Origin of the sequence: Asticcacaulis currens (assembly GCF_028550395.1) — a bacterium.
GTDB lineage: Bacteria > Pseudomonadota > Alphaproteobacteria > Caulobacterales > Caulobacteraceae > Asticcacaulis > Asticcacaulis currens.
The window spans coordinates 345,196-402,866 of the sequence record NZ_JAQQKW010000004.1 but is presented as its reverse complement, the minus strand read 5'-3'; the positions used below and the strand labels follow the sequence as shown (position 1 = coordinate 402,866).

The following is a 57,671-nucleotide window of genomic DNA, read 5'->3' as shown; positions in this document are numbered from 1 at the left end:
TCCCTGTCTGGGGCTTAATGGCGGCGATGCCTTCCAGCAAACCGAGGCCTTTTCGTTCCAGATCGCCACCGAAGATCAGGCCGAAACCGACCGCTATTGGGATGCGATTGTCGGCAATGGTGGCAAGGAAAGCGCGTGCGGCTGGTGCAAGGACCGCTGGGGCCTGTCGTGGCAGATCACGCCACGCGCCTTAACTGAGGCTATGACGCAGGGCGGCGAGGTCGCGCAACGCGCCTTTCAGGCCATGATGACCATGGGCAAGATCGACGTGGCGAAGATCGAAGCGGCGGTGAAGGGATAGGTAGCCACTTATTGCCACGAATGGCTAACTGTGGCTACAGGTCCTTTATAAGGACGGCCGCAGACCCTCCGCCCGCACGCGCCAGCCGGTTTTGGGGAAACCGGGCGCCGCTTCGCCCTGCCCGTCCCAGCCGCCGGCCATCAGGGCGACGGCCATCAGAAGACTGCCGTTGGACGGGAAATAGGTTTCGGCGGCGCGTTGATAGCCCGGCCCGTCCGGCCCGGCATCGGCCTGCGCCCCGGCACCCGTTGTGGTCGGCACAAAGGCCGCGGCATGGGCATCGAGATGTACGCGCGGCGTCATGCCGCTTTGGCCATAGTGGTTGTTTTTGGCGTCGAAAAACAGCCAGTCGATGGCCTCTTGCGGCGCGTTCAGCCGCGCCGCCGTCATTGCGATCATGGCGTAATCCCAGCCCCAGGTCTGGCGCAAATCCCAGTCGCGTTTCAGACGGTCCAGCGTGCGGCGCATAGTGGGCTTATCGACATCCCGGCCCGGCAACCAGCCCAGCGGCATCAGGAAGGAGGGGTGGTCGCGGTTCTGGCATACCTCATCTAAGGCATTTGATCTGCACGCGCCCGCCGCCTTGTCCCAGAAACCGGGCTCAGAACGCACAGGCAGATAGAGGCCGTCCTTTTGCGGCAGGTCCGGCCATTTGGTGAGAACCGCGTCCCAGTCGGCACGGCGGCCCCTACCCGCCCGCTCGCGCCACGCCTGTGCCGTCTCGATCCCCCAACGATAATAGGCCACCTCAAAGGCCGGATCATAGGTGGTCAGGGGGTCGAAATTCTCCTGCACCGGAATGATCGGCGGCCCCAGCCGGTACTTGCCCGTCTGTTCGTCGAGATAGGGGAAGGACGCGAGCAATTCGGCGCTCTGTTCGACCAGTTCGCCATAGGTTTTGAGGATGCGCCCGCTATCGCCTGCCCGATACAGAAGTTCACACATATAAATGGGGTGCGGCTGCTGCCACATGATGAAGGGCGAGACCTTGGACGGACTATCGACGCCATCCTGCCCGATCATCTTGGGCCACCACGCGCCTTTCAATCCCTGCTCGGCGGCGCGCGCCTTCGCCTTGGGCAGGAAGGTCACATACCAGCCGAGGCTCTTTTCCAGAAGGTGCGGCCGGCCCCACAGGGCAAAGTGCGCCGAATGCCAGGGGTGCATCTCAAGGTGCGACTTGCCATTCCAGCTATTCGAGAACAGCCCCTCCTCCTGCGGCGGGAAGGCCCCGGCCGCATTCACCGCCATCAGATATTGCGACAGGATGACCCGGCGCTCCAGCTCCGGCGCACGCGGATCGGTCGAGCCGCTGAAATCAACCATCCCGCCCTTCGACCAATAGTCGATCCAGTGGGTTTCAGTGGCCGCCTTGGCCATGCCGGGCTGTGGCAGGGCCGCAATGGGATCAGGCGAAAAGGACGCCATGACCGTCAGGGTCGGCGTTTTGGCGCTGACCCGATAGCTGTGCGGCGCGATCGCTTCGATACCGGCCCCCGGGGCGGCGATGGCCGCGTGATAGGTGGTCGCGTCGATCTGACGCTTCAGGCGCACTTCACCGGCCTTGCGCGATATCTCGGTCGTGATGTGCGCGTCCGGGTTCGTCCAGTCCGACGGGTCGGGGTTCAGCGTCTTCGACACACCCGCAAAACGCACAAAAACGCCCAGCCGCCCCTGCGTCACCAGCGCCGAGGTGACCTCAGCCATGATCGTGTCGCTGTCGGGCAGGACGCGGGTCACGACTGTCACGGCCTCTGCGTCATAGACAAAGCGGCTGGTCAGCGTGCCAGTCCACAGGTCGAGCGTCTGCTGCGTCTCGTTAATATCCGCAAAGCGCGCAGGTGTCCCATCCTTTGCCCGCAGGTCGAGAGACAGCCGCCCCAGTGAGAAGCGGTGCGGGTTTTCGCGGATCCATGCGACCGCGGGGTTCTTCGCGGCCTCGGCCCAGTCTTTAAGATAGCCATAGCGGCGCTTTTGCCCGCGCACGTCGATCTCGATCTGCGTATCGCGGACCGTATAGCCCTGCGGATTGGGGAAGCTGTGCCACGCCCATTGCGCCTCAATCAGCAGCGGCGCGATTTTCGAATAGGGCTCGGTAAAGGTCTGAAGGCCGGTAATGTCCGCCGTCAAGCCGATATTCCCATTGCCCACCATCAAAGGCGCATGCGGATCAGGCGTGGTCAGGATCGGGTTGTGCCGCCGCACCAGCGCCTGACGGTCAATGCGGGAGCCCTGCGCCTGAGCGGGCAGGGCCAGAGACGCCCCGGTGGCTGCGACGGTGACCAGAAGGTGACGGCGGGAAAGCGAAATCGGCATGGGCGGTCTTCCTGTAGGGGGGTCAGCGGGTTCTTGCGGCCGCGTTAGGGCGGCCCGCCACAACCGGACGGCGGCCTGCGCAGTCTCTTTATTTGTAATCTTGTATCACCGGAGAGCGGTTTTACTCCCGCTCAGGCCCTTTCAATTTCGGCTCAGGGTCCGAATTTACCCTTTTCATAATACCGCCATCCCGCCATAGCAACCGTATTTGGCCGGGGGATTTCTTCACGAACGCGCAAGTTCAATCAAAAAATGGCCAAAAAGCCACAGTTTTTTTCATCCATTTACGCTGCAATGCCGCATTATTTCGCAAATGAAAAGAATTTCAAAAAATACGTCGAAAGTGAGCATTTTCGTTTACACCCCACCGGGCTTAGAGTATCTATTTTAAAAAATACATTCCGATAAAAGGGACGAAAATGCCATCAGCCAGATGGGTGGGCCTGATCTCCGCCGCGAGTCTTGCCCTGTCTTTTGCCGCCACGCCTCAATTTGCGGCCGCCGCCGTGATCGGCACCAATACACCGGCCCCGGAAGTGACGCCGAGCCGCCTCAGCGAGCTTCCGGCCAGTCAACGTGCGGCGTGGGCTGAGTATATTGCGCGCTCACAGAAGCAGATGGCCTTCGACAAGGCGACGCTGGCCGCCGAGCTTCAGCCTGGCGAAACCCCGCCCCCGCCGCCCGTCGCCGGCAGCGGCAAGATGGCGCTCAATAAGGACGCCGCCTGGTACGCCACACCCGAAGCGCGCGCCATGGCCGACACGATTGTAAGCTTCCAGACCCCGTCGGGCGGCTGGAGCAAGAATCAGGATCGCACCAAACCGCCACGCCTGCGGGGTCAGCGCTTTGGGAATAATGCGGAGACGATGGAGCTGAATACGGGCAGTTTCGATGCCCCGCACGACCGCTTCTGGACCTTTGTCGGCACGCTGGACAATGGCGCGACGTGGACGGAGATGCGCTTTTTGGGCCGCGTGCAGGCGCAAATACCCGGCAAGGATGGCGACGCCTACCGCGCCAGCATTCTCAAGGGCATCGCCTATCTGCTGATGGCGCAGTATCCCAATGGCGGCTGGCCGCAGAACTATCCGCTCGAAGGCGGTTTCCACGACGGGATTACCTTTAATGACGATGCGGTGGCGCAGGCCGCCCTGCTCCTGACCGATATCGCCGAAGGTAAGCCGGATTTTGCGTTCGTGCCCGCTGATCTGCGCCGCAAGGCCGGTGAGGCTGCCGCGCGCGCCTTGCGCCCCATTCTCGACGCTCAGATCATGGTGAACGGCCAAAAGACCGTCTGGCCGCAGCAGGTCGATGCTTTGACGCTCGCCCCCATTTCGGCGCGCAATTACGAGATGCGCTCTCTGGCCAGTTCTGAGAGCACGGATGTGCTGCTGTTTCTGATGCGTCAGCCGAAGCCCACGCCGGAGGTGCGCGCCGCCATCCATGCCGGCGTCAACTGGCTCAAAGCCCACGCCATTTACGACAAGGCCTTTACCGAGGTCAGCAAGGACGAGGGCCGCAAGCTGATCGACAAGCCGGGGGCGGGGCCGATCTGGTCGCGCAATTACGACATTCAGACGGGTAAGCCCATCTTCGGCGACTGGGACAAGTCGATACAGGACGATGTCAATAACATCTCCAAGGGCCGTCGCAATGGCTATTCCTGGTACGGCAACGGCCCCAAAAAGGCGCTCGATGCCTATGCCGACTGGGTAAAAACACACCCGAGATAAACGGTTTTCCGGCCGCAGCATGACACCGGTGGCCACGCCTCAACGCACCAATCACACCACCCGGAAACCAATCCGGGGACGCACAATGGGAAGGGATTAAACACCATGAAACTCAGAAGCACCGCCCTTATGTTCAGCGCCTCTCTTCTGGCGCTCAGTACCGCCAGTGCCGCGCTGGCCCAGAATACGCAAACCGCACAACCTGCCGCGTCGGCTGCCGATGGCGTTCAGGAAGTGATCGTCGTGGGTGCGCGCCGCGCCGAACAGTCGGCCATTAACCGCAAGAAGCGCGCGGCGACAGCTCAAGATTCCATCGTCGCCGACGACGTCGGCAACTTCCCGGACAAGAACGTCGGTGAGGCCATCGCGCGCATCGCCGGTGTGGCCCTCGACGTAACCGACTCCGGCGATCAGGGCGGCTTCACCATTCGCGGCCAGACCGCCGATCTGATCCGCATCGAAGTCGATGGCATGTCCATGCTGCCGACCGATTCGCAAAACGGACGTTCCGTAACGGCCCTCAACGACATGTCGTCGGATCTGATCAAGAGCGTGGACGTGATCAAGGGCCAGACCGCCGATATGCGCCCCGGCGGCGTCGGCGGCACGGTGAAGATCGAACAGCGCGGCGGTCTCGACTTCGCCAAGCCTTTGTACAAATTCAATCTGCAGTATCAGCGCAATACCCTGGACGGCAACTGGTCGCCGCGCGCCAACCTCATCCTGACGCGCAAATTCCTCGATAACCGTCTGGGGGTCCTGTTCAACTTCACCTATGACGACGGGCGCACTTCGACCGATTTCAACAGCGTGTCAGACAAGCAGATCGGCTATCAGCCATCCGGCGATCACGACAACTCGCCGGAAAAGACCTTCACCACGCCCTACGATAAGGTGGCCGCCGCCGTCACCACCAAGGCCGGCTGCGCGGCCCTGCCGACGACGGGTATCAACAGCCGTCTGAACTGCTATGCGCAGTGGGAAGACTATGCGCCGTCGTTGCCGCGTATGCGGCGTGAAAACCGCCGCGATACGCGCACCTCGTTCCAGTTGCGCGCCGACTATCGTTTCAGCGACAGCCTGACCGGCTTCATCTCCTACAACCCCAATATCCGCAAACAGGATTTTCAGGCCTATAACCTTCAGATCATCGCGCCTTCCGGCTCGACCTCGACGGCGGGTGTGCTGAGCACCAACATGCGCAATGTGGTGGTCAATGCCAACCATTACATTACCCAGTACGATCTGATCCGTGGCAATGGCGTCACCACGCTGAACTATGACAGCCAGGTGCGCGATATTCAGCGGACCAATGAACAGCACTACACCCAGATCGGCCTCGACTATAAAAAGGGTCAGTGGATCGCCAAGGGGCGCATCCAGTACGGCTTTGCCAAGGGCGAGCGCGAAGATGATGCCTTCAAGATCATCGCCTCCATCCCTTCGGCGCGTTTTTACATGATCCCGGAAAACGGCCTGTGGACGTTTGAGGTGCCGAATGTCGATCTGAGCAGTCCTTCGGCCTTCTACCCCACTGCGGCCGACAATGCCGGAGCGACGCCGCGTCCTGGTGTTTTCCAGAATCCGACGACCACGGCGCGTCTGGAATACACGCCGCAGGCCGACAAGAATAACGAGCTGAACCTTCAACTCGATGTGACGCGCTTCTTCGATAATTTTGGCCCGCTAAAGACGGTCAAGTTCGGCGTCTCTCATACGGCGCGCGAAAACAAGACGTGGCGCGAGGGCGGGTTTAACATCGCACCGGGCGTCACCCTGTCGCGGGCCCGCAGCCTCGACTATATCCGCCTGTGCGACCCCAGCGTCAGCGGCGCAAACTGTCAGTATGGCTCACGCACCCTTGTGACCAGCCCGACCAGTCAGGACCGTCTGGAAAAGGAGCATATGCTCACCCCGGCCCAGTATCGCGAACTGCTGCAGAACAGCATCATCAAGATGCCGGGCGCCAACTATTTCGAAGGCATGCCGGACCGCGGGGCCCTGATCAATTCGTGGACGGCGTTCGACTTCGACAGCTTCTTCGGCACGCTTGGCAAATATGCCGACCTCAGCCACCACAATCTGAACTGCCTGTACGAATGTATCGCGTCGGACGGCAAGACCTATACCCGCCCCAGCTACTCGACTGAAGAAGACACGACCTCGGCCTATCTGATGGGCGATTTCGAAACCCGTCTGTTCGGTATGCCGGTGATGGGCAATCTCGGCTTCCGCTATCAGCGCATCGAGGTGCATGCCGCACCTTCGATCAACTTCTATAACCGCACGCTCGATACGACCAAGGTTTCGGCCAACAATCCGGCCCCCTATACCGACGTTTTTGTGTCGCGCCGCATCAGTCAGATCGACCGCCAGTCGGAAGACTTCCTGCCGAGCTTCAACCTGGCCGTCTGGCCGATCGAGGATCAGGTGGTCGTGCGCTATTCGATTGCCAAGCAGCGCGCGCGCCCCAGCATGACCAACCTGACCGGGACGAGTGCGGCCAACTGCTATAAGCTCGATCAGGCCCTGCTCAACTTCTATGCCAATAATCCCGGCTATTTCGACGACGGTGACCCGGACACCGAAGACCCTACCGCTTCGAGCGCTACCCGCTGCTCGGGTCGTATCGGCAATCCGGAGCTGAAGGGTTATGAGGCCACCACCTCCAACCTGTCGCTGGAATGGTATCCCAACAAGGACACGCAGGTGTCTGTGGCCTCCTACAGCATCGACGTAAAGACGCAGCGTCCCGAAAACGTCACCCTGCCGGAGTACGAGCTTGAGGGCACCAAGTACATCGCCGATACTTTTGAAGATGGTCCCGGCGGGCTCAAGCAAACCGGTTTCGAAGTGTCTGCGAAGACCGCCTTCACCTACCTGCCGTGGTATCTGCGATATACAGGCGCGGGCTTCAACTATTCCAAGACCGAGTCGAACGCCGCCAATACGGCGATTGACCCGATCACCGGCAAGGCCCTGCCGCCGCGCGGCCAGTCCGACTACTACTACAACGTCAATCTCTGGTACGATGACGGCCGTCTCAACGCCCGCGTCGCCTATCAAAAGCGCGACTTCTATTATGATCGCATGGACGCCAGCGAAAGCGCCAACCGCGTGCCGAACGAAGCGACCCAACAGGCGCTCGGCATCAACCTTGAGCCCTATGGCGGCGCGACCAGCTACTTCAAGACCGTGACCCCCATCTACAAGAACGGCTCGAAGTCTCTGGATGCGCGCATGTCCTATAAGGTCAACAAGAAGCTCGAACTGTTTGCCGAAGGCAAGAACCTGCTCGATGATACGGTGACGCGTTATTCGCCGGAGGAATACCGCAATGTCGGCAATGGTACGCCCTATGTGTTCGATACCCTCTACTATGGTCGCCGTTATTACTTCGGTATCATCACGACCTTCTAAACCCTTTTAAGTACGCGTAACTTTGCCCGTAACTGAGTCCGGCCCCCTTCATCCGGGGCCGGACCCTTTTTAAGGACGTTTCCCATGACCTTGCACCCGCGCCTGAAACACGCCACCCTGTCGCTGGTCATGAGCGCCCTTCTGGCCTCATCGGTTGTGGCCGCCGATGCGCCGCAGACAACCCCCGTGGCCGGGATCGAAGCGCGCTGGCTGACCCTGCCGAAGCGTCCTGATACCGCTTTTGCCCCGGACCGGGTACCGAGCCGTCAGGCGGTCCTGCCCGTGCTCGAATACGTCGCCACCGCTCAGATCGCCGATATGAGCCGCCGCCCGATCCAGCTTTCGACGGGCTCCAACCTCTCTGAAATTTCCTCCAACTGGGTGGCCGCCACCTTCTATGTCGGCGCGGGCCGACTGGCGCGGATCAGCGATAATCCCGACACGCTGCGCTTTCTGACCGCCACAGCGGAGCATTATAACTACGCCTTTCGCGGCGCGCGGGCCGAGCGTCTGATGCTCAATGCCGACGAGCTGGCCATTGGCGACCTCTATCAGGAACTCTATGCGCGCCGGGGGCAGCCGGGCGTCATTATGCCCCTGCAACAGCGCCTCGATTACATGGTGCCGCACCTCAACCGCCCGCAGGAGACCGAGGCCCTGATCTGGTGGTGGAGCGACGCCCTGTTCATGGCCCCGCCGGTGCTGGCGCGACAATCGGCCCTGACCGGCGACCCCAAATACCTCAAGGCCATGGACAGGGAATGGCGACGCACGGCGGCGCGTTTGTGGGTCGAACAGGACCGCCTCTTCCTGCGCGATGAGCGTTTCAAGGACGAAAGCCATCTCGGCACCAGCGGCAAACCCATCTACTGGGCGCGCGGCAATGGCTGGGTGATGGGGGGGCTGGTGCGTGTGCTGGAGGCCATGCCCGCCGAGTTTGAAGGCCGCGCCTTCTATGTCGATATTTTCAAGAAGATGGCCAGCCGGCTGATCGAATTGCAGCAGGCCGACGGCCTGTGGCGCAGCGACCTCAATGACCCGAAAGGTTATCCCGAAGCCGAAACCTCCGGCTCGGCCTTCTTCGTCTATGCGCTGGCCTGGGGCATTAATCACGGACTGCTCGATCGTGCTACCTATCAGCCGGCAGTGACGAAGGGCTGGGCGGCGCTCAATCGCCACGTCCTGCCCAATGGCCTGATCGGCGCGGCGCAAAAGACCGGCGACCGCCCGGTGCCAACCAAAGACACCGATGTCGGCCCCTATGCCACCGGGGCCTATCTGCTGGCCGGGATCGAGGTGATGGACCTCAATGAGCCGCCACAGGCCCTGCCCGAAGCGCCCCTGCCGCGCGACGGCGAGGACGCCATCTTCGCCACCACGCCGCAACCCATTGCGCCGGTGACCGTCGTCGGGGACGCCGAAAAAGCGCGCCGCGATGCCGAGATGAAGGCGACCCGCGCCCTCGCCTACGATCCGGCGACGCTGAAACGCCCGGCCCCGGTTGAAAAGCTGACACCACCCGCTGATCAGACGCCGCGCGCCGTCGCCCGCTTTGCGCCGGATCGCCTCGATGACCTCCTGTGGGAAAATGACCGCGTGGCGCACCGCATCTACGGCCCGGCGCTGGAAGCGCGCGAAGCGCCGTCGGGTTCCGGCATCGACGTGTGGGCCAAGCGCGTGCGCTATCCCTTCATGGACCGGCAACTGAAATTCCCCAACTACCACACCGACCGCGGTGAAGGGCTCGATTATTACGATGTCGGGCGCGGACGCGGCGCGGGCGGGCTTGGCATCTGGTACGACAACAAGCTGTGGACCTCGCGCAACTTCTCGACCTACCGCATCGACAAGACCGGCGGCGATGAGGCGAAGTTCAGCGTCGATTACCGTCCCTGGCCTGTCGATGTGGTGCGAAAGGTGTGGGAGACGCGCACCTTCTCCCTACCGCTGGGGTCGAACTTCACGCGCATGACCTCAACGCTGCGCTCGGACACCCAAGACCCGCTGATCGTCGGCATCGGCATCAACAAGCGTAAGAGCGACGCCGGGTCGGGCGTGGTGACGAAGGACGCCAAAAACGGTCTGCTGAGCTTCTGGGAGCCGGACGTCGGCGATCACGGCCATATCGGCATCACCATCGCCGTCGATCCGGCCATGGTCGAAGGCTTTACCGAAGACGCTGAAAACTATCTGATTCTGGTGCGCGTCACGCCGGGTACGCCCTTCGTTTATTACATGGGATCGGCCTGGGACGGCGGGCTTGATTTCAAATCGCGCGAGGCGTGGGACGCCTTCGTCAGGACGCAGACCTTCAGCTTTAAACCTGTACCGTAAGGAGTACCCCATGTCGGATTCGACCCGCCGCGCCGCGTTGAAGGGCCTGTGGGGGGCCTCGGCCCTGCTGCCTCTGGTCGTGGGACAGGCCACGCAGGCGCAAACCCCGGCGACACCTGCCCCCGCCCCGCAAGGGCCGATCCCGCGCCAATTCACCGACCCGAAGACGGGTCGCCGCGTGATCCGAATCTCCGACGAAGACGGCTCTGGCGTGCTTTACTTCTATCGCCCGGTCTATACGCCCCAGGGCGATCTTATGGTGATCAAGTCGCCGTCGGGCATTGTGGCCGTGCGCCTGAGCGACTGGAAGACCAGCCTGCTCGTCAAGGGCAATGATAACGAGCTCCTGTTCATGATGCGCACCACGCGCGAAGCGGTCTATGCCGTCACCGACCCCGGTGAGGGCGAGGCCGAGGACCGCCCCAAGACGCTCTACGCCATCCATGTGGACACCAAAACGGTGCGCAAGCTGACGCGCATCCCGGCCGGGCGCATCACCGGTTCCAATGCCGATGACACCCTTCTTCTGGGTCAGGTCGCCTATGGCGCCAAGCCCTTACAGCCCAAGGACAAGGGCTCGCTGGAAAAGTTCGGTCAGGCCGAATATGCGGCGCTGGGGCCGGACGGCAAACCGCTCAACTTCGCCAAGGCCAAGGGCGTGCGGATGCTGGAACGCTGGGCGGCGCGCGTGCCGGCGGAGCTGTTCACTATCGACCTCAAAACACAGGCGCGACGCGTCCTGTTTAAAACCGAGGAGTGGATCGGTCACGCCCAGTTTTCACCAACCGACCCGACCCTGATCCGCTTCTGCATGGAAGGGCCGTGGCACCGCGTGGATCGCATCAAGCTCATCCGATCCGACGGCACAGGGCTGAAAAGTGCGCACACCCGCAGCATGAATATGGAGATCTGGGGCCACGAATTCTTCAGCCACGACGGCAAATGGTTGTGGTACGACCTGCAAACGCCGCGCGGTCAGGTCTTCTGGGTGGCGGGCCTTGAACTCGCCACCGGCAAGCGCGTCTGGAAGCGGCTGGAGGCCAACGACTGGGGCGTGCACTTCAACATTGCGCCCGATAATAAAACCTTTGCCTCGGACGGCGGCGATGCCGACATGGTGGCCCACGCACCGGACGGCAAATGGATTTCGCTGCTGGAGGCCGAAACCATCGTCGATGCCGACCTGCCCTCCTATGATGCGGACCTGATCACCATTGAAAAGTTCAGGGCGACGCGGCTGGTCGATATGGCGGCGCACGACTACCGCCTTGAGCCCAATCTGCGCTTTACACCCGATGGCCAATGGCTGGTCTTCGTCTCCAACATGCACGGCGCCAATCACGTCTATGCGGTCGATGCCCGGCCGGGGGCGACCGGCTGATCATGTTTGAAAAAACCTATTACGCCACCCACCCTGATCAGCTGGCGCTTGCCGATACGCAGACCCTGCGCGACCGCTACCTGATCAGCGGCCTGTTCGCGCCCGAAGCGGTCAGGCTGAACTACTTGCATCAGGAACGCCTCGTGATCGGCGGGGCCGCCCCGGTGCAGCAGCGCGTCGCCCTGCCCGTGGTGAACGAGCCTGCCTCGGCCGCCGGCTCGTCCTTTCTGGCGCGCCGCGAAATGGGTGTGGTCAATGTCGGCAGCGGTGCGGGTACGGTGCGCGTTGAGGGGGTCGCCTATGCGCTGAGCCCGCTCGATGCCCTCTATATCGGCGCGGATACGGGCGAGGTGACGTTTGAAAGCGTGGACGCCGCGACCCCGGCGCGCTTCTACCTCGCCTCGACCCCGTCGCATGTCAGCTATCCCACCCGGCACATACCGCTGTCGGGGAGTCACCCGCTGGAACGCGGCAGCCTTCAGACCTCGAACGACCGCATCATCCATCAACTGATCGTGCCGCGCGTCTGCCGTTCGGCGCAGTTGCTGATGGGCCTGACCCTGCTCAAGCCCGGCAATGTGTGGAACACCATGCCGCCGCACCTGCACGACCGCCGCTCGGAGGCCTATTTCTATTTTCAGATGGGTGAAAGCGACCGCGTGTTTCACTTCATGGGTCAGCCGGGCCACACGCGCCACCTCGTCGCCGCCAATGAAGACGCCATTATCTGCCCGCCGTGGTCGATCCATTGCGGGGCGGGAACTTCCAACTATGCGTTCATCTGGGCCATGGGCGGCGAAAACCTCGACTATGGCGATTTCAGCGAACTGGACCTGTGCCAACTGGCCTGAGGCGACTTGTCGTCTGTCCGGATTAGGGGTTACAGTCCGTTTCGTTTGAACGCGTACTGACCTTTGTCCGGACGGCTGGGGAGCCCCTTATGACGACATCGCCTGTTCATGCCACGCTGATCGCGGCGGCCCTCACCCTTTCGGCCTTGCCCGCCGCAGGTCAGAGCGTTCCGCCGGCTTCGGCCACCCGGGCGGCGGCCCCCGCCTCGCTCATTCCCGCCGAGGCCTATACCCTGCCCAACGGGATGCGGGTGGTGCTCAATGTGGACCGTTCGGACCCGGTCGTGGCGGTGGCGCTGGTCGCGCATGTGGGCTCCGCACGCGAAGTGCCCGGACGCACCGGCTTTGCCCACCTGTTCGAGCACCTGTTTTTCCTGAATTCGGAAAACCTCGGCCCCGGCGGGCTCGACAAGCTGTCGGCGCGCGTGGGCGGTGAAGGGGCCAATGGCTACACCAATATGGACCACACGGTCTATTTGCAGACCGTTCCCAATGATGCGCTGGAAAAGATGCTGTGGGCCGAAGCCGACAAACTCGGCTTCTTCATCAATACGGTCACGCCGGCCGTCGTCGCCAAAGAGATCGAGGTCGTCAAGAACGAGAAGCGCCAGCGCGTGGACAATGTCCCCTATGGTCAGGTCCTGCCCATCGTTCAGTCAGCCCTGTTTGCCCCCGACCACCCCTATAGCTGGACGACGATCGGCTCCTTGGCGGACCTGTCGGCGGCCTCGCTTGAGGATGTCCGCAGCTTCTACCGCCGCTGGTACGTCCCCAACAACGTCACTCTGGTGATTTCCGGCGACTTCGATCCGGCCCAGACCCGCCAGTGGGTCGAACGCTATTTCGGCGAGTTCAAGGCGGGTCAGCCCGCCCCCATCCCCACCCCGCGTCCGGCCAGCCTGAGCGAAACGCGCCGGCTGAGCTATGTCGATAAGTTCGCCCCCCTGCCGCAACTCACCCTGGTGTGGCCCGCCACACAAAAGGGGGCGCCGGAGACGGTGGCGGATGAGCTTTTGTTCGCTGCCCTGACCGAAGGGCCGGATGGTCCGGTCTATCAGGCCGTGGTCGAAGACGCCAAGGTCAGCGACGGCGTGGACGGCTTCGTCTGGGACAATCAAATCACCGGCCTCGGCCTGATGCAGATCCGGGCCTTTGAAAATGTGCCGCTGGACACGGTGCGGGCGGCCGTCAGTGCCGGCATGGCCCGCTTCCGGCGCGAGGGCATCAGCGCGGAAAAGCTGGAACGCCTGAAGGCGTCACGCGAGGCTGCCCTCTATCAGCAGGTGGGCAGCGTCATCGGCAAGGTGCAGATGATCGCCGACTCTGAGACCCAGTCCCGCCGTCCTGATCTGGTCGATACCTATCTGAAGCAACTGAAGGCCCTGACCCCGGCGGATGTGATGGCGGCGCTCGACCGCTTCGATCTGGCGCGGCCGCACCTTGAGCTGAGCGTCTTGCCGAAGGGTCAGGACGCACTGGCCCTTAGCGGATCACAACCGGCGAAGGTCGAGGCCGAAGAGGCGATTGTGCAGGGGGCCGAAGCGGCGGTCGATCAGACGGCCGGGCGCACGCAGGTGCCGCGCACGCCGTCGCGCATCGACCGCACGGTTGAACCGCCCGCAGGCCCGACTCCGCAGGTGAAAACGCCCGCCATCTGGAAAGGGGCCCTGCCCAACGGGACGGGCCTGACGGGCATAGAAGATCACGAGCTGCCGGTTGTGGCCTTCCAGATCGCGATTGACGGCGGTCAGTTGCGCGACGACCCCGCGCGCCCGGGGGCGGCCAGTCTGGTCGCCGACATGCTGGTGCGTGGTACCAAAACCCGCACGCGCGAGCAGTTCCAGAACGCCCTGAAAGGCCTGGGGGCCAGCCTGTCGGTCGATGTGGGTCAAGAACGCACCCTGATCAGCGGCACGACCCTGGCCCGCAATTTCAGGGCAACGGCGGCGCTGATCACCGAAATGCTCACCGAACCGCGCTGGGACCCGGAAGAACTGGCGCTGGCCAAGTCCGCGGCGATTGCCGGGATTCAGGCCTCTCGCGCCGAGCCGGAGGAGGTGGCGGAACTGGTCATGCGTCGCGCCCTCTATAAAGGCAGCGCACTGGCCAACGATGTGCGCGGCACGCCGGAATCGGTCACCGCCCTCAGTCTGGATGACGTGAAGCGCTTTATGGCCAGCACCTATGCGCCGCAGGCCGCCCGTATCCGCGTGGCCGGAGCGATCAGCGAAGCGGAGGTCGCCAAGGCTTTTGCACCGCTGGCGGCGCGCTGGACCGGACCGGCACCGACCCCGATGGGCAGCATTGCCTTTAGCGAACCGTCGCGCACGCAGATCCTGTTCTACGACGTACCGGGCGCCAAGCAGTCGGCTCTGCTCTTTGTGCGGCCGGGCCCGGCGCGCGGTTCGGGCGACTGGTTCAAGGGCTATGCGGCCAACTTCATTCTGGGCGGGGGCGGCTTCGCGTCGCGCCTGACGCAGGAACTGCGCGAAGGCAAGGGCTATACCTACGCGGCCGACTCGCGCTTTGCAGGCGGCACGACCGGCGGGCGCTTTGAAATGACGGCGCCTGTGCGCGCCAATGTCACGTTGGAATCCGCGACCCTGATGCGGGACATCATGCGCGACTTTGGCACCACCTACAGCCAGGCCGATCTCGACCTGACCAAGGGATCGCTGATCAAGGCGCGCGCCCGCGCCTTCGAGACGCTACGCGCCAAGCTGGGGCTTCTCGCCCGTATCGGAGATGACGGTCTGCCCGCGGACTATATTGCCCGCGAAAACGCCACCCTGTCCACGCTCGACAGAGCCACGGTGCAGCAGGTGGCGCGCACCTATCTGAACACGGATCGCATGATACTGGTGGTGGTCGGGGATGCAGCGACGCAGGCCAAACGTCTGGAAGCACTAGGCTATGGCCCGGTCCAGATGGTCGAGCCCTTCCGGTAAGCCACAAGCGGCGCAGCCAATACCGTAGCACCCGTTTCGGAAGGCGCTCTCAATACCTTACCAGCTCTGGGCGGTGCTCTCATCTTCAAGATAGAGCGCCGACAGGCTGTCGGAATAGTCCATCAGAAGTTCGGAATATTCTTCCGCCGACATGCGCTGCATCCGGTTGACCCGCGACATGCGGTAATTCCAGAAGGAGCTGATGTGGCTAAGGATGCCGATATGTTCGCCCAGTTCGAAGAACAACGACGGGCCTTCGAGCAGGAAGCGACGGAAGGGGCCGGGATCATGCCCCTTGGTCAGGGCCAGATAGGCCTGATCATAGACGGCCAGCGTGCGACCCACCGAGACGATGGCCAGTGAAATCCGCTTGGCCAGACGCGGACGGATATCGGCCAGAAACTCCAGCACCGCCTTGTCGCGCGTCAGCATGGGCTGGTAGGTGGCGAGGCCGTTGAGCACCTTGTTCAGTTCGCCCTGAAGCTCGGTATAGCGCCATTTGAAATAGAGAAAGCCACGCCATGAGAAGATGCCGTCGGAAAATTCGGCGCTGGACAGGCGCAGCGTCATGCGCAGCGGGTCGAGTTCATTATCGAGTTCATTCGCCAGAATTTTGCCCGCCAGTTTAAGCGTCGCCTGCTGCATGGCCGAGCCGAAAGCCTCGCGCACCAGACTCTCGATTTCGCCATTGGCAAAGCCGATCATGCGCGCAATGTCGGCCTGGGTGATATGCAGATAACAGCTTGCGGGGCGATAGCCGCGCCGCCCCAGATGCTCGCGCACCAAAAACGGATCGAGCGACGGCAGTTCATCCAGCGCGCGCAACACCTCTACATCCGGCAGGGCCGCGATGGTTTTGGTGTTATAGATGTTGCGTAAGAAGTTGTCGTAACCGACCTGCCCCACCAGCACCGACTGCCCGCCCAGTTTCAGATCGTCCGGATCGAACGGCAGGATGATCTTGGTCGTGGTGCGGCGCGGCTTAGTGAACAGGTCCTGCTCATTGGCGCGCAGCGTATGTTTGAGGATCAGGGCCCGGTTCATCTGCCGGTTGGCAAAGAACGGCTTGGCCGTATATTCCGGCAATTCGCCGTGCGCACGATAGACGTAGCCGAGGTTCAGCACGCGCGACGTCGAGGCCGTCTCGCCGAGATTTGCGAGGCTGCGCACATCCTTCTGCGTGCCGGACATTTCAAAAACCATAAGAGGACCCCCGCCCTGCTTATCTGCGTCAGCCGCCCGCTGCGACCGCCGTCTGCCAATAGGGTTACGCCACTCTATAATCGCGAGTTATGGGATCACAGGATTAACCAGTGGTAAATAAACACCCGTCCGTAGCGAATGGGAACCCACTGGCATTACACATTTTCGTGCATATTGTGCGCCAATGCCCTATAGGCCACCCTGCGGGGGTGTGATCGCCTTGTGAAAGGGAATGCCATGCGTCGTTTTCTGGCCCTGATCTGCGTCTGTGTCGCCGTCGTGACCCTGAGCGGATTGGGGATCTGGCAGGTGCAGCGCCTGATGTGGAAAACAGCGCTAATCGAAACCGTCACGGCGCGCGTCCATGCCGCTCCTCAGCCCCTGGTGCGCGGACCGGCTGGCTGGCCCGCCTTCACCGCTGAGCGCGATGAATACCGGCGCGTGAGGCTGCGTGGTCATTTCCGACATGACAAGGAAACGCAGGTCTATGCTCTGACCGATTTAGGTGCGGGCTACTGGGTGATGACGCCGCTGGAGACACCAGACGGCACGGTCATGGTCAATCGCGGCTATGTGCCGACGGATAAGCGTGATCCGGCCACGCGCACCGCCGGGCAGATAGGCGGCGAGGTCGAGGTCACTGGCCTTGTTCGCCTGAGCCAAGACAGGGGCTGGCTGTTCTCGCAGCCCAACGACCCGGCCAAGGACCAATGGTTCCTGCGCGACGTGGCGCAGATCGCGAGGGCGCGTCAGCTCAAGGTGCCCAACTGGTTCGTCGACGCCGAGGCCACGCCCTTGCCCGGCGGCCTACCGCAGGGCGGACTGACCGTCGTACGCTTCACCAACAACCATCTGGTCTATGCCATTACGTGGTTCAGTCTGGCGGGCGGTCTGGCCGGCATCAGTCTGTGGCTAAGCCGTCGCGGCCGGCGGGGAGAGATGTCCGGGGATGAGCCACAGGCAAAGTAAAAGCGCCCGTCCGATGGACGAGCGCTTCGTTTATTATTCTCGTTTCAACCCCGTTTAAACCTCTCACGCCGTCTGGGTGAGCCAGCGCGCCAGACGCTCCTCATTGCGGTCCATAATGGCCAGATGCAGGCGACGGAACGGCGCATTGACCAGCTCCAGAGACACATCAAACATGCCCAGACCGCGACGCGGGGCTACGGCGGCGACGATGTGATCGCGCGGAATGGCGATGTCGAGCAGGACGCCCTGATATTCCAGACGGTCTTCAAAGACGCGCAGTTCGCAGCGCCAGAGAACCGGGGTGAGGAAGAGCGCAATCGACACCGGGATCATACCCAGCACCACGCCCGAAAACTGTTGCAGAACCGTGCCGCCCGCCAGATAGGCCTGCGCCATAAGCAGAACGCCTGCGACAATTTGTAGCAGGGCCGCCGACAGCAGGGCGATTTTGACGACCGGTCCGAAACGATAGGTGTGCAGAGCATCCGTCATGTCAGTTCCTCCATAGCTGACGCCAAAACTCACAACAGCGTCAATTTGTCCCATCCTTACGCGCCGCAACGGTTTGCGCAAGAGGAATCTGCGGCAATCTGACACATATGTCATTTATTTATCCCCAGGCCCGCGCCTCCTCACGCATTTTTTACATAAGTGCCGAATTTCAAATAACAAAAATACCGGCATGGTTAACAGGATGCGACCGATCCGCCTGAGACAATTTGTCCCTTGCGCTTCTTCCCAATTTCATTAGGACGCGAACGCTTTGACATTTGAAAACCTCCCGCATGCGGGACTTACTTCGGTGAACGCGTCGTGCATCTGAATTTTTTTGAAGGCAGGAACCTGATCCGCAAGGGCCTCATCGCGGGCCTGATGGTGACCGCCGCCGTGTCCTTAAGCGGCTGTGACTGGGCACTGATGGACCCCAAGGGTCCGGTCGGTCTGGCGCAAAAGGACCTGATCATCCTCGCCACCCTTCTCATGCTGATCCCGGTCGTGCCGGTGATCGTCATGACCCTGTGGTTTGCGTGGCGTTACCGCGCCTCGAACACCAAGGCGACCTATGATCCGAACTTCGAGCACTCCAACCGCATCGAAGCCGTGGTGTGGGCCATCCCGACGCTGATCATCATCGCGCTCGGTACGGTGACGTGGATTTCGACGCACCAGCTTGACCCGCACAAGAAGGTCGAAGCCGCTGCCGACAAGGCGGGCGTGACCCCGATCGAGGTTCAGGTCGTGGCGCTCGACTGGAAATGGCTGTTCATCTATCCGCAGTACGGCATCGCCACGGTCAACGAGATGGCCATGCCGGTCGGTGTCCCCGTCCATTTCGAGATCACCTCGGCCAGCGTGATGAACTCCTTCTTCATCCCGCAGCTCGGCACGCAGATCTACGCCATGAACGGCATGCAAACGCACCTGTCGCTGCGCGCCGACCACGCCGGTGTCTATGACGGCATTTCCGCCAACTATTCGGGCTTCGGCTTCGCCGACATGAAGTTCAAGGCCAAGGCCGTGGACCAGACCGGCTTCGACGCCTGGGTGGCCAGCGCCAAGGCCTCCGGTCAGACGCTCGATGCCGGCGCCTACAAGAGCCTGCACCAGAAAAGCACGCTGAAGGCCCCGGCCTATTATGCAGCGGTTCAGCCCGCCCTCTTCACCAAGGTCCTCAATGGCTGCGCCGATGGGGGTCTTTGTAAGGAAGACGCCTTCAACATGGCGATGATGAAGAATCTGGTGCCCGGCGCGGTCGATTGCGTCGCCCCTGAGATCCTGACGTCCAAAAACAAGACGGCCGACAAGGTGGCGCTGAACCGCGCCACTCCGGAAAGCTGAGTTCCGCGCCGCCCCCAAACCTGACCCGTAAAAAGATTATAACCCATGTCCAGCCCTGTCGCCGAACTCCACGAAGACCCCGTTCTTCGCTTCCTCTTCGGTAAACTCGATATCAGCTCCGTGCCATGGCACGACCCCATCATCATGGGGGCCGGTGCCGGTATGGTCGGTGCCGCCGTGCTCGTGCTCGGCCTGACCACCTATTTCAAGCTCTGGCCCTATGTGTGGAAAGAGTGGCTGACCAGCGTCGATCACAAGAAGATCGGTGTGATGTATATCATCCTCGCCCTCATCATGCTGCTGCGCGGCTTTGCCGACGCCCTGATGATGCGCGCGCAGCAGGCTTTGGCCTCGGCCGGCGGTCACGGCTTCCTGCCGCCGGACCACTTCGACCAGATCTTCACCGCCCACGGCGTGATCATGATCTTCTTTGTCGCCATGCCCTTTGTGATCGGCCTGATGAACGTCATCATGCCGCTTCAGATCGGGGCGCGCGACGTGGCCTTCCCGTATCTGAACAGCCTGAGCTTCTGGTTCACGGCGGCAGGTGCGGTGCTGATCAACGTCTCGCTGGTCGTTGGTGAGTTTGCCCACACGGGCTGGCTCGCCTATGCGCCCCTGTCAGGCTTGCAATTCTCGCCCGGTGTGGGGGTCGACTATTATCTCTGGGCCATCCAGATTTCGGGGATAGGTACGACACTGTCCGGGGTGAACCTGATTGCGACAATCTTCAAGATGCGCGCGCCGGGCATGACCCTGATGCGCATGCCGGTCTTCACCTGGACGACTCTGGCCGCCAACATCCTGATCGTCGCCGCCTTCCCCATCCTGACCGTCACTCTGGCGCTGCTGGGTCTCGACCGTTACCTCGGGATGCACTTCTTCACCAATGACGGCGGCGGCAACGCCATGATGTACGTCAACCTGATCTGGGCCTGGGGTCACCCGGAAGTGTACATCCTCGTCCTGCCCGCCTTCGGCATCTTCTCGGAGATCGTGGCCACCTTCTGCCGCAAGCGTCTGTTTGGCTATGACGCCATGGTCTATGCGACCATGTGTATCGCCATCCTGTCCTTCATCGTGTGGCTGCACCACTTCTTCACCATGGGCGCGGGTGCCAATGTCAATGCCTTCTTCGGCATCTCGACCATGATCATCTCGATCCCCACCGGGGTTAAGGTGTTCAACTGGCTGTTCACCATGTACCGCGGCCGCGTGCGCCTCGAAGTGCCGATGCTGTGGACCATGGGCTTCATCATCACCTTCGTCATCGGCGGGGCGACCGGCGTCATGCTGGCCATTCCGGGGGCAGACTTCGTGCTGCACAACTCGGTCTTCCTGATCGCCCACTTCCACAATGTGATCATCGGCGGCGTTTTGTTCGGCTGTATTGCGGGCCTCAACTACTGGTTCCCCAAGGCCTTCGGCTTCCGCCTGCATTCGGGCATCGGCAAGGTCAGCTTCTGGTGCTGGCTGATCGGCTTCTACGTCGCCTTCATGCCACTCTATGCGTTGGGCCTGATGGGCATGACGCGCCGCTTAAGCCACATGGATAACCCCGTCTGGCACGTCTATCTGATCGTCGCCGCCTGTGGGGCCCTGATCATCTTTGCCGGTATCATCGCTCAGATCGTCCAGATCGGCTATTCCATCTGGAAGCGCGATGAGCTGCGCGACGACAGCGGCGACCCGTGGGATGGCCGCACGCTGGAGTGGGCGACCTCTTCGCCGCCGCCCTTCTATAACTTTGCCGTCACCCCGGCCATCGGCAACCACGATGCCTTCTGGGACGCCAAGCAGACGGGTCAAGCCTATATCCAGCCCAAGTCCTATGAGCCGATCCACATGCCGCGCAACACGGCAACGGGCCTGCTGATCGGTCTGGCCAGCATTCCGTTCGGCTTTGCGCTGGTCTGGCACATCTGGTGGCTGGCCGTCGTGACCCTGATCGGCATGATCGGGCTCGCCATCCTGCACACCTTCAATGAAGACCGCGACTATTACGTTCAGCCTGATGAGATCAAGGCTATCGAAGACGCGCGCTTCGCCAAGCTCAACACAACGACGGAGGCGTAACCATGAGCAGCACCCCCGTTAATCCGGCGGAAAACCCCGTCGGCGCCTTCAAGGATCAGTTGAAGTCCGCCTACGACCACAATCCGAACGAAGCCCACGACACGCACGACCACCACCATCAGGACGAAGAAGCCAAGGTTACGCTCGGCTTCTGGATCTACCTGATGAGCGACTGCCTGATCTTTGCGACCCTGTTTGCCACCTTCGCGGTGCTGAAGGATGCAACCGCAGGCGGCCCCAATGGCCGTGAGCTGTTCGATCTCGGCTTTGTCGCCATCGAAACCTCGCTGCTTCTGCTGTCGTCGCTGACCTTTGGTCTGTCGATGATCTCAATGCAGAACAACAAGCTGAACGGCGTTCTGGGCTGGCTGGCCGTGACCGGGCTTCTGGGCCTCGGCTTCATGGGCATGGAAATTTATGAGTTCAACCACCTGATCCACGAAGGGGCCGGTCCCGACCGTTCGGCCTTCCTGTCGGCCTTCTTCACTCTGGTCGGCACGCACGGCCTGCACGTCACGTCGGGTCTGATCTGGATGGGCGTCATGTTCGTCCACCTTTTCCGCCGCGGCATCACCCCCGCCAACCGCATCCGCATGATGGAGCTGAGCCTGTTCTGGCACTTCCTCGACATCATCTGGATCGGCGTTTTCAGCATCGTCTATCTGATGGGAGCCGCCTGATGCACATCCCTGACAAGCCCACCCTGCACCCTGCCAAGGACCCGCATACCGAGCTGGCCGACCACCACGCGGTGGACAAGCTGAACCACGGCGACGCCCATGGTCACGATCACGGGGCTGGCCACGCCTCGGTGAAGGACTATCTGATCGGCTTTAGCCTGTCGGTCATCCTGACGGCCATTCCGTTTGTCCTGACCATGCTGAAGCTGATGCCGACAGCGACACTGGTGCCGGTCATCCTGATCCTCGGCGTGATCCAGATTGTGGTGCACCTGCGCTACTTCCTGCACATGAACAGCTCCTCGAGCCAGGTATGGAACAATCTCGCCTTTATCTTTACGGCGATCATTGTCGGCATCCTGATCATCGGCTCCTTGTGGGTGATGACGCACCTCAACCACAACATGGCCCCCGGCATGATGAGTGGCGGCGGTCTGGGCTAACGCCCCCACCTCACAGACGACCCACGCACCGCCCGGACCCGTCCGGGCGGTTTTTTTTCTGCTGCAAACCAAAAATAAAATGATCATTGCAAATTCAAAATATATGAAATATTTTTTCCAAAATACCAGAACCCCTTAACGGACAGGTGGAAACCCATGCGGCACATCTCACACTTTATCGGCGGTCAGACGGTAGCGGGGGTGTCGGGCCGGGTGGGTGAGGTCTTCGATCCCAATACTGGCCGGGTGCAGGCGCAGGTCGATCTGGGGACGCCCGATGAACTGGCGCGCGCCGTAGCGGTGGCCAAGGCCGCGCAGCCGGGCTGGGCCGCGCTCAACCCTCAGCGCCGCGCCCGGGTGATGTTCGAGTTCAAGCGCCTGCTGGAGCGCGATATGGACGCCCTGGCGCATCTTCTGGCCTCTGAACACGGCAAGGTCATTTCCGATGCCAGAGGCGACATTCAGCGCGGGCTGGAGGTGGTGGAGTTCGTCTGCGGCATCCCGCATCTGCTGAAAGGCGAATATACCGAAGGGGCGGGGCCCGGCATCGACGTCTTTTCGCTGCGGCAGCCGCTGGGGGTGGTGGCCGGCATCACGCCGTTCAACTTCCCGGCCATGATCCCCATGTGGATGTTCGCCCCGGCGCTGGCCACCGGCAATGCCTTTATCCTCAAGCCGTCCGAGCGTGACCCTTCCGTGCCCGTGCGGCTGGCGGCGCTTTTGCTGGAGGCCGGGCTGCCCGAAGGCGTGCTCAATGTCGTGCACGGCGACAAGGTGGTGGTCGATGCCATACTCGATCACCCCGACATCCGCGCCGTGAGCTTCGTCGGCTCGTCTGACATCGCGCAATACGTCTATGGCCGCGGGTCGCAAAACGGCAAGCGGATGCAGTGCATGGGTGGGGCCAAGAACCACGGCATCGTCCTGCCTGATGCCGATCTCGATCAGGCCGTGGCCGATATTATGGGCGCCGCCTATGGCTCTGCCGGCGAACGCTGCATGGCCCTGCCTGTGGTGGTGCCGGTGGGCGAAGAGACGGCCGGGCGTCTTAGGCCCAAGCTGCTGGCGGCCGCCGAAGCCTTGCGCGTCGGTGTCTCGACCGACGCCGAGGCCCACTATGGCCCGGTCGTATCGGCGGCGCACAAGGCGCGCATCGAACACTATATCCAGATGGGTGTCGATGAGGGGGCTGAACTGGTGCTCGACGGGCGCGGCTTCAAACTTCAGGGGCATGAGGACGGCTTCTTCCTGGCCCCCAGCCTGTTCGACCACGTGACGCCCGCCATGCAGACCTATCAGGACGAAATCTTCGGCCCGGTGTTGCAGATCGTGCGGGCCAAAACGCTGGAAGAGGCCATCCGCCTGCCGTCGCAACACCCCTATGGCAATGGCGTAGCCATCTTCACGCGCAATGGCGACGCGGCGCGCGAGTTCGCCTCTCAGGTCGAGGTCGGCATGGTCGGCATCAATGTCCCCATCCCGGTGCCCGTGGCCTATCACTCCTTCGGCGGCTGGAAGCGCTCCGGCTTCGGCGACCTCAATCAGTACGGCATGGACGGCGTGCGCTTCTACACCCGCACCAAGACCGTCACCCAACGATGGCCGCGCGCAGGCCAGAGTCACGATTCCAGCTTCATTATTCCGACTATGCGTTGACGTTGGAATAAAAATTCCATTTACTACACAAACAAAAAAAGCCGACCAATCGGCACGTCCATCCGGGGCCCTCTGCCACACGCCTTCGTCCCGGAAATAGAACAGATGACGCAGCCGCAAGGCGCACGGTTCCACGGGAGGAACTCTTATGTCGATTCACCGCCGCCACCTGCTGGCCGCCAGTCTGGGTATGGGCCTTGGTCTGGGCCTGACCGCCTGTCAGAAATCCGGTTCTGCCGCCGCCACCGACGGCATTGTCGTCAGTTTCAGCGACCTGTCGCAGCCCTTCTTCGTCGCCATGCGCCGCGATCTGGAGGACGAAGCTCAGAAGCTCGGCGTCAAGGTTCAGGTGCTGGACGGTCAGAACAACTCCTCAAAGCAGGTCTCCGATCTGGAGGCCGCGCGCGTTCAGGGCATTTCGGCGGTGATTATCGCGCCGACCGACTCCAAGGCGCTGGCGTCGGCCACCGACGCCCTGATCGACGAAAAGACCGTCGTTGTCTCCGTCGATCGTCAGATCGGTGGCGGCAAGCACCCGGTGCCGCATTTTGGGGCCAATAATGTCGAAGGCGGGCGCGCCATGGCCGACTGGGTGGTCAAGACCTACCCCAAGGGGGCCAAGGTCGTGGTCATCACCAATGATCCGGGCAGCACCTCTTCGATTGAGCGCGTCAAGGGCGTGCATGAGGGGCTGGCGGCCGGCGGTGCCGCCTATCAGATCGTCGCCGAACAGACCGGCAATTCCAAGCGTGATCAGGCGCTGAGCGTCACCCAGAACGTTCTCACCTCGATGGGCGGCGCGCACCCGGACGTCATTCTGTGCCTCAATGACGACATGGCCATGGGGGCGCTTGAGGCCATTCGCGGCGCGGGCTTTACGACGCAGCAGATCGCCGTCCTGGGCTTCGATGCCATCCCCGAAGCGCTGAAACGTATCCGCGACGGCGAAATGGCCGCCAGCGTGGAACAGAATCCGGGCGAACAGATCCGCTCGGCCCTGCGCGCCGTCGTGGCCAATCTGAAAGACAAGACCCCCATCGTCTCCAAAAGCCTGACGCCGGTGCTGATCACCCGCGACACGCTCGCTCAGGCGTCACGCATCGGCGAAGTGAAATAGGCCGGTCATGGCCCTGCTTGAGGCTCAAGACATCACCAAGCGTTTCCCCGGTGTCGTGGCGCTGGGCGGGGCGAGCCTGCGCGTCGAACCGGGCGAGGTTCACGCCCTGCTGGGCGAAAACGGCGCGGGCAAATCGACCCTGCTCAAAATCCTGTCCGGGGCTCAAGGTAGCGACGGCGGGCACCTCACCTTTGACGCAAAGCCCCTGCGTCCCGACGATACGCCCAGCCAGAGGCAGAAGGCGGGCATTGTCACCATCTATCAGGAGTTCAACCTTCAGCCCTTCCTGAGCGTCGCCGAAAACCTCTATCTGGGGCGTGAGCCCCTTCGGTTCGGCCTGATTGATCACCGGCAGATGCGCGCGGATGCCCGGCGCATACTGGACGATCTGGGCCTCAGCCTCGATCCCGATCTGGAGGTCAGCCGCCTCAATGTCGCCGATCAGCAGATGGTCGAAATCGCCAGAGCCATGACGCTTCAGGCAAAGCTGATCATCATGGACGAACCCACGGCGGCGCTCAGCCCGCGCGAGGTGGACATACTTCACCGCATTGTCGGCACGCTGAAGGCGCGCGGCATCGCGGTCATCTATGTCACCCACCGCCTGAAGGAGGTGAAGGCCATCTGCGACGCCTATACAGTGTTGCGCGATGGGCGCTTTGTGGCCAGCGGACAGGTTTCAGACGTCAGTATCGACGACATGGTGCGCCTGATGATCGGGCGCGATGTCGCCTTCCTCAAGCGCCCGCCGCGTCAGGTGGCGCCGACGCCGGTGCTGCGCATCGACGGGGTCAGCCGCCGCCGCGGCGCGCATGAGGCGCGCGGCACCTCGCTCGACAACATCTCTTTTGAAGTGCACGCGGGGGAAATCGTCGGTCTGGCCGGACTGGTGGGCGCTGGCCGCACCGATCTGGCGCGCGTACTTTACGGAGCCGACCGCAAGGATAGCGGTCGCATCCATCTGTGTGGCCGCGCTCTCGACATTCAGTCACCGGCGCAGGCGCTGAGCGCCGGGATCGCGCTGGTCCCAGAAGACCGCAAGCAGCAGGGCTGTTTCCTAGATCACTCCATTCGCCACAACCTTTCTCTGTCGGGGCTTAAGTCCCTGTCACGCCCCGGTGGCTTCGTCGATGAAGGGGCCGAGCGACGCCTTGTTGAAACCTTCCGGCAGAAGCTGCGCATCCGTATGAGCAGCTCAGAAGCCGCCATCGGCACCCTGTCGGGCGGTAATCAGCAAAAGGTGCTTCTGGCGCGCTGCATGGCCCTGTCGCCCAAGGTGCTGATCGTCGATGAACCGACGCGCGGCATTGATGTGGGTGCCAAGGCCGACGTGCATCAGGTCCTGTTCGACATGGCGTCAGAGGGCATGGCGGTCATCGTCATCTCCTCCGAACTGCCCGAAGTGATGGCCGTCAGCGACCGCATCATCGTCTTCCGCGAAGGCCGCATCACCGGCACGCTGGAAGCCGCCGACGCCGACGAAGAAACCCTGATGGCGCTGATGGCCACCGGCAGCGCCCCGCAAGCCCCCAACCCTTGAGTCCCCTTGATGACCGCCACCCCTGCCCCCGCCCCTGACCTGTCTGCGCCCCCGGCCAAAGCCCCCTTTGACACGGTGGCCTTTTTGCGGACCTGGGGGACGACCCTGTTCCTGCTTTTGCTGATTATCGGATTCGCGGCGTGGAACCCGCGCTTTCTGTCGTTGCGCAATGCGCTCAACATCTTAACCGAGGTGTCGATCTATGGCGTCATTGCCGTCGGCATGACCTTCGTCATTCTCACCGCCGGGGTCGATCTGGCGGTAGGCTCGCTTCTGGCCTTTGCCGCGATTGCCGCCGCCTGGGTGGTGCAGCATATGGGCGGCGACCTGCCGCAATGGCTGGTGGCGCTCGGCGTTGCCTCCGCCATCGGTCTGGCGGCAGGCTATGCGCACGGCAAGACGATTACCTGGCTAAAGGTGCCGGCCTTTATCGTGACGCTGGGCGGCATGACCATCTGGCGCGGCGCGACCCTGATTCTCAATGACGGCGGGCCGATTTCCGGCTTCGATGCCGGCTATCGCTGGTGGGGCACGGGGGCGGTGCTGGGTGTGCCCGTGCCCGTCATCCTGTTTGCGCTGGTGGCGCTAGCCGGACATGTGACGCTGCGCTACACGCGCTTCGGGCGGCAGGTCTATGCGGTGGGGGGCAATGCCGAGGCCGCGCGGCTGGCCGGGATCAACGTCAAGGCCATACTGATCAGCGTCTATGTCATCGTCGGCTTTCTGGCCGGGCTGTCGGGCTTTTTGCTGTCGGCGCGTCTGGGCTCTGCGGAGGCCGTGGCGGGCATTAATTACGAGCTGCGCGTCATCGCCTCGGTCGTCATCGGCGGGGCCAGCCTGTCGGGCGGGGCGGGCAATATTCGCGGTACGCTGATCGGGGCGCTGCTGATAGGCGTGCTGTCGAACGGACTCGTCATCATGCACGTTTCATCCTATTTCCAGCAGGTGGTGATCGGCCTGATCATCGTGGCGGCCGTGGCCTTCGACGCCTACGCCAAATCGCATCGCGGAAAGGTCTGATCGCATGTCCTCTGGTTTGAAACGCCGCGGTTCGGTTCGCGCCCTGATGATGGCGGTGGCCCTTTGCGCGCTCTGTGCCCCGGCACTCGCACAGCCCACGGCGACCCCGGACTATACCGTGCTGGCCAATCCCTTTGTCGGCGTCGATGACGGCGGCAATACGGTCCCCGGCGCAGGCATTCCCTTCGGCTTCGTCTCCTTAAGCCCGGACACGGCCAATGGCGACACCAATGGCTACGACTCCAAAAGCGCCATTCTGGGTTTCAGCTTCACCCACGTCACCGGCACCGGCGGCACCAGCAAGTACGGCAATTTCCGCGTCACCCCGACCTCAGGGGAACTGGGCGTCAACCATCTGGTCTTCGCCAAGCACAATGAGACGGCCTCGCCCGGCTATTACGCCGTGACTCTGGCCAACGAACCGGCCAAGGCGGTGCGCGTCGAGCTGACCGCCTCGCGGCTTGTGGGCTTTCAGCGCGTGACCTTCCCCAAGGGCGCACCGGGTCAGTTCGTGCTCGACGCCACCTCGGTCATCGGCCTGCGCGGCAGCGGTCAGCGCACCACAGCGGCCCAGGTTGAGGTGGTGGACGACCACACCCTCTCCGGCTGGGCCAGCTTTGAAGGTGGCTGGAACCCCGCCCCCTATAAGCTCTACTTCTACGCTGTGTTCGACCGCCCGGCGGTCAAGTACGGGGCGTGGAAGGCCCGGCAGGGCGAGGTGCAGATTCAGGCCGGCATCGGGCGTCTTAACGGCGGCAATCAGACCAAGAGCGCGGCCAATCGTCAGGGGCTGATGATCGAATACGACACCGAGCAGGAGTTTTCCAACCGGCTGGGCGGCTTCATGACGTTCGATACGGCAACCGATTCTGTCGTGCAGATGAAGCTGGCCGTTTCGTTCATCAGCGTCGAAAAGGCCAGAGCCAATCTGGCCGCCGAACTGCCCGGCTGGGACTTCGATGCGCAGCACGCCAAGGCGCGCGACCTGTGGAACGGCGCGCTTGCCAAGATCGAGGTCGAAGGCGGCGACGACACCCAAAGGCGCAACTTCTATTCAGGGCTTTACCGCAGCCACACCATGCCGCACGACCTGAGCGGCGAAAACGTGTGGTGGAACTCAACCGAGCCGCATTACGAGGATTTCTATACCCTTTGGGATACGTTCCGCACCCTGCATCCGCTATTGACCATCATCCAGCCGCAGCGTCAGCGCGACATGATCCGTTCGCTGATCGACACCTATGCCCATACGGGCTGGCTGCCGGATTCGCGCATCGCCGGGGCCAATGGCATGACGCAGGGCGGTTCAAACGGCGACGTTCTGATCGCCGATGCCGTGGTCAAAAACCTCGGTGGCTTTGATGTCAAACAGGCCTATGCCGCCTTGCGCAAGGACGGCGAGGTCGAAAGCGACAAGCCCTTCCTTCAGGGGCGCGTGCTAAAGGACTATCTGTCTCTGGGCTATGTGTCGCTGAGCCAGACGCGCTCGGCCTCGCGCACGCTGGAATACGCCTATAACGACTTCGCCATCGCCTCGGTGGCGGCGCATCTCGGTGAAAAAGCCGATCAGGCCCGCTATCTCAAGCGCGCCGAGGCGTGGAAAAAGCTGTGGGACGACGATCTGGGCTGCATCCGTCCGCGCTATGCCGACGGGCGGTGGCTGGAAAACTTCACCTGCACCTATGACTATCCGGACAAGTCCGGCCCGTGGTGGGAGGCCCCCTTCTATGAGGGCAATTCGCTGCAATATTCGACCTATGTGCCGCACGATGTCGAAGGCCTGATGGCCAAAACCGGCGGGCGCGAAGGCTTTGTGCGCTGGCTCGACCGCCTGTTTGACGAAGGCTATTACCTTCAGGGCAATGAGCCCGATATTCTGGCCCCGTGGCTCTATATCCACGCCGGGCGTCCGGATCGCACGGCCGAGCGCGTGCGCCACATCCTGTCGGTGCACTATAAGCCGACGCGCAACGGCCTGCCCGGCAATGACGATGCCGGCACCATGTCGTCATGGTACGTGTGGGCCAGTCTGGGGCTCTACCCCAATGCGGGGCAGCCCTTCTACTACATCGGCTCGCCCCTGTTCCGGAAAACGACCATACATCTGGAAGGCGGCAAGACGTTTCAGATCATCGCGCCCAAGACCTCAGAGGCCAATCTCTATGTTGTGGGTGCGCGTCTGAACGGCAAGGCGATCGACCGCGCCTGGCTCACCCATGCCGAGCTGAGCAAGGGCGGTACGCTGGAGCTCGATATGGCGGCCCAGCCCAACGGCTGGGCCACCAAATTTATCAAACCCTGACGACCTGACCGGTGGCCACCGAATAGGCCGCCGCTTCGGCCAGTTCCAGCGCGCGCACGGCGTCGTCATAGCCGACCATCGGCTTGGCCTTGCCCGCCACGATGTCGGCGAAGTGCGCGATCTCACTGCGATAGGCCTCGGCATAGCGGTCAAGGAAGAAGTTCTGGAAGGCATCGAGCACCGGGCCCTCCTTGCCCCAGTGCGCCACCGTGCTTTCCAGCACATTGTCAGCCTTCAGAAGCCCCTTTTGCCCATAGGCTTCGAGGCGCTGATCGTAGCCATAGCCGGAACGGCGCGAATTGCTGATCACACACAGACGGCCCGAGGCGGTTTTCAGCGTCGTTTTGGCGGTGTCCACATCCCCCGCCTCCCCGATGGCCGGATCGACCAGACAGGCCGCCGCCGCATAGACCTCAACAATCTCTTCGCCCAGAATGAAGCGCGCCATGTCGAAATCGTGGATGGCCATGTCCTTGAACAGGCCGCCTGAGACCTTGACGTAGGACACCGGCGGCGGTGCGGGATCGTGGCTGACGATCAAAAGGCTTTCCAGCGCGCCGATGCGTCCGGCCTCAAGCTGTTGTTTCAGCGCCCCGAAATGGCGGTCGAAACGGCGATTGAAGCCCAGCAGAAGCGGCTTATCCCCACCCAGTTGCGCTGCGGCCCCGCGCGCGGTTTCCAGATCCTGATCCAGCGGCTTTTCGCACAGGACCGCCTTGCCCGCTGCGATGCATTGAAGGGTCTGCGTCAGGTGCTGATCCGTCGGTGAGGCAATGACCACGCCCCTGACGTTCGGATCGGCCAGCACCGCCTCAAAGGTCGAAACCTCCGACCCCAGCGCCTTTGCCAGTTCCGCCGCGCTGTCGCCCACCGGATCAACAATGGCCTTAAGGTGCAAGGCCGGATGGGCGGCGACGTTTCTGGCGTGGATACGACCGATACGCCCGGCCCCGATGACAGCCACTTCAAACATTGCGTTTCCTTTGGTTTGGGTACGGCGCAAGCCTGATCCCGCTTTGAAATATTTATTCCATTTTTGAAACCCAAGCCTTACAAAAGGGTTCCACGTCTGGCTTTGCATTTTGGAACAAATATTCCATATTGTGTCAACTTGGAAAATGCTTGATTCTCTTCTCAGCGGCGGAGTGCCCCGATGAGCCCACACCCGGCGGAAACCCCTGAAGACGCCACCCCCGGCGGTGACGCCCCGCAAACGCTGGAGGCTTTGCGCGCGGCCATCATGCGCCAGTATGACGACGCCTCACGGCGCATGAAACAGGTGGCCAGTTTCGTGCTGGACAAGCCCGAAGACGTGGCGTTCGAGACGCTGGCCGTGGTCGCCGAACGCGCCGATGTACAGCCTTCGGCACTGGTGCGCTTTGCCAAGACGCTGGGCTATGCCGGGGCGTCTCAGATGCAGAAGGTCATCCGCGATGAGCTGCTCTCCAGCCATATCAGTCTGGCCTATGGCGAGCGGGCCCGCGCCTTCGGGGCCTCTGAGGGTATAGGGGCCGAGGGACTCAGTTCCATTCTGGATGAGTTTGCCGAAGCCGATATTCTGGCCCTCACCCATTTGCGGCAAAGCGTCTCGGCCGAGCAGATTCGCACCAGCGTCGAGGCCATTATCGCCGCCGACAACGTCTATATTGCCGGGTTTCGCCGCGCCTTTCCGGTCGCCTCCTACCTCGCCTACGCGCTTCAGCGCGCGGGCAAGCGCGTGGTGTTTTTGGATGGTGCGGGCGGGCTTTGGGAGCAGCAGGCGCGCGGCATCCGCGCCGACGACCTTTTGATTGCCATCAGTTTCCGGCCCTATGCCGAAGAAACCGTGCGTTGCCATGCGCTGGCGCTGGAACGCTGCGCGCAGGTGCTGTCGATCACCGATTCCAATGTCTCGCCTCTCGTCAAGCCGGGGCATCAGAGCCTGCTGCTGCGCGAATCGGAAGTGCGCGCCTTTCGTTCGCTGACCGCGCCCCTGTGTCTGGCGCAGTCCCTCGTCGTGGCCTACGCCTTTGCCACCTAAAGCCCCTCGCCGGGCGGCGGCTTCGCCACCTTGGCCGCCGCCTCAATGGCGGCTTGAGCGGAATGATTCTGAAAAGATCATTCCTCTCTCATCGCAAGGGTGAAATCATTTTTGAAATGATAATTGCAAAATTCCAAATAAAGAAATAAACATTCCAAAAGAGGCCGGTTCAAGCGCCTCGTGGGAGGTTTTATGGGCGCTCGCACCCTTGGCGGACTGGATGTCATCACGCTGGGCCGGTCCAGTGTGGACCTGTACGGGCAGCAGATCGGTGGCCGTCTCGAAGACATGGCCTCGTTTGCCAAATATGTCGGCGGCAGCCCGACCAACACCGCCATCGGGGCGGCGCGGCTGGGGCTGAAGGCCGGGCTGATCACGCGTGTCGGGGCTGACCATATGGGCCGCTTCATCCTTGAGGCCCTGCGCCGCGAAGGCGTCGATACGGCCGGCGTGGTGACCGATCCGGCAAGGCTGACGGCGCTGGTGCTTCTGGGGATCGTCGATAAGGACACCTTCCCGCTTATCTTTTACCGCGAAAATTGCGCCGATATGGCCATTGATATGGCCGATATCGACCCGGCCTGGCTCATCTCGGCGCGCGCGCTGGTTATTGATGGCACCCACTTGTCGCAGCCGGGCGTCTTTGCCGCCAGTCTGGAGGCCGTGCGGCAGGTAAAGGCCGCCGGCGGTCAGATCGCCTTTGACATCGACTACCGCCCCGTCCTGTGGGGCCTGACCACCCGCGATATGGGTGAGCAGCGCTACGTCGCCGATCCGGAAGTGACGCGGCGTCTGGCCACCGTCACGCCCCTGTGTGACCTGATTATCGGCACCGAGGAAGAAGTGCGGATTCTGGGTGGGCATGAGGATGTGATTACCGCGCTGAAGGCCATCCGCGCCCAGACAAACGCCATACTGGTGTGCAAGCTGGGGCCGGATGGCTGCGCCATCTTCCCCGGCGAGGTGCCCGACCGCATCGCTGACGGGCTGGTCGTGCCGGGCTTTGCCATTGAGGTGATGAATGTGCTGGGGGCCGGCGATGCCTTCAGCGCCGGTTTTCTGCGCGGCTGGCTGGGTGGCGAAGACCTCGCCACCTGCGGGCGCTGGGCCAATGCCTGCGGCGCGCTGGTGGTGACGCGCCATTCCTGCGCCCCGGCAATGCCGACCTTTGATGAATTGCAGGCCTTCATGGCCGCGCAGCACCCGATGACGGGGGAGGCCCAAAACGCGCTCGATCACCTGCACTGGGCGCGCACGCGCCACCGCGACTACGACGCCCTGATGATCCTCGCCATGGATCACCGTTTCCAGTTCGAGGAGATGGCCAGCGATTTCGGGGCCGACCTGTCGCGCGTTTCGGCCTTCAAGCGGCTGGCGCTCCGGGCCGTGGACCATCTGGCGCAGGGTCATGCCGATTTCGGCGTGCTGCTCGATGGCCGCTACGGCGCCGAGGCGCTCAGCGAGGCAGGACACACGACCTACTGGATCGGCCGCCCGGTCGAGGTGCCGAAATCACGACCGCTGCAATTTGAAACCGGGGCCGATGTGGGGCTCGACCTGCACACCTGGCCCGTCAATCAGGTGGTTAAGTGCCTGGTCCTCTATCATCCTGACGACGAGAAGGCCCTGCGCGACGAACAGGAGCGTCAGTTGATCACCCTGTTCGATGCCTGCCGTCGCTCAGGCCATGAACTGCTGCTTGAACTGATCCTGCCCGCCGGTATGGCGTCGGACGCCACGACCCGCGCGCGCGGGATGCAGCGCCTGTACGACCTTGGCATCAAGCCCGACTGGTGGAAGCTGGAACCCGTCGCCGACGCCGACAACTGGCGACACATCGAAGCCGTCATCGCTGATAATGACCCCTTTTGTCGCGGCGTGGTGGTTCTGGGGCTCTCGGCACCCGAAAGTGAGCTTCTGGAAGCCTTTGCGGTCGCCGCCCGCTTTGAGTGCGTGAAAGGTTTTGCCATCGGGCGGACTATCTTCCACGACGTCGCAGCCCAGTGGCTGCGGGGCGAAATGGATGATGACGCCGCCACCGCCGTCATGGCAGACAAGCTGTCGCGGCTGGTGGACGGGTGGCGGGCCATTCGTCAGCCCCGCCAATAACCGGGAGAGACGCCATGACCCTTATCCGACTGACCATGGCTCAGGCCCTGACGCGCTGGATGGCCGTGCAAATGGTCGACTCAGAGGACGGCCCTGTGCCCTTTTTTGCCGGCGTCTGGGCCATTTTCGGGCACGGCAATGTGGCGGGGCTGGGCGAAGCCCTCTATGCGGTGCGTGACCGCCTGCCCACTTACCGCGCCCATAACGAACAGGGCATGGCGCACGCCGCCATCGCCTATGCCAAGCAGATGGCGCGCCGGCGCGCCTTTGCCTGCACCACCTCCATCGGGCCGGGGGCGACCAATATGGTCACCGCCGCCGCCGTCGCCCATGTCAACCGTCTGCCGGTCCTCTTCCTGCCCGGCGACGTCTATGCCAGCCGCCGCCCCGACCCGGTCTTGCAGCAGATCGAGGCGTTCGGCGACGCCACCGTCTCGGCCAATGACTGTTTTAGGCCCGTCTCGCGCTATTTCGACCGCATCACCCGCCCGGAACAGATACTGAAGGCCCTGCCCGCCGCCATGGCCGTGCTGACCGATTCGGCCAACTGCGGCCCGGTGACTTTGGCCCTGTGTCAGGATGTGCAGGCTGAAGCCTTTGACTATCCAGCCAAATTCTTTGAGCCGCGTCTATGGCCCCTCCGGCGCGCCCCGGCCGATGCCCATGATCTGGTCACCCTGCAACAGGCGCTGACTGAGGCCAAACGCCCGCTAGTTATCACCGGGGGTGGCGTACGCTACAGTCAGGCCGAAAGCGCCCTGTCGGCCTTCTGCCTGAGTCACGGGATTCCCTTTTGTGAGACGCAAGCCGGCAAGGGCGCCCTGCCCCATGACCACCCGCTCAATCTGGGGGCCATCGGCGTCACCGGCACGGACGCCGCCAATCAGGCCGCGCGTGAGGCCGACCTGATCATCGCCGTCGGCACACGGCTACAGGATTTCACGACCGGTTCGGCCGCCCTCTTCCCGCAGGCGCGCATCGCCTCGATCAATACGGCGGCGTTTGATGCGCACAAGTTCGACGCCCTGCCGGTCATTGGTGACGCGAAAACCGTCCTGTCGCAGATCACGAGTGACTATCACGCCCCGCCGGACTGGGCCGAGCGTCTGAGTGCCGCCCGCACGGTCTGGGAGGCCCGCGCCGACGCAGTTATGGCCGCACAAGGCACGCCCACCGAGGCGCAGGTGCTGGGCGCGCTGATGCGCTGTGCCCCGGAAAACGCCGTGGTCGTGGCCGCCGCCGGGGGCCTGCCCGGCGATATGCACAAGCTGTGGCGCACGCGCCAGAGCGGCGGCTATCATATGGAATACGGCTATTCCTGCATGGGTTATGAGGTCGCCGGCGGGTTGGGCGTCGCCATGGCCGCGCCTGAGCGCGAGGTCTATGTGCTGGTCGGCGACGGCAGCTATATGATGATGAACTCAGAGCTGGCCACCGCCGTGATGATGGGCGTGCGCCTGACCGTCATCCTGATCGACAATCGCGGCTTTGGCTGCATCCATCGCCTGCAAAAGGCGACGGGTGGAGCGCCCTTCAACAACCGCCTCGAAGACAGTCACCACGAAACCCTGCCGGATATCGACTTCGTGGCCCACGCCCGCGCCATGGGGGCCCATGCGGTGCACGCGGCCACAATCGACGCTCTCGAAACCGCTATCGATGCCGCCAGAACGCGCGGCGGTGTCAATCTGATCCTCATCGAAACCGAGGCCACGCAAGGGCTTGGCGAAGGCGGGGCCTGGTGGGACGTGGCCGTCCCCGAAGTCTCGGATTCCGCCGCCGTGCGGGCTGCGCGCAGCGTCTATGACCAAAAACTCAAAACACTCAGGGACCCCTCATGACCATTACCTTCGGCGTCAGCCCCATTGCCTGGATCAATGACGACATGCCTGAACTGGGCGGCGATACCCCGCTCGACAGCGTCCTGAAGGACATTGCCGAGGTCGGTTTCGCCGGATCGGAGCTGGGTGGCAAATTCCCCAAGGACGCCCCGGTGCTGAAGGCCCTGCTGGGCGGCTATGGGCTCGAGCTGGTCGGCGGCTGGTATAGCTGCGAGCTTCTGACACGCGACGCCGAGGCCGAAATCGACGCCCTGCAAGGGCATCTGGCGCTTCTGAAAGCGATGGGCAGCCGCGTTTTCGTCATCGCCGAAACGAGCAATGCCATCCACGGGCAGAAACACATCCCGCTAAAGGACCGCCCGCATCTCGATGCCGAGGGCTGGGCACGTTTTGGGGCGCGTCTCAGCGCGGTGGCCGACTATGTCAACGCTCAGGGCCTCAAACTCGCCTACCACTACCATCTGGGGACGGTCGTACAGGACGAAGCGGACCTCAAGGCGTTTCTGGCCCACACCACGCCCAATGTCGGGGTGACGCTCGATACGGGCCACGCGGTTCTGGGCGGTATCGACCCCTATGGCCTGATCGACAGCCATCCGGAACGCATCGTCCACGTCCATTGCAAGGATGTGCGTCAGGCCGTGTTTGACCAGACCGCCGGGGCTGATGACAGCTTCCTCAACGGCGTGCTGGCCGGCATGTTCACCGTGCCGGGCGACGGCTCGATTGACTTTGACCGCGTCATGCAGGGCCTGAAACGCATTGGCTATGCTGGCTGGATCATTATCGAGGCTGAGCAGGACCCGGCAAAGGCCGATCCGCGCGCCTATGCCGAGCTGGGGCTGAAAACCCTGCGTACCGCCGCTCAGGCCGCCGGTCTGTCAGAGGCCGCCCGATGAGCCGCCTGCGCGTTCGCCCGACCCCGCCCGATGCCGAAGGCCGCGTCACCGTCATCACGCCGCAGTCGGCGGGCTGGACCTATGTCGGTTTCACGCTGGTGCGGCTGGTGGCCGGTCAGACCTATCGTGGGCAGGACGAGACGCGCGAAACCTGCCTCGTCATCGTGAGTGGCACGGCCGATATAGAGGCCGGGACAGAACACTTCGCCGCTGTGGGTGGTCGTCGCTCGCCGTTCGAGGACGCGCCGCCAGGCGCCGTCTTCGTACCGCCCGCTACCGCTTTTGGCGTCACGGCTCAGGACGCCGTTGAGCTGGCCGTGTGCACCGCACCGGGTCAGGCCGGTGATGCGGTGCGTCAGATCACGGCCTCCGAAATGTCGCGCGAAGTGCGCGGTCAGGGCACCAATACCCGCTACGTCCGCAACATCCTGCCGCAGGACCGCCCGGCCCACAGCCTGCTGGTGGTCGAAGTGGTCACCCCCGCCGGTCACTGGTCGAGCTATCCGCCACACAAGCACGACAGCGCTGAGCCTGAGTTGGAGACGCAGCTCGAAGAAACCTATTATCACCGTATCGACCCACCGCAGGGTTTCGGCTTTCAACGCGTCTATACCGACGACCGCAGCCTCGATGAAGCCGTGCTGGTCGAAGACGGCGACGTGGTGCTGGTCCCGCGCGGCTATCACCCGGTCGGCGCGCCGCATGGCTACAGCCTCTACTACCTCAACGTTATGGCCGGGCCGGAACGCCGCTGGATCTTCCGCAATGACCCGCAGCACGAGTGGATGCTGAAGGGCTGAGGGGTGTCGCGAGAGTGAGTACGGGGTCCCCAAAACTTCACCCCTCACATGTTATGAAAATCGGATTTTTCTAACCTGATAAATTCTACAGGTTCGGAAATTCACTTTGCTCGAACATGAACAAGAATGCAGGGGTCACGACCCCTGCCCCCCGAAACGCGGTGCGAGCCGGTCTTCGGGTGAAGCCCCTCCCCTATCCCCCTTTGCACTCGGCCAGCCGATTGCGCTATTGTTTAGGGGGTGAAGGGGCCCGCGGCCCTTCATTTGACTTCTAAAAAAAGCGCCAAAATCACAAATCCACGTAAAGGGCCCTCAGAAGCCCGTACAGCGGATTTGTTGGCTTTGGCCATAGGACATCAAAATGGCGTCCGAAGGCCCCTCACGGGCCGCCTGAGCGCCTCGGCGATATCCGCAGAAGATTTCAGCCTCGTTTCGCCGTTAAGACTCTGATTTTGAATCAGAAATTCAGCGTTTCAGTGGCCCCACGGGCACGGGTTCACCGAAATCGGGCGTCCCATCCTTACGCCACTTCACGTATTGCAATCTGGAGTGGCGGTTAGGGTCAAAAAGCGAGTTGCCCTTGATCTCCTTGTAGTCGCGGGCGTGATAGACGATGACATCGCGGCCGCGCTCATCGACGGTGAAGCCATTGTGCCCCGGCCCCCAGATAGTGTTCTTTTCCGAGCTGACGAAGACGGGTACGGGCGACTTGCTCCATGAGGCGGGGTCCATCAGGTCGGCATCGGCCCTGGCCGTCAGAAGCCCCAGACAGTAGTTATGATCGGTCGCGGAGGCCGAATAGGTCACGAAGATGCGGCCATTGCGGATCAGCACCGCCGGCCCTTCGGCGACCTTATACTTCACGGTCTCCCAGTCATAGGTCGGGATGGTCAGGCGCACCGGCGTCGCGGCAAAGGTCGTGGCCGTGGCCATGGGCGCGAGGTAGAGGTTGGAATTGGTGTCGATGCCGGGCTCCTTCTGGGCCCACAGCATGTAACGCACCCCGCGATGCTCAAATACGGTGGCATCGAGATTGAAGGTGTCCCAGGGCATCTGCACCTGAACCGGGGCATTCCACTTGGCCGTCAACGGATTGGCCTCGGCGGTAGAGATGACATAGGTGCGCACACGGAAGGGCTCGCCCTTATCCCCGGCCCCGAAATAGAGCCGCCACTGGCCATCGAAATGATGCAACTCCGGCGCCCATATATAGCCGCCCATCCGGCCCTCGGTCGGACGCCGCCACACGACCACCTCGTCTGCCGCCGATAGCCCCCCCAGCGTCTTCGCACGCCGAATGACCAGACGATCATATTCCGGCACCGTGGCCATGAAATAGTAATAGCCGTCGCTGTGTTTGAGGATCTGCGGATCGGCACGCTGCGCAATGATCGGGTTGACGATGGGTGGGTCTTTGGCCTGCGCGATGACGGGTGCACTCAGGCCCGCAGCGGCCGCAGACCCGATAAACAGACGGCGCGATAAAGAGGTCGGTTTTGGCATTTCGGTTTCCCGTTTGATTATGTCTTACAATTACCCTATCGCCCTCCCCGGCCCTTGTCAAAACGCCCTTTCAAACCTTTTCCCTATCTAAACCTCTGAAGGCGTTAGAGACGTTCAAGAGTCTTAAGTTACAGAGTTAAACGCCTCCAGAGGCCTGAAATTCGCAATGGAGTCATCGGACTAGGCCTCCACAGCGTTCCCGTTGTGTCGCGTCTGCGTTCCCGAAGTGTCAAATGCCGCGTTCCCGAAGTATCAGGGGATTGTTCCCGATGTGCCGAAGGCCGTTCCCGATGTGTCGAAACTCCGGTGCGGGGCCGTGGTTTTTGAATCAATTTGGCCAAGCCTCGCTCAAAACTCGTTCAAACCGATTCCCTTCCTGTCAACAGATTCGGTTTTTGTGATGGTTTGTTGTCAAACACCGGAGTGTGATTCGTCACTTCGGGAACGCTTTGGTGGGGGAACGAAAAGACAGAAGATGAAAGACGCAGGGGCCACAGGCCCCTGCACCCCTATACGCTCAGGCCTCTATGATCTTCGGGCGAAGCCCCTTCCCCACCAAGCCACACAATAATCGCTAGTCGTTTGTGCCCCGTTGTGGGTTGCAGGGGCCTGAGGCCCCTGCGTTCTTTACCCTTACCTTCTCAAAACCTAAGCCCGCAACTGATGGCGGTTCTTTTCGTGATAGCGTTTCACGAAGCCGATAAAGGCGCTCTGATAGCGGTCGGGCGCGCGTTCAGAGCTTTCGGCCAGCCAGGCGCGGAAATCGGCGTGCAGGGCGTGGAAGTCCCAGCCGCGATAATGTTTGCGCAGATGCTCCAGCGTGTCCTCGGTGATATAGCCGCGCGGTTCGTCACTGGCGCTGACGGGTTTAAGCTTAGCCGCCGGTTTGACCACTTCGACGGGCGCGGGGCTGAGGTCGCGGCGCACCATGTGCAGCAGCGGTTCGCGCGAGGTGGCGGCTTCGGTCAGGCTGAGGTCGTAGCCCGGCAGGTCGTTGCGGCGCACGATGGCGGCGATTTCGAACTTGAAGCGGCGGTACTGACCTTCGGCACCGGACTTTTCGAACAGCGTCGGCAGGGCGATGGCGAAGCCGCCCTCGCCGGCCCCGCCGGCGTGCTTGCGGGCGACCTTGTATAGCCAGCGCTCGCGCCCGCCGGTGATGTCGAAATAGGCGCGCTCGATGGAGAGCACGCCTCCATTCATCAGCACGCCCTCATAGAACCAGCTTGAGAGCGACAGACTGAGCCCGCGTGAGCGGTCGGTCTTTTCATCGACCAACTGGCTCCAGTTGTCGAGCCAGGAGAAGGTGGCTTCGCGGCGCAGGTCCGAACGGATATTGGTCTTGACCGTCGTCGATTGCAGCCGGTCAAGCGCTTGACCCAAGAGCTCATAGGAGCGTCCCGAAATAGGGCGGCCGATGGAGCGCAGCAGGTCATAGGGCATGATTTTCAGCGTGCGCGGGATTTCGTTGACGCGACGCTGTTTGAGGTCGTTCAGCACGCTGGCGCAATAGATCAGAATGTCAGCGTCCCAGATCGTCGCCATGCCATAGTCGGGATTGGCCGACACGTGCACCCAGACCTTGCCGTCCGGGGACGTATAGTCGATGGGCTTGAGACGCTTCGACTTGGCCAGACTGAAGAAAGGCCTCTCCATCATCTCGCGCTGATCGCGCAGGCTCAGATCGGCCAGATAGGGCAGGAAGAGATCAATCTGTTCGGACTTGTCTTCGGCCATAATCCTGTCAGCCATGTCTGGATTTTAAATGAGGAAAGTTAGGTGAGGCTCCGGGGTTTTCTTAGTGCGTTACCGCTTCGCTGCTTGAGCGCAAGGCCCCGGACCCCGGAAAGTTTCTTTGAGGAAACTTTTTCATACGCCGATTCTCAGGATGAGGTGAGTATCGGGGTGTGGGGGCGCTTTAGTGCCCTACCGCTTCGCGGCTTGAGCATAATGCCCCACAATCTGAGGGTCGATCTTTAAGACTAAAGACTTGGGGCCACAGGCCCCAAACCCCAAAAACCAAAAAAGTTTCCTCGAAGAAACTTTTTACCGCAGCCCCTTGCCCTGCTTGTCCAAAGCCTCAAGCGCCTTGCGAAACAGGTCGGTCAGTTCACGCGCCGAAGCGCCCGATCCGGCGTGCAGACGCAGCGACACGCCGTTGCGGTTAGACGACATGATGCTGAGCGCCGGACGGCCGGACGGAGCGGGCAGGGTGAGCAGGCTGCGGTCTTCGGAAGGCGCGGGTGCATCGACGGTGAGCAACTGACGCACCACCTCGGCTGCGGGGACCATCGGGCCGCCCTGAAAGCGCGCCTGCATCTTCGCCAGTTCTCCGGCAGCGTCCTTCATCAACGGCAGAAGTTCGGTGTCGTTGGCGGCTTCGAGGGACTGGATACGCTGCGCCAGCGGATAGCAGGTGGCGAGCTGAATGTCAGCGGGACTGGCGAAGGCGGCGACGGCCCAGTCGGGCAGGGCACCCACGCTCAGCATTTTCGACAGCCAGCCCTTCGAGAGACGCAGGCGTTCGGCCATACGCACCTGCTTGCCGCCATAGTGCTGATCGAGCGCGGCCAGATAGGTGCGGGCGCGTTCAAAATCCGAGACGTCCTTACGCGCCCGGTTTTCGATGTCGGAGATGCGGAAGGCCGACTCGTCGTCCAGTGCATAGACCTGCGCCAGGAACATCATGTCGGGATAGTTGTTGGCGCGCAACCATGAGATGGCCCAGTGGCGACGGGACCCGGCGATCACCTCGTAATCGTGCTCAGGGTCATTATCCACGCGGCGGACAACCGCCGGGACCTTTTGGCCGCCTTCGGCCAGAATGGCGTCGATCAGTTCACGGCAATTGGCTTCGTTGAGCGACTCCTGATGACGCGGGTTCCCGGCCCAGATGCGCACGCGCGCCGGGTCGAGCAGAAGCTGGGTGACCTGCTTCACCTCGCCATTGGCGACACGGGCCAGGGCGGATTCACGCGCCAGAAGCGTGGTGGCCGATCGCACGGAGGCGGAGGCCGGGGCGGCCGGAACCGCCGGAGAAGGACGGGCAGGGGCCGCCGGTGCGGGCGTGCTTTCGGCCAGCGCGTCGTTGAGCAGGGCGGACAGATAGTCGGACTGACGTTTGGACATGGTGTAAACCCCTACAGGGCAGCGGCCAGTGCCGCGCCCTTCTCATTATCCACCCGTCCCCAGCGCAGGCGGATAAGTTTTTCGATCTGGCCCATCGCCTCGTCGATATTGCTGCGGCAGCGTTTGTGGGTTTTCGGTGTGCCCACAGGCTTTTCCAGCTCATAGACGGTCATCATGCGCAGCGCCGCGTGGCTGATTTCGGCGGACTCGAGTATGGGGATAGGTAAGAGCGCCGGACCGAAGGATTGCTCCATGATGCGCTGGATCATGGCATGGCTCGGGTCGTTGGAATTGAACTTTGAGCAGATCAGGCGGCAGAAGTCGTATTCGACCTGAATGCCGGCCTCCTGAAGCTGGGTGATCACCTGCGACATCATGGACAGGAACTGCACGGTCGAGCAGAAGTCGGGCGTCGTGGCCGCCAGAGGCACGAGAAGCGCATTGGCCGCCTGCATCACCGCCAACGAAATCGTGCCCAGCGCCGGGGGCGGATCGAGCAGGACAACATCGTAGTTTTGCGCCAGTTCATTGAGCCCCTGCTTCAGCTTGCGAAAGCGCGAGGCCAGCGTGCCGCCGCCTCCGGACCCGGCCGCTGCCAGTTCATATTCGACGTCGAACATCTGAAGATTGGAGGGGATCAGATCGACATTGGGCCAGATGGTCGATTTGACCGCATAGTGCAGGCTGTCTTCGGTCGGCTCGATCGATAGATAGGGGTAGAGGGTCTCTTCGCGGCGGATGGCAAAGTGCGGATTGAAGCCGAACAGGGTGGTGGTGGTCGCCTGACTGTCGCAATCGACGACCAGTACGCGGTAGCCCTGAACCGCCAGATAGTGGGCCAGATGCGTCGTGACGGTCGATTTACCGACGCCGCCTTTGAAGTTTTGCACCGTGATAATGGCCGGCGGGTCTTCCGGAGAGCGACGCGGCGACGCGCCCAATACTTGCCGCATATTGAGGAGCGCTGGAATATCATAGCCAAGACGTCGCCCCGTATCGCTTTCGGGCGGGGGTGGCAGGCGGCCATCCTGTTCGGCCATCCGAATGCGGTTGGTGGAGCATCCCAGCAATTCAGCGGCTTCGGCGATGCCCAGACGTACATTTAGCGCCTTGGTGGCCCCGGGGAGGAAGGCGGTACGGCGCAAACGCTCAACCATCTGCTCACCGGCCTGCGCCAGCTGGGTGATTCGCTCAGCTTCGGCAAGGTGAGGATGAAACTCCTCATTATTCCAATGATTTGCGTTCACTTTAACGCCTCCGAACACCATTGAATGAAATATTGTGGAAATTTATCCATAAAGCTTCAATCGCGCCAAGCGGTAAATATTTTGTTAAGCATAATCGCTCAAACCGCTGTGGATAAAGGCGGCTTTTACTAAAAAAACGCCCGGTTAAACGTTTTCAAAAAAGTTTCAGACGTTAACCGCTCGGCAAGGCTTGAGGAACAAAATCAAATATCAATGGTATGCGTATGGTTGCCGCCCTATTAATCACTGGCTGCCGCTAAAGCGCATCGAACGAGTTTAGTGGCGGCCAGAAGGAAGCCGTCCTCAGTGCAGGAGAGGCGTATGAAACTGTCGGATATCAAGATCGGCACCAAGATTCTGGCCATTATCGCGGCCTTTGGTTTGTCCTCCATCGGCATGACTTTGTGGCAAAATGCCAATCGGGCGCACGCTGAAGACACCTATCAAAATATCATAACCTCGTCGGATGCCGCGCTTCTGGCCGGGGCGCGCATGAACCAGAATGTGTTTGCCATCGACGGGGCCATCAACGCACTGGCGTTTCAGAGCTGCCCAAGCCCGGCCTGTGAGATTTACGAGACCCAGATACAAAAGTCGGATGAGCGCTTCCTTCAACGCTATGAGCAACTAATCAAGGCGGCCCCCGACTATAAGGCAGATTTCGAACCGCTGAAGGACCGCTTTGTCGCGCTTTCCGACACAATTCGTAACCGTTACCTGCCCATGGCGAAAAACAACGAGCAGGCGGCGTTAGCCGTCGAGTTGGCATCTCAGGCCGGGGATGTGGATAAACTGACGACAGACATTCGTAACGCTGTGGACGCCAAACAGAAGCTGAATGAAGCCGCTATCCAGGCGATCGGGGAAAAGACAAAGACGGAAACCCTGATGGGACTTGTCATCTCCATTGCCATCGTCCTCCTGGTCACGGCACTCGCCTCCTTTATTGCTTTTGCCGACATTGTCGGCTCAATCCGCCGCATCACCGATCAGATGGCGCAGGTGTCGAAGGGCGCGCTGGATCTTAAAATTGACGGTCAGACGCGTGGCGACGAAATCGGGACCATGGCCCAGACACTCGAAGTCTTCCGTCAGGGCCTGATGGATGCCGAGACGCTTCGTGCTGAAGCCGAAGTTATGAAAAAGCGCGCTGAGGAAGACCGTCGCCGCGCTATGCTGAAACTGGCGGATGATTTCGAAGCTTCGGTCGGGCAGGTTGTGGCCATGGTGTCGGCGGCGGCCACGGAAATGCAGGCCTCAGCCTCGCAACTGACCGCTACGGCGCAGGAGACCGCCGCCCAGTCGATCGCCGTCTCTTCGGCCGCCGAAGAGGCGGGGACCAATGTGACGTCTGTCGCCTCGGCGGCGGAGGAAATGGGCGCGTCAGTCGGCGAAATCGGGCGTCAGGTGGCCTCTTCGGCTGAAACCTCACGCGCCGCCGTCTCGCAGGCAGATGCCGCCGGCGAAGTGGTCAATGAACTGAGCGAAGTGGCGAATTCGATCAACGGGATCGTCGATCTGATCGCGGGGCTCGCCGGGCAGACCAACCTACTGGCGCTCAATGCGACCATTGAGTCGGCACGTGCCGGCGAGGCGGGTAAGGGCTTCGCGGTTGTGGCCTCAGAGGTCAAGGCGCTGGCTGGTCAGACGGCCAAGGCGACGACGGATATTTCCGAACGTATCAGCCAAATACAGGAATCGACCTCGAAAGCGGCGATGGCGTTCCGCACCATCACCTCGACCATCCAGAATATCGACACCACCAATGCGATGATTTCCGCGGCCGTGGAGCAGCAGTCGGCCGCAACGCGCGAGATCATTCAGGCGGTCAATCAGGCGTCGCTGGGCACGCAGGAAGTCACGATCAACATCACAGGCGTGGCCAGAGCCTCGGAACAGACGGGCGATGCGGCGGCGCAGGTGCTCAGCTCATCGGGTGAACTGGCCCAGCAGGCTGAGCGGCTGCGTCACGAAATGGACCACTTCCTGGCGACGGTCCGGGCGGCGTAACCCCCCACAGGCTTCAGTCGCGTTGCGTGAGTAAGGCGCGATTGCAGAGAGACGACGCAGAAGGCCCCCTCTGGCTGCGTCGTCTCTTCCTTTTTGAGCGGGCTTGTGTTTCCGCCCAATACGACTAACCTCCATTCATTTTTTGAGATTTGAGGTTATTCGTGGCAGATTCTATTCAAAATCGACTGGATATGGCGCAAATCCTGTCGTGGGACGATCTGCGTCTGGTGCTGGCCATCCATCGCGAAGGGACGCTGTCGGCGGCGGGCAAGTCCTTGGGCCTCAGTCAGCCCACCATGGGACGGCGGCTGGAGGCCGCTGAGACGGCCTTTGGCGAGCGCCTGTTTCAACGCACGACGCGCGGTCTGGTGGCCACAGGGCTGGGTCTGGTGGTCGCGGGCCACGCGCGCGCCATGGAGGACGAGGTTTTGGCCCTGTCCCGCGGCCTCAGCGGGGCACAGCAGGCGCTCTCCGGCCCGATAAGGGTGTCTTCCTCCGAATGGTTTTTCAACCATGTACTGATGCCAGTGTTCGAAGATTTTATGGCGGCGCATCCGCAGGTCGTGATTGAGGCCGTTGTCGATACGCGTGCGCTTGATCTTGACCGGCGCGAGGCCGATCTGGTGTTTCGTTTTGGCGGATCTCCGGGCGGTAATGCTGTGCAGCGCAAGGTGACCACCATTGGTTATGGCCTCTATGCCTCGGCCAGCTATCTTAACCGGCACGGGCTACCCGAAGCAGGTGAGGGTGGGAATCATCAGTTGATTTTGATGGACGAAGCCTTGGGGCATCTGAGCGATGTCGTGTGGGTGCAACGCCTTTTGCCACTGGCGCAGCCGGCATTTCGCTCCAACAGCCGCGATCTTCAAGCCATGGCGGCCGCCGCGGGGCGCGGTCTGGCGGTCCTGCCCACCCTGATCGCGCGTCCGATGGGGCTGGTGCCCGTCGATCTGGGTGAAGATGCACCTGGACGGGAGGTGTTTGCCGCCTATCACGCCGATCTGAAACCCATGGCGCGCCTGCGGGCGCTTATTGACCACGTGGTACAAACCGTCCCCTCGCATCTTTAGCTTATTCAATTTCGAATGAAAATCATGCAAAATTAGTCATTTTTCATTTCTGTGAATGAATTATATGGCTGTCATCGTTCCTTGCCGATGAGGAGGCTCAGATGAAGGCCATAGGATACAGCCAAACCGGTCCCGCCGCTGTGCTGCGGGATATAGATCTGCCCGAACCATTGCCGGGGTCGCGCGATCTGATCGTTCGGGTCAAAGCGGTTTCCGTCAACCCGGCGGACACGAAGCTGAGACGGTTTGCGGCCCCCACCGAAGGCCAGTCGCGCGTCCTAGGATTCGATGCGGCGGGCGTCGTAGAGTCTGTGGGAGCCGAGGTCACCCTGTTTCAGCCGGGTGATGAGGTGTTTTACGCCGGGGATATCACACGGCCGGGCACAAATGCCCAGTATCACGCTGTCGATGAACGCATCGTGGGTGCCAAACCCAAAACCCTGAGCTTTGCCGAAGCCGCCGCTCTGCCGCTGACGACGATAACCGCCTGGGAGATTCTGTTTGAGCGTTTGAAGGTGTCACGCGACGCCACGACGGCCCCGCACACCCTGCTGGTTATTGGCGGTGCCGGAGGTGTTGGTTCAATATTGATTCAGTTGGCGCGGCGGCTGACGAACCTGACAGTGATTGCCACGGCGTCGCGCCCTGAAACCGTTCAATGGGTTGGAAAAATGGGTGCTCACGCAGTCATAAATCACAGGCTCCCATTGTCAGAAGAGCTGCGCCGAATTGGAATTACAGAGGTCGATTTTATCGCCAGCCTGACGGCGAGCGACCGGCATTATGAGGCCCTTAAGACCCTAATCAAGCCACAGGGCCACATTGTGCTGATCGACGACCCCGACACGTTCGACATCGTTCCATTCAAGCGAAAGAGCGTGACCTTAAGCTGGGAATTCATGTTCACCCGCGCGGCTTTTCAGACGCCGGATATGAACGAACAGCACCGCCTGCTCACCGCAGTTTCAACGATGGTCGATCGCGGTGAGATTCGCACCACAATGACACAGAAGGCCGGGCCGATCACGGCTGCCAACCTGATCCGCGTGCACGAACAGATAGAGGCGGGTTCCAGTATCGGTAAAACGGTCCTGAGCGGTTTTCCCGATTGATTTCAGGGCAGGGGAGGGGGACAAGGGACGCTCCGACGCAAGGAGCCCGCATGTCCCTCCCCAAGATTTTGCTGACCCGTCCATGGCCCGAAGGGGCCTTCGCCTATCTCAGGGACCGTTATGAGGTGACGGTGAATGAGACCGGCGTGCCGCTGACGCAAGCGCAACTGATCTCGGCTATGGACGATTACGATGCCCTGTGCCCTACCGTAACTGATAAACTCACCAAAGAGATTTTACGCCGTGGCACACGGGTGCGGATGATCGCCAACTTTGGTGCGGGATTTGAACATATCGACCTTGAGGCCGCCAAAGCTGCCGGTATCCGCGTCTCCAATACACCCGATGTGCTGACCGAAGCGACGGCCGAGATTGCCCTTATGCTGATGCTGATGACCAGCCGTCGCGCGTCTGAGGCCGAGCGCGGTTTGCGCGACGGGCGCTGGAGCGGCTGGAAACCGACGCAATTTCTGGGGCAGGGTCTAAGCGGCAAGACGCTAGGTCTTGTCGGCTTCGGGCGCATCGGACAAGCGACCGCCCATAAGACTAAAGCCGCACTAGGGATGCAGATTGCCTATCACAGCCGCCATCGCGTTGCGCCGGAGATTGAGGCGCAACTGGGGGCGCGATATTTGGGTTCGCTTGAGGCCCTGGCGGCCGAAGCCGATGTGCTGTCACTGCATACGCCGGGCGGCGAAGCGACGCGGTATCTGGTCGATGCGAACCTACTCCGGCGGATGAAGCCCTCCGCCATCGTGATCAATACAGCGCGTGGCTCAGTCGTGCATGAGGCCGATCTGGCGGCAGCCCTGAAAGCCGGAACGATCTGGGCCGCCGGGCTTGATGTCTATGAGCGCGAACCGCAGGTTCATCCGGACCTGCTGGCGCTCGATAATGTCGTCCTGTTGCCGCATCTGGGCTCGGCGACGCGCGAAACCCGTGACGAGATGGGTCTGCGCGCGGCCTATAATCTTGATCGCTTCTTTACCGGGGAGGCGCTGATTGACCCTATTGCCTGATCTTCCGGCGGCCCGTCTGGTCGTGGACGCTATCGACGGCTGGCACCGCGAAGGGGTGCGCCTTATCGGGCTATGCGGGGCGCAGGGCTGTGGAAAATCAACTATTGCCGAAGGGGTGCATCAGAGATTTGCCGAGAGAGGCCTGCGCGTCGGCGTCCTGTCGCTGGATGATCTCTATCTGCCACCCGATCAGCGGCCGGTTTCAGTACATCCCCTGTTCGCCACGCGCGGTGTACCGGGCACGCATGATGTCGGTCTGGGTATCTCGGTGCTTCATGCGCTGAAAGCCGGGGCACGGGTGGACCTGCCGCGCTTTGACAAGGCGACGGATCACCCTGTGCCGCGTGCCGACTGGCCGCAGATCGTTGCCCCGGACCTGGTCCTGTTTGAAGGCTGGTGCGTCGGGGCGCGACCACAGCGGGAGAGCGCCTTACGCACCCCCGTCAACGCGCTGGAACGCGACGAAGATCGGGACGGCGTGTGGCGAACCTATGTGAATCAACAGTTGGCCGGACCCTATGCCGATCTGTTTTCGCGTCTCGATCGGCTAATTCTCTTGGCCGCGCCGGGCTTCGAGGTGGTGCAAGGCTGGCGCACCCAGCAGGAAGAGGCCCTGCGACGCAGATTACACTCAGAGGGAAGTGATACGTCCCGCCTGATGGACGCAGCAGCTCTGAGGCGATTTATCGCCCATTATGAACGGCTGACGCACCATATCCTTGAAGACATGCCCGGCTATGCGGATCTGAATATCCGTCTAGGGCCGGACCGGGAGCCTACGCCTTAAGGTTTATCTCAGTGCGCCATAAGCATTTCGATCAGCAGCAGGGCAAAGATCAGCGATGACACGCCGGCAGAGACCAGAAGGAAAGCGACGCGCCAAAGGCCACCAAAACGGCTGACGCCATAAGTGCCCCGCAATTGTCGGTACATGTGGAAGGGGGGCAATAGCACCAAGGTCCAGCCATAGATAGCGTCCGGCACACCGGCCAGCGACAGAAGATGCAGCACGACCATCAGCAGCATCATGGCCGATAGCGAATAGGTGGCGAACACGGCATGGTCATACAGCGCCACATCCTTTCGCCATGCAAACATCAGCCAGATGAAGGGTAAAGAGATGGGGATCAGTAGCCACAGAAACTTATAGGCTGAGGACTGGAGCTTATAGAAGAACAGGCTGGGGTTTTCCGCCAGCTTATGCAGAACCTTGTTCAGAGGTTCGATATCCGTATGAACCTGATCCAGCATCTCTTTTGTCGGGGCGCCATGGTCAGCCATATGGGCAGAGCGCAGCGTGTCCAGCGCTTTTGTGTTGACGCTCAGTTGCGCATCAACCGCCTCGGTCGGCTGCCCCTTAGCGATCAGCGCTTTGCGGGAGGATTCCAGCGTCTGTCGCTGTGCCTCGGTATCGGCGATTTTGGTATTGAGCGCCGCCGTATCAAGCTTGGCATTTACATCGGCCGATGGTCCAAAATTCAGCACGGCAAAAGTCAGAAAAACCATAAAGAGAAATAGGGCCACCGGCGAAATAAATCTGACGCGCTCGCCGTTGATATATCGTCGCGTCAGTTCGCCCGGCCGCATAACCAGCATGGGAATGGTATGCCAGACCCGACCTTCGAAATGAAAGACCCCGTGCAGGATATCATGCCCGAAACCCAGGAGGGTGCGGTGCGTATGCGCCGACTGACCACAGGCGTGGCAATAGGGCCCACTCAACTCCGTCTGACAGTTCAGGCAAAGGCCTGTTTCGTGATCACCGCTCGTGTGTCCGGCCTTGCGCCTGTCCACGGCGTGCGCGGCCAGCGCGCCCGTAGCGATATCGGTTAAGCCTTCCATTTCGGTGGTCATCTGACGGCCCCTGCCCGCGGACAACGATTGCAGTCACCACCCTAATGGGCATTCCGTATAAGTAAAGGGGGCGATCAGGCTGCCATAAAGGCGGTGCTTTCACATAAGCGGGGTGCTGGCCTTGGGTCGGCCGCCTTTGGCACCGTTGGCTCGGCTGGCCGTGGCGCGACGTTCAGCGCGGCTCATGGTGTGAGAGCCCAGAACATCAAGAAATAGCCGTGACACTGAAATATCGGCATCAAGCGAGGGAACGTGCAGCCCATACCCGCGTCCTTGCACCTCAATCCCGTTTAGGTCCTCTGGCTTGGCGTCCTCAAGCCCCGCAATGGCCCTGAGCGGAAAGCCGACTGAGGCCCCATTGGTCAGTTGCACGACAAGCTGGGCGCTTTGCGCATCGTAACGCGCACTTTCAGCGCGAAACGTGGTTTGCGGTTTGCGCCGGGTCTGTTCGAATTGCCGTACCGTGACCGGTTTAAACTCAGCCATGAATTTCACCCCACTTCACACAGATCGCTTCCAGATTATGGACGACTAGGCCGCCGATCTCGTTCAGTTCGCTCAGCTTGAACCCTTCGTGGTCCCAAAGTTCCACAGGACCTTGCGGGCAATTTAGCCGAAACCGTGCCTCAGCCTCATTGCCTTTCAGGGCATGGACATGGGGCGGCGGGTGATCATTGGTGTAGATGGCAATGCGAATGTTCCGCAAGGTGAGCACTGTCGGCATGACTCTGTATAGCACTAACCTAGACCGTAGTCTAGGTTAGTGCGCTCAGTTAGTACTTTCAGGTCGCTTACGCTTCGATAAAGGCCAGCATGTCGGCGTTCAGCAGATCGGCATTGATGGTCAGCATACCGTGCGACAGGCCCGGATAGATTTTCAGCGTGCCGTTCTTCACCAGCTTGATGGCTTCGAGCGCGGCGGCCTTGTAGGGGACGATCTGGTCGTCGTCGCCGTGCAGGATCAGCACGGGCACGTCGATGGCCTTCAGGTCTTCGCTGAGGTCGGTTTCTGAAAAGGCCTTGATGCCTTCGTAATGGGCCTTGGCCGAGCCCATCATGCCCTGACGCCACCAGTTGTCGATCACAGCGTCGATCGGGGCGACGCCTTCACGGTTGAAGCCATAGAAGGGGATGGGCAGTTCTTTGAAAAACTGCGTGCGGCTGGCGGCTGTCTGGGCGCGCAGGCCGTCAAAGACCTCGATCGGCAGGCCGCCGGGGAAGGCCTCGGTCTTCAGCATGATGGGCGTAATGGCGCTGACCAGAATGGCCTTGGCGACGCGGCCATTGCCGCCGTAGCGCGCCACATAGCGGGCGACTTCGCCGCCGCCGGTCGAGTGACCGATATGGATGGCGTTTTTGAGGTCAAGATACTCAGCTACCGCGTGGGCGTCGGTGGCGTAGGTGTCGATGTTGTGCCCTTCGCTGACCTGTTCGGAGCGACCGTGGCCGCGACGGTCGTGGGCCACGACGCGATAGCCCTTGGCGAGGAAGTAGAGCATCTGCGTATCCCAGTCGTCGGACGACAGGGGCCAGCCGTGGTGGAAGACGACGGGCTGAGCGGACTTTGGGCCCCAATCCTTGAAGTAGATCTGAGTACCATCGGCGGCGGTGACGAAATTGGACATGGTGTGGCTCCGTTCGGGTAAGGCTCCGCCGGTCACGGCAAGAGGCCATTTTCAAAAAAAGATCTGAAATTTGAGGTGGTTCGGTTTGAGCGGGACGCTTACATTCGACGGATCAAGAGATAACGGGATCGCCGCCGTTACAGAAGACGGAACTTTCGGAATAGAGTGTTGTTAAATATGCAACGCTGTGATTGGGTAGTACCCCAGTGGCAGAATAAACTTTTGCGCGAAAAACAAAAGCGCCGATCCGCCAAAGCGGACCGACGCCTTTCACTTTATCATATCGCGCCAGATTAAGCGGCAATAACCGTCTGCTTCTGGCTGCCGAGGCCTTCGATCCCCAGCTCCATCACATCACCGACTTCCAGATAGACCGGCGGTTTTTGCCCCAGACCCACGCCCGGCGGGGTGCCGGTCGATATCACGTCGCCCGGGTGCAGGCTCATGAACTGCGACAGGTAGGAGACGATAAAGGCCGGCTTGAAGATCATGGTGGCGGTCGAACCGTTCTGATACGTCTTGCCATTAACGCTTAGCCACATTTTCAGATTGGCCGGGTCGGCGACTTCATCGCGGGTCACCAGCCACGGGCCGATGGGGCCGAAGGTGTCGCAGCCCTTGCCCTTGTCCCAGGTGCCACCGCGTTCTAGCTGAAACGCGCGCTCGGACACATCGTTGATGGTGCAATAGCCCGCGATGCAGCCCTCGGCCTCGGCTTCCGACACGTAGGAGGCCGTCTGGCCGATGACGATGCCGAGTTCTACTTCCCAGTCGAGCTTGGTCGAACCGCGCGGCTTTTTGACCTCATCGTTCGGGCCTATGATGGACGAGGTGGCCTTGGTGAAGAGGACCGGTTCTTCGGGGATGGGCAGGTTCGATTCGGCCGCATGGTCGGCATAGTTGAGACCGATGCACAGGAATTTACCCACACCGGCCACGCAAGGCCCGTAGCGCACGCCTTCGGGCGCCAGAGGCAGGGAGGCGGGGTCGATGGCCTTGAGTTTGGCCAGCGCCGCATCCGACAGGGTGGCACCGTTGATGTCGGCGACGACGCCAGACAGGTCACGGATTCGGCCATCAGCATCGAGCAGGCCGGGCTTTTCCTGGCCAACCGGGCCAAATCGCAGCAATTTCATGGGGTGTCCTCTTAGGTGCAGGGGCAATACAGGCGAGGGATAGCGGGTTTGCCTCCCACCGCAAAGGACGTAATTGCTTTTGCCAGCAGAAACTATTTTTTATATGAAATTGAACCGTTGGCCCTGCCGTTTGTGAAAGCCCGCCCGTCACTGGCGAGGCAGCGCAGGGTCGCGACCTCGCACGGCGTATAAAAGGGTTATCGTCCCGTTTTGTGAAGCTACCGTTTCAAAAACGCTTCACAGCGACGGCAATGCGCTTTAAATTAATCACACGATTGGTCCGTGGCCGGAGGCCTTGAGTTGGCGCGAGTAAAAGCAGTGGAAAATGAAGCCTTGGTGGATGTCGAAGACATGGCCGAGGTCAGCGCCGAGAAAGAAAAGGGCATAGCTGGGGCTCTGACCCTGATGCGGGGGCTTGATGTTCTCGGCCGGGTGGCCAAGGGCGACAACACCCTGCCGAAGATTTCCCGGGCACTTGACCTCAACAAATCGACTGTCCATCGTCTGGCCTCCACTCTTGTCGATTATGGGTTCCTGTCATTTACCCAGCGCGAAGGCTATGCCCTTGGAACGCGGCTTCTCGAACTGGGACACGCAGCATCGCAGCAGATCACGCTGACGCGCGTGTCGCATGACCATCTGGTGCGGTTGGCCGCGGATACAGGCGATACGGTCAATCTCGGCGTGCTGGACGGCCATCAGGTCCATTACATCGACAAGATTCCAGGTACGCGCCGCATCGAAGTGCGCTGCGTCATCGGTGAGCGGCAATATCTGAGGCCGACGGGTCTGGGTAAGGCCTTGCTGCTAGACGCTGATGAAGACAAGCTACGAGAGGTCTATAATCGCGAAGCTCGAGAGTTTGCCAACTATCGCTATGACCTCAAGGGCTGGCTCGACATTATGAAGACCTACCGCGAAGGCGGTTACGCGCTCGACATGGACGAAAATGAAGACCGCATTCGCTGCGTCTCCGCGCCCATTCGGGACCTATCGGGTAAGATCATCGCTGCCGTTTCTATATCCAGCGCTGCCCAGTATATGGACGATGCAAGACTGGAAACCCTGAAGGGCTACGTGAAGGAAGTCACCTTGACGATCAGCCGTGAGTTGGGTTATAAAGGGTAACAAGTTGCCGCAGCGATCGTCGACGGAGTGGGGCCTCAAGCCTACTTCAGGACTGTCAGGCTCATAACCTGAAGGTCGTCAGTTCAAATCTGGCTCCCGCACCCAAGATCTTAAACAATATCAGTTGTTTGCAAAAACGGCTCTTCTTCGGAAGGGCCGTTTTTGCGTTAGCCCAAACCTAGCCCAAAAATCAGCCCGGATTGAAGAGATCTCGCAATGGTGGTATATCGCTATCGCATAAGGCGATTTATGGGCGAGGGGCTATGCAAACGCACACCATTCTTGGCGGTAAGGTTCAGCTCTTTAAGCGCGGCCAGGTGTGGTTTGCGCGGGCGAGCGTGAATAAGCAGCAGATCAAGAAGAGTACGGGCAGTGACAGCCTGTCGCTGGCCCAGCAGGTGGCTGAGGACTGGTATCTCGGCCTGCGCGGCAAGTCGCGCGCCGGTCTTCCCCTGAAAGAGGTGCGCGAGGCGACCTTCAACGATATGGCCGACCTCTTTGAGGTCGAATACGAGATCATCACCGAGGGCGAGCGCAGCCCCAAATGGGTGGCTGGTCATAAGGCGAGGCTCCGGCTGCACCTGCGCCCCTTCTTTGGCAAGATGGGCATATCGCAGATTACGAGTGGCGATATCCAGAACTACCGCCTTTACCGCGCCCAGCAGCATGGGCGCCTGCCGGCGAAGGACGGGGAGGGGGCCTATGTCAAGCCGCTTAAGCCGCCTTCACGCAGCACGCTTCATGACGAGATCGGCACCTTGTCTCTGGTCCTGCAGACGGCCGTACGGCACGGTAAGCTCGGGGCGATACCGATGCTGTCGCCGCCCTATAAGAAGCAGAGAAAGGTGATCCATCGCCCTTGGTTCACGGGCGAGGAATACAAGCAGCTCTATAGGGCCACGGCAGCGGCCGCAAAGGCGGCCCCTGAGGCTTATCGCTGGAATTACGAGCAACTGCACGATCAGGTGCTGTTCCTCGGCAATACGGGGCTGAGGCCTGACGAGGCCAGTCGCCTGCAGCACCGTGACGTGACGATTGCGCTGGACCCCGACACGGGTGAGGAAATCCTCGAGATCGAAGTGCGCGGCAAGACCGGCTATGGCCCCTGCAAATCCATGCCCGGCGCTGTTGAGCCTTACCGCCGGCTACTCGCCCGGGCCAGGCCCATGAAGCTGGGTCGCAAGGTTGAGCGGGAGCGGCTGGAGCGGCGCGGGCAGGCCGTGCCCATCAGCCCCGAATACCCCAAGCGAACTGACCTTCTGTTCCCGTCAAATCACACGGACCTGTTCAATGACATCCTGAAGGCCCATGATCTGAAAGAGGACCGTGAAGGCCAGCCGAGGGTGCTATACAGCCTCCGACATACCTATATCTGTCTGCGTCTGCTCGACGGCGCTGACATTTATAACCTGGCGAAGAACTGCCGGACATCGGTCGAGATGATCGAGAATAACTATGCCATCCACCTGAAGCACATGATCGACGCCAGCGCAATCAACCGGCGTAAGTCAAAACCCAAGCTCAAGGCGAGGCGTCAACGGGTAAAGACACCAGACGCCGATGGTGATGAATGAATCCTGCCCCGCCAGAGCCCGGTAGATGTGAGCGACAGCTCTCCACTGATTGAGGCGCGAACAAGATCCGGAACCGGATCAGCGCCGAACCGCCAGACCGCCTGCCGGGATGGCTTTGCCAAGGCGAACGCCGACAAGGCAAACAGGCCGAACGGCCTCTTCTTACCGCAGGTCACGGGAAGCAGGTTTTACCGGTTTTGGCCCAAAGCCGACTTGCGGCAACTTCGGGTCTTAGAAAAAGCGGAAGTCAAACCGCGTCGATGTGTAAGGCGACGCGAATTTTTTATTCACCCACACGCACCCCGATGATGACCGTTTCTGACGCCGCGCTAAGCGGAGTAAAAATCATCATGGGCCATTACATGCAGGAGTGCCGCGTAGTGTCATCGAAAGCTGTCATTATCAAGCGAGTCAGTGTTCATGAATTTGCGCGTTTCATATCAGGGTAGATCGCCGATACGGCTGTTAAAGCGGGCGATACGAAAACAACACCGACGTAAAGAAGAGGTTGCTGCTGGCCGGAAGGCTGCTGAGCGCTTAAAGTCAGAAATAGCTGGAGCACGGAAACCATGGAGGAAAGAATGGCACTTTTCAGATCTCTTCTCTTATTTATTGCGATCGCCCTTTTTCCTGAGCACGCTCTGGCGGCCAATTCCGCTAACTCTGAACATCAGAGGTCGGACCACGAGATACGCGTGAAACGGCTGGTGGCTGTTAACGGCCTTCACCAGGCAAATGTTATGATGGCTCAACGTCTCAGGGAGAGCTTGTTAGAGGATGTCCTCGCTGACGCGGGCGGATCGTTGACGGCAGCACAGAGAGAGCGTTTTGAGGCGATCGTTTCTCCAATATGCCAACGTCTTGTCATGCGTCTGGATGACCGGGCAGTGCATGATATGGCGCCAAGACTGAATTCAGCCGATGTAGAAGAGCTGATCGGTATTAATACCTCTCCATTAGGTGCCCGGTTTGTCTCGGACATGGCGTCTAATCAGGCCTTTGATCTGAAAAAATTCGACAATTATGTTCAGAAAACGGCTCAAAATATTGTTTCGGCGATGAAAGCCGGCACTTCATATTCGTTCGCAAATGGCACTGTCTTTACGTCTAGAGAAGACGCCGAGGCAGCAAAGGTGGTATTTGCATTGAGCGGAAATAAGCGTGTGCTTGAGAAAGTCATGAACGATATTTTCGTTTATCGATTGTTAGAATCCGTAAATAGTCGCTTACCGCTCGAAGCCCTAACAGAGACTGAAAAGGCTCGTTTCAAGCCAATATTAATAGCCGGGAGGAATTCTTTAAAATCAAACATTGAAAATCACTTCGTTTCCTACTTGGCAAAACGGTTTAATATTGATGAATTAAAATCATTGGCGCAACTGTACCAAACGCCGACTATCGCAAAATCCGTGGACGCTGTGATGGAAATAGATACGTCCAACAGGGAATATGTGGCGTCGGAACTT

43 protein-coding genes (2 of these 43 only partly in view) are annotated in these 57,671 nt (G+C 61.2%); 30 read left to right on the top strand and 13 right to left on the bottom strand.

Annotated elements, in window-relative coordinates; translation table 11 throughout:
- Positions 1 to 301, top strand: partial view of a VOC family protein gene (locus tag PQU94_RS09320; protein ID WP_272741187.1) — the 3' portion only. It extends 173 nt beyond the left edge of the window; the window shows 301 of its 474 coding nt (coding positions 174–474); the start codon falls outside the window, past its left edge; it ends in the stop codon at positions 299 to 301.
- A 45-nt stretch (positions 302 to 346) separates the two neighbouring features.
- Here the strand turns inward: PQU94_RS09320 and PQU94_RS09315 are convergent, their stop codons facing one another.
- On the bottom strand, positions 347 to 2,617 hold the full coding sequence (locus PQU94_RS09315; protein ID WP_272741186.1) for a hypothetical protein: 2,271 nt from the start codon (positions 2,615 to 2,617) through the stop codon (positions 347 to 349).
- A gap of 419 nt (positions 2,618 to 3,036) precedes the next feature.
- Here PQU94_RS09315 and pelA point away from each other — a divergent pair, with 419 nt between their 5' ends.
- From pelA to PQU94_RS09285, 6 genes are all read left to right on the top strand, one after another.
- Positions 3,037 to 4,350: a pectate lyase gene (gene pelA / locus PQU94_RS09310; RefSeq protein WP_272741185.1), complete on the top strand. Its 1,314-nt coding sequence runs from the start codon at positions 3,037 to 3,039 to the stop codon at positions 4,348 to 4,350.
- 105 nt (positions 4,351 to 4,455) lie between these two features.
- Positions 4,456 to 7,770 (top strand): TonB-dependent receptor, encoded by a 3,315-nt coding sequence (locus PQU94_RS09305; protein ID WP_272741184.1) that lies wholly within the window; start codon positions 4,456 to 4,458, stop codon positions 7,768 to 7,770.
- Between the two features lie 84 nt (positions 7,771 to 7,854).
- The gene (locus PQU94_RS09300) at positions 7,855 to 10,104 is read left to right on the top strand and encodes a glycoside hydrolase family 88 protein (protein ID WP_272741183.1); all 2,250 of its coding nucleotides are present in this window, start codon (positions 7,855 to 7,857) and stop codon (positions 10,102 to 10,104) included.
- A 10-nt stretch (positions 10,105 to 10,114) separates the two neighbouring features.
- On the top strand, positions 10,115 to 11,485 hold the full coding sequence (locus PQU94_RS09295; RefSeq protein WP_272741182.1) for an oligogalacturonate lyase family protein: 1,371 nt from the start codon (positions 10,115 to 10,117) through the stop codon (positions 11,483 to 11,485).
- Between the two features lie 2 nt (positions 11,486 to 11,487).
- Positions 11,488 to 12,336: a 5-dehydro-4-deoxy-D-glucuronate isomerase gene (gene kduI / locus PQU94_RS09290; protein ID WP_272741181.1), complete on the top strand. Its 849-nt coding sequence runs from the start codon at positions 11,488 to 11,490 to the stop codon at positions 12,334 to 12,336.
- Positions 12,337 to 12,425: 89 nt separating this feature from the next.
- Positions 12,426 to 15,284: a M16 family metallopeptidase gene (locus PQU94_RS09285; RefSeq protein WP_272741180.1), complete on the top strand. Its 2,859-nt coding sequence runs from the start codon at positions 12,426 to 12,428 to the stop codon at positions 15,282 to 15,284.
- 57 nt (positions 15,285 to 15,341) lie between these two features.
- On the opposite strand, the gene PQU94_RS09280 is transcribed toward PQU94_RS09285, so the two are convergent.
- Positions 15,342 to 16,487, bottom strand: coding sequence for a hypothetical protein (locus tag PQU94_RS09280; protein ID WP_272741179.1), 1,146 nt, complete (start codon positions 16,485 to 16,487; stop codon positions 15,342 to 15,344).
- A 237-nt stretch (positions 16,488 to 16,724) separates the two neighbouring features.
- On the opposite strand from PQU94_RS09280, the gene PQU94_RS09275 reads away from it, so the two are divergent.
- On the top strand, positions 16,725 to 17,456 hold the full coding sequence (locus tag PQU94_RS09275) for an SURF1 family protein (protein ID WP_272741178.1): 732 nt from the start codon (positions 16,725 to 16,727) through the stop codon (positions 17,454 to 17,456).
- A gap of 63 nt (positions 17,457 to 17,519) precedes the next feature.
- Here PQU94_RS09275 and PQU94_RS09270 read toward each other — a convergent pair whose 3' ends face one another.
- Positions 17,520 to 17,948 carry a hypothetical protein gene (locus tag PQU94_RS09270; RefSeq protein WP_272741177.1) on the bottom strand — a complete coding sequence of 143 codons (429 nt, stop codon included), beginning with the start codon at positions 17,946 to 17,948 and terminating at the stop codon, positions 17,520 to 17,522.
- 321 nt (positions 17,949 to 18,269) lie between these two features.
- On the opposite strand from PQU94_RS09270, the gene cyoA reads away from it, so the two are divergent.
- From cyoA to PQU94_RS09225, 9 genes are all read left to right on the top strand, one after another.
- Positions 18,270 to 19,295, top strand: a complete 1,026-nt coding sequence (gene cyoA, locus PQU94_RS09265; protein ID WP_272741176.1) for a ubiquinol oxidase subunit II — start codon at positions 18,270 to 18,272, stop codon at positions 19,293 to 19,295.
- Positions 19,296 to 19,340: 45 nt separating this feature from the next.
- Positions 19,341 to 21,371 (top strand): cytochrome o ubiquinol oxidase subunit I, encoded by a 2,031-nt coding sequence (gene cyoB, locus PQU94_RS09260; protein WP_272741175.1) that lies wholly within the window; start codon positions 19,341 to 19,343, stop codon positions 21,369 to 21,371.
- A gap of 2 nt (positions 21,372 to 21,373) precedes the next feature.
- Positions 21,374 to 22,051, top strand: coding sequence for a cytochrome o ubiquinol oxidase subunit III (gene cyoC, locus PQU94_RS09255; RefSeq protein ID WP_272741174.1), 678 nt, complete (start codon positions 21,374 to 21,376; stop codon positions 22,049 to 22,051).
- Positions 22,051 to 22,494: a cytochrome o ubiquinol oxidase subunit IV gene (gene cyoD, locus PQU94_RS09250; protein ID WP_272741173.1), complete on the top strand. Its 444-nt coding sequence runs from the start codon at positions 22,051 to 22,053 to the stop codon at positions 22,492 to 22,494. Before cyoC ends, cyoD begins: the two co-directional genes overlap by 1 nt.
- Positions 22,495 to 22,650: 156 nt before the next feature.
- Positions 22,651 to 24,150, top strand: a complete 1,500-nt coding sequence (locus PQU94_RS09245; protein ID WP_272741172.1) for a CoA-acylating methylmalonate-semialdehyde dehydrogenase — start codon at positions 22,651 to 22,653, stop codon at positions 24,148 to 24,150.
- A 148-nt stretch (positions 24,151 to 24,298) separates the two neighbouring features.
- Positions 24,299 to 25,267, top strand: coding sequence for a substrate-binding domain-containing protein (locus PQU94_RS09240; protein ID WP_272741171.1), 969 nt, complete (start codon positions 24,299 to 24,301; stop codon positions 25,265 to 25,267).
- A gap of 7 nt (positions 25,268 to 25,274) precedes the next feature.
- Entirely contained in the window at positions 25,275 to 26,807 is a 1,533-nt protein-coding gene (locus PQU94_RS09235; RefSeq protein WP_272741170.1) for a sugar ABC transporter ATP-binding protein, read from the top strand.
- A 9-nt stretch (positions 26,808 to 26,816) separates the two neighbouring features.
- Complete coding sequence (locus PQU94_RS09230; protein ID WP_272741169.1) at positions 26,817 to 27,827, top strand: ABC transporter permease; 1,011 nt, start codon at positions 26,817 to 26,819, stop codon at positions 27,825 to 27,827.
- A 4-nt stretch (positions 27,828 to 27,831) separates the two neighbouring features.
- Complete coding sequence (locus tag PQU94_RS09225; RefSeq protein ID WP_272741168.1) at positions 27,832 to 30,129, top strand: GH92 family glycosyl hydrolase; 2,298 nt, start codon at positions 27,832 to 27,834, stop codon at positions 30,127 to 30,129.
- Here PQU94_RS09225 and iolG read toward each other — a convergent pair.
- Complete coding sequence (gene iolG, locus PQU94_RS09220) at positions 30,119 to 31,102, bottom strand: inositol 2-dehydrogenase (RefSeq protein ID WP_272741167.1); 984 nt, start codon at positions 31,100 to 31,102, stop codon at positions 30,119 to 30,121. The two genes, PQU94_RS09225 and iolG, sit on opposite strands and share 11 nt — an antisense overlap.
- 180 nt (positions 31,103 to 31,282) lie before the next feature.
- On the opposite strand from iolG, the gene PQU94_RS09215 reads away from it, so the two are divergent.
- The 5 genes from PQU94_RS09215 (at position 31,283) to iolB (ending at position 37,798) form a co-directional block, all read left to right on the top strand.
- On the top strand, positions 31,283 to 32,149 hold the full coding sequence (locus PQU94_RS09215; protein ID WP_272741166.1) for a MurR/RpiR family transcriptional regulator: 867 nt from the start codon (positions 31,283 to 31,285) through the stop codon (positions 32,147 to 32,149).
- A gap of 192 nt (positions 32,150 to 32,341) precedes the next feature.
- Complete coding sequence (locus tag PQU94_RS09210) at positions 32,342 to 34,258, top strand: bifunctional 5-dehydro-2-deoxygluconokinase/5-dehydro-2-deoxyphosphogluconate aldolase (RefSeq protein WP_272741165.1); 1,917 nt, start codon at positions 32,342 to 32,344, stop codon at positions 34,256 to 34,258.
- 14 nt (positions 34,259 to 34,272) lie between these two features.
- A complete protein-coding gene (iolD, locus tag PQU94_RS09205; protein ID WP_272741164.1) occupies positions 34,273 to 36,099 on the top strand; it encodes a 3D-(3,5/4)-trihydroxycyclohexane-1,2-dione acylhydrolase (decyclizing) in 1,827 nt (608 codons plus the stop codon).
- Entirely contained in the window at positions 36,096 to 36,998 is a 903-nt protein-coding gene (gene iolE / locus PQU94_RS09200) for a myo-inosose-2 dehydratase (protein WP_272741163.1), read from the top strand. The genes iolD and iolE overlap by 4 nt, the downstream gene beginning before the upstream one ends.
- Positions 36,995 to 37,798 (top strand): 5-deoxy-glucuronate isomerase, encoded by an 804-nt coding sequence (gene iolB / locus PQU94_RS09195; protein ID WP_272741162.1) that lies wholly within the window; start codon positions 36,995 to 36,997, stop codon positions 37,796 to 37,798. The genes iolE and iolB overlap by 4 nt, the downstream gene beginning before the upstream one ends.
- A 465-nt stretch (positions 37,799 to 38,263) precedes the next feature.
- Here the strand turns inward: iolB and PQU94_RS09190 are convergent, their stop codons facing one another.
- The 4 genes from PQU94_RS09190 to PQU94_RS09175 form a co-directional block, all read right to left on the bottom strand.
- Positions 38,264 to 39,301, bottom strand: a complete 1,038-nt coding sequence (locus PQU94_RS09190; protein ID WP_272741161.1) for a glycoside hydrolase family 43 protein — start codon at positions 39,299 to 39,301, stop codon at positions 38,264 to 38,266.
- A gap of 648 nt (positions 39,302 to 39,949) precedes the next feature.
- Complete coding sequence (locus tag PQU94_RS09185) at positions 39,950 to 41,053, bottom strand: replication initiator protein A (protein ID WP_272741160.1); 1,104 nt, start codon at positions 41,051 to 41,053, stop codon at positions 39,950 to 39,952.
- A 294-nt stretch (positions 41,054 to 41,347) separates the two neighbouring features.
- Complete coding sequence (locus PQU94_RS09180) at positions 41,348 to 42,430, bottom strand: ParB/RepB/Spo0J family partition protein (protein WP_272741159.1); 1,083 nt, start codon at positions 42,428 to 42,430, stop codon at positions 41,348 to 41,350.
- An 11-nt stretch (positions 42,431 to 42,441) separates the two neighbouring features.
- A complete protein-coding gene (locus tag PQU94_RS09175) occupies positions 42,442 to 43,677 on the bottom strand; it encodes an AAA family ATPase (protein WP_272741158.1) in 1,236 nt (411 codons plus the stop codon).
- 321 nt (positions 43,678 to 43,998) lie between these two features.
- On the opposite strand from PQU94_RS09175, the gene PQU94_RS09170 reads away from it, so the two are divergent.
- The 5 genes from PQU94_RS09170 to PQU94_RS09150 all read left to right on the top strand — a co-directional run bounded on the left by PQU94_RS09170 (position 43,999) and on the right by PQU94_RS09150 (position 49,675).
- The gene (locus PQU94_RS09170; RefSeq protein ID WP_272741157.1) at positions 43,999 to 45,687 is read left to right on the top strand and encodes a methyl-accepting chemotaxis protein; all 1,689 of its coding nucleotides are present in this window, start codon (positions 43,999 to 44,001) and stop codon (positions 45,685 to 45,687) included.
- Between the two features lie 161 nt (positions 45,688 to 45,848).
- Positions 45,849 to 46,757 carry a LysR family transcriptional regulator gene (locus tag PQU94_RS09165; protein WP_272741156.1) on the top strand — a complete coding sequence of 303 codons (909 nt, stop codon included), beginning with the start codon at positions 45,849 to 45,851 and terminating at the stop codon, positions 46,755 to 46,757.
- A gap of 101 nt (positions 46,758 to 46,858) precedes the next feature.
- Entirely contained in the window at positions 46,859 to 47,869 is a 1,011-nt protein-coding gene (locus tag PQU94_RS09160; RefSeq protein ID WP_272741155.1) for a zinc-binding alcohol dehydrogenase family protein, read from the top strand.
- A gap of 50 nt (positions 47,870 to 47,919) precedes the next feature.
- Positions 47,920 to 48,888 (top strand): 2-hydroxyacid dehydrogenase, encoded by a 969-nt coding sequence (locus PQU94_RS09155; protein WP_272741154.1) that lies wholly within the window; start codon positions 47,920 to 47,922, stop codon positions 48,886 to 48,888.
- Positions 48,872 to 49,675, top strand: coding sequence for a kinase (locus PQU94_RS09150; RefSeq protein WP_272741153.1), 804 nt, complete (start codon positions 48,872 to 48,874; stop codon positions 49,673 to 49,675). The genes PQU94_RS09155 and PQU94_RS09150 overlap by 17 nt, the downstream gene beginning before the upstream one ends.
- Before the next feature lie 8 nt (positions 49,676 to 49,683).
- Here the strand turns inward: PQU94_RS09150 and PQU94_RS09145 are convergent, their stop codons facing one another.
- The 5 genes from PQU94_RS09145 to PQU94_RS09125 form a co-directional block, all read right to left on the bottom strand.
- A complete protein-coding gene (locus tag PQU94_RS09145) occupies positions 49,684 to 50,742 on the bottom strand; it encodes a DUF3667 domain-containing protein (RefSeq protein ID WP_272741152.1) in 1,059 nt (352 codons plus the stop codon).
- 99 nt (positions 50,743 to 50,841) lie between these two features.
- Positions 50,842 to 51,228 (bottom strand): DUF2442 domain-containing protein, encoded by a 387-nt coding sequence (locus PQU94_RS09140; protein ID WP_272741151.1) that lies wholly within the window; start codon positions 51,226 to 51,228, stop codon positions 50,842 to 50,844.
- Entirely contained in the window at positions 51,221 to 51,466 is a 246-nt protein-coding gene (locus PQU94_RS09135) for a DUF4160 domain-containing protein (protein WP_272741150.1), read from the bottom strand. Before PQU94_RS09135 ends, PQU94_RS09140 begins: the two co-directional genes overlap by 8 nt.
- 67 nt (positions 51,467 to 51,533) lie before the next feature.
- Positions 51,534 to 52,367 carry an alpha/beta fold hydrolase gene (locus PQU94_RS09130; RefSeq protein WP_272741149.1) on the bottom strand — a complete coding sequence of 278 codons (834 nt, stop codon included), beginning with the start codon at positions 52,365 to 52,367 and terminating at the stop codon, positions 51,534 to 51,536.
- A 293-nt stretch (positions 52,368 to 52,660) separates the two neighbouring features.
- Entirely contained in the window at positions 52,661 to 53,503 is an 843-nt protein-coding gene (locus PQU94_RS09125) for a fumarylacetoacetate hydrolase family protein (protein WP_272741148.1), read from the bottom strand.
- A 318-nt stretch (positions 53,504 to 53,821) separates the two neighbouring features.
- On the opposite strand from PQU94_RS09125, the gene PQU94_RS09120 reads away from it, so the two are divergent.
- From PQU94_RS09120 to PQU94_RS09110, 3 genes are all read left to right on the top strand, one after another.
- Complete coding sequence (locus PQU94_RS09120; RefSeq protein WP_338736476.1) at positions 53,822 to 54,631, top strand: IclR family transcriptional regulator; 810 nt, start codon at positions 53,822 to 53,824, stop codon at positions 54,629 to 54,631.
- A gap of 263 nt (positions 54,632 to 54,894) precedes the next feature.
- The gene (locus PQU94_RS09115; protein WP_272741147.1) at positions 54,895 to 56,205 is read left to right on the top strand and encodes a site-specific integrase; all 1,311 of its coding nucleotides are present in this window, start codon (positions 54,895 to 54,897) and stop codon (positions 56,203 to 56,205) included.
- A gap of 581 nt (positions 56,206 to 56,786) precedes the next feature.
- Positions 56,787 to 57,671: the 5' portion of a hypothetical protein gene (locus tag PQU94_RS09110; RefSeq protein WP_272741146.1), read on the top strand. The gene runs 48 nt beyond the window's last position; only the first 885 of its 933 coding nucleotides appear in the window; the start codon lies at positions 56,787 to 56,789; the stop codon falls past the right edge of the window.

Coding starts and splice junctions, on each gene's coding strand:
- PQU94_RS09245 (WP_272741172.1), top strand. CDS start 22,651: ATGCGGCACATCTCACACTTTATCGGCGGTCAGACGGTAGCGGGGGTG.
- PQU94_RS09235 (WP_272741170.1), top strand. CDS start 25,275: ATGGCCCTGCTTGAGGCTCAAGACATCACCAAGCGTTTCCCCGGTGTC.
- iolD (WP_272741164.1), top strand. CDS start 34,273: ATGACCCTTATCCGACTGACCATGGCTCAGGCCCTGACGCGCTGGATG.
- PQU94_RS09315 (WP_272741186.1), bottom strand. CDS start 2,617: ATGCCGATTTCGCTTTCCCGCCGTCACCTTCTGGTCACCGTCGCAGCC.
- PQU94_RS09285 (WP_272741180.1), top strand. CDS start 12,426: ATGACGACATCGCCTGTTCATGCCACGCTGATCGCGGCGGCCCTCACC.
- PQU94_RS09170 (WP_272741157.1), top strand. CDS start 43,999: ATGAAACTGTCGGATATCAAGATCGGCACCAAGATTCTGGCCATTATC.
- PQU94_RS09115 (WP_272741147.1), top strand. CDS start 54,895: ATGCAAACGCACACCATTCTTGGCGGTAAGGTTCAGCTCTTTAAGCGC.
- iolG (WP_272741167.1), bottom strand. CDS start 31,102: ATGTTTGAAGTGGCTGTCATCGGGGCCGGGCGTATCGGTCGTATCCAC.
- pelA (WP_272741185.1), top strand. CDS start 3,037: ATGCCATCAGCCAGATGGGTGGGCCTGATCTCCGCCGCGAGTCTTGCC.
- kduI (WP_272741181.1), top strand. CDS start 11,488: ATGTTTGAAAAAACCTATTACGCCACCCACCCTGATCAGCTGGCGCTT.
- PQU94_RS09140 (WP_272741151.1), bottom strand. CDS start 51,228: ATGGCTGAGTTTAAACCGGTCACGGTACGGCAATTCGAACAGACCCGG.
- PQU94_RS09240 (WP_272741171.1), top strand. CDS start 24,299: ATGTCGATTCACCGCCGCCACCTGCTGGCCGCCAGTCTGGGTATGGGC.
- PQU94_RS09210 (WP_272741165.1), top strand. CDS start 32,342: ATGGGCGCTCGCACCCTTGGCGGACTGGATGTCATCACGCTGGGCCGG.
- PQU94_RS09145 (WP_272741152.1), bottom strand. CDS start 50,742: ATGACCACCGAAATGGAAGGCTTAACCGATATCGCTACGGGCGCGCTG.
- PQU94_RS09295 (WP_272741182.1), top strand. CDS start 10,115: ATGTCGGATTCGACCCGCCGCGCCGCGTTGAAGGGCCTGTGGGGGGCC.
- PQU94_RS09130 (WP_272741149.1), bottom strand. CDS start 52,367: ATGTCCAATTTCGTCACCGCCGCCGATGGTACTCAGATCTACTTCAAG.
- PQU94_RS09230 (WP_272741169.1), top strand. CDS start 26,817: ATGACCGCCACCCCTGCCCCCGCCCCTGACCTGTCTGCGCCCCCGGCC.
- cyoD (WP_272741173.1), top strand. CDS start 22,051: ATGCACATCCCTGACAAGCCCACCCTGCACCCTGCCAAGGACCCGCAT.
- PQU94_RS09300 (WP_272741183.1), top strand. CDS start 7,855: ATGACCTTGCACCCGCGCCTGAAACACGCCACCCTGTCGCTGGTCATG.
- PQU94_RS09180 (WP_272741159.1), bottom strand. CDS start 42,430: ATGTCCAAACGTCAGTCCGACTATCTGTCCGCCCTGCTCAACGACGCG.
- iolB (WP_272741162.1), top strand. CDS start 36,995: ATGAGCCGCCTGCGCGTTCGCCCGACCCCGCCCGATGCCGAAGGCCGC.
- PQU94_RS09190 (WP_272741161.1), bottom strand. CDS start 39,301: ATGCCAAAACCGACCTCTTTATCGCGCCGTCTGTTTATCGGGTCTGCG.
- PQU94_RS09225 (WP_272741168.1), top strand. CDS start 27,832: ATGTCCTCTGGTTTGAAACGCCGCGGTTCGGTTCGCGCCCTGATGATG.
- PQU94_RS09155 (WP_272741154.1), top strand. CDS start 47,920: ATGTCCCTCCCCAAGATTTTGCTGACCCGTCCATGGCCCGAAGGGGCC.
- PQU94_RS09305 (WP_272741184.1), top strand. CDS start 4,456: ATGAAACTCAGAAGCACCGCCCTTATGTTCAGCGCCTCTCTTCTGGCG.
- PQU94_RS09160 (WP_272741155.1), top strand. CDS start 46,859: ATGAAGGCCATAGGATACAGCCAAACCGGTCCCGCCGCTGTGCTGCGG.
- cyoB (WP_272741175.1), top strand. CDS start 19,341: ATGTCCAGCCCTGTCGCCGAACTCCACGAAGACCCCGTTCTTCGCTTC.
- PQU94_RS09135 (WP_272741150.1), bottom strand. CDS start 51,466: ATGCCGACAGTGCTCACCTTGCGGAACATTCGCATTGCCATCTACACC.
- PQU94_RS09275 (WP_272741178.1), top strand. CDS start 16,725: ATGCGTCGTTTTCTGGCCCTGATCTGCGTCTGTGTCGCCGTCGTGACC.
- PQU94_RS09215 (WP_272741166.1), top strand. CDS start 31,283: ATGAGCCCACACCCGGCGGAAACCCCTGAAGACGCCACCCCCGGCGGT.
- cyoC (WP_272741174.1), top strand. CDS start 21,374: ATGAGCAGCACCCCCGTTAATCCGGCGGAAAACCCCGTCGGCGCCTTC.
- iolE (WP_272741163.1), top strand. CDS start 36,096: ATGACCATTACCTTCGGCGTCAGCCCCATTGCCTGGATCAATGACGAC.
- PQU94_RS09270 (WP_272741177.1), bottom strand. CDS start 17,948: ATGACGGATGCTCTGCACACCTATCGTTTCGGACCGGTCGTCAAAATC.
- PQU94_RS09125 (WP_272741148.1), bottom strand. CDS start 53,503: ATGAAATTGCTGCGATTTGGCCCGGTTGGCCAGGAAAAGCCCGGCCTG.
- PQU94_RS09280 (WP_272741179.1), bottom strand. CDS start 16,487: ATGGTTTTTGAAATGTCCGGCACGCAGAAGGATGTGCGCAGCCTCGCA.
- PQU94_RS09185 (WP_272741160.1), bottom strand. CDS start 41,053: ATGGCTGACAGGATTATGGCCGAAGACAAGTCCGAACAGATTGATCTC.